Raw genomic sequence first — 55,087 nt, forward strand, 5'->3', positions numbered from 1 at the left:
GTCGAGACAGACCACGGCCCGCTCTCCGAGGGCGCTGACCTGGGCGTACGACGTGCCCCAGTCGGGGACGTCGGTGTGGTAGAACGCCGGCTCGAAGAACTTGTACTCCAGCACCAGTCGCTGCTCGGCGCCGATCCGGTCGTAGATCGCGGCGAGCGACTCGGCGAGACGGTCCTGCCGGCCGCGCAGGTCGGCCTGGCCGGGGTAGTTGCTGCCGTCGGCGAGCCAGATCTTCAGGTCGCGGGAACCGGTCGCGTTCATCACGTCGATGCACTCGAAGTGGTGGTCGATCGCCTTCTGGCGGACCTTCGGGTCGACGTGGGCGAGGGAGCCGAGCTTGTAGTCGTCGTCCTGGAAGGTGTTGGAGTTGATGGTGCCGAGCTCGACGCCCTGCTCCGCGGCGTAGGCGCGCAGCGCGGTGTAGTCGTCGACCTTGTCCCACGGGATGTGGAGGGCGACCTTCGGCGCGAGGCCGGTGAGGCGGTGCACGGTGGCGGCGTCGGCGATCTTCTCCTCGACCGAGCGCGGGGTGCCCGCGCTGCCGAAGACCTTGAAACGGGTGCCGGAGTTGCCGAACGCCCAGGAGGGGAGCTCGATGGCCTGGCCTTCGAGCTGAGCCGCGATGGCGGCGAAGTCGGTCATGAGTGGTGGCTTTCTGCGCGTGCCGTGGTGAGCTGGTCGTCGAGGTTGAAGACCTCGTGGAGAGCGACATTGCCTTCGTCGGGCGTGCCCTCGAGCTGGGTGAAGAACGGTGCCATGTCGGCCTGCCAGCGGGCGTTGACCTCGGTGGCGGCCATGGCGGCCTGAGCTGCGGCGAGGTCGTCGGACTCGACGTACCCGATCAGCAGCCCGTCGTCCCGCAGGAACAAGGAGTAGCTGCGCCAGCCGGTCTCCTCGAGCGCGGCGAGCATGTCGGGCCAGACGGCACGGTGACGCTCGACGTACTCGTCCATCCGGTCGGGACGGACCTGGAGGCTGAAGCAGTAGCGGGGCATGGTGGACCCTCTCCCTGTTCCTGCGGTGGCGGGATCAGAAGTGGAACTGGTCGATGTTGTCGGCGTTGAAGCGGAACGGGTCGCCGAGCAGCACGGTGGCGTCCTCACCGACCGTGAACTCGCCGAGGTCGCCGGCCTTGAAGGTGTCGCCCTCCTTACCGGTGATGTCGCCGTCGGCGAGCGCCTTGCCGGCGTACGCCGAGAGGTAGCCGAGCTCCTCCGGGTTCCACAGCGCGAACTCCTTGACGGTGCCGTCCTTGACGTAGTCACGCATCTGGTCGGGGGTGCCGAGGCCCGTGAGCGCGACCTTGCCCTTGGCGTCGGAGGTCGACAGGTAGCGGGCCGCGGCCGAGATGCCGACGGTGGTCGGCGAGATGATGCCCTTGAGGTTCGGGTGGTCGGCCAGCAGCGCCGCGGTCTTGTCGAACGAGGTCTGGTCGTCGTCGTCGCCGTAGACGGTGTCGACGAGCTTGATGTTCGGGTGGTCGGCCTCGAGGTCGGACTTGATGAGGTCGATCCAGGCGTTCTGGTTGGTGGCGTTCGCCGCCGCCGACAGGATGGCGATCTCTCCGCTGTCACCGATCTGCTCGGCGATCATGTCGACCTGGACCTTCGCGATGCCCTCGGCGGTGGCCTGGTTGATGAACAGGTCGCGGCACTCGGGGTCGGTGTCGGAGTCGAAGGTGACGACCTTCGTCCCGGCGTCGCGGGCGGCGTTGAGGGAGTCGCACAGCGCGGTCGGGTCGTTGGCCGAGATGATCAGGGCGTTCACGCCCTGGGCGGCGGCGGTGTCGATGTAGGAGACCTGCGCGTCGGGGCCGGCGGTGTCGGGACCCACCTCGGCGTACTTGCCGCCGAACTCCTTCACAGCCTTCTCGCCGCCGGCGTCGCTGGTCTCGAAGTACGGGTTTCCGAGGTTCTTCGGCAAGAAGGTGACCGTGGTGGCGTCACCGCCGCCGTTCGAGCCGCCCTCGTCGTCGCTGCCGCATGCGGCCAGGCCCAGGGTGGCGACCAGCGCCAGCGCTGCACCGGCAGCGAACCGCTTGGAGTGGATCCTCATTGAGCTACCTTTCGGGTGTGGTCGCCGGTGTCCGGCGTCTTCGTGGTGACCTCGGGAGTCACCGCCCGCCGCGGGAGCAGAGCCCGGATCCGCGGCAGGAAGTTGGAGGCGATCACCGAGCCCACGAGCAGCAGGCCGATGATGATCTGGATGACCTCGGAGCCCTGGCCGTCGAGCTGGAGCGCCGAGTTGAGGACGGCGATGAGGAGCACGCCGGCGATCACGCCGTGCAGGGCCCCGCGGCCGCCGAAGATGGAGACGCCGCCGAGCAGTACGCCCGCGATCACCTTGAGCTCGAAGCCGGAGCCGGTGTCGGTCGCGACCGAGTTGGACTTCAGGGCGACGTAGACCCCGGCGAGCGCGGCGACCGCGCCGCTGAGCGTGAACAGGATCAGCTTGGTGCGCGCGACGTCGACCCCGGAGAAGCGGGCTGCCTCGTCGCTCAGGCCGACCTCGAAGACGCTGCGTCCGAAGCTGGTGAAGTGGAGCAGGAGCCCGAACAGCACGGCCAGCACGACGATGACGAGCACGACGTTGGGGTACTGGGTGTCGCCGATGCGGTCGGTGGGCCAGCTGCGCAGCTCGCCGGGGAAGCCGGAGACGCGCTTGTCCTGGATCAGCCCCTCGGCCAGGCCACGGTAGAGCGCCAGGCTGCCGATGGTGACCGCGAGCGACGGCAGCCCGACGTACGCGACGAAGAAGCCGTTGAGCGCGCCGAGGAGGGCACCGACGCCGATCGCGACCAGCGCGGCGACGGGCACCGAGAGATCGTGCTCGACGACCAGGACGCCGGTGACCGCGGCGCTCGCGCCGAGGGTGCTCGCCACGGAGAGGTCGATCTCGCCGGTGATGATGATCAGCGTCATCGGCAGCGCCATCAGCAAGATGGGCGCGTACTCCTTGAGCAGGTTGTAGACGGTGAGCGGACCGTCGAAGTACTGCACGTTGCCGAGCGCGTAGAGGAACACCACGACCAGGGCCACGATGACCGCGGCCTCGCGGTTGAGCAGCAGCCGGGCGAGCAGGCCGCGCGAGTACGCCGGATAGGTGCGGGTCGCCCGCTCCGCCTGCGGCGCGTCGGGAGTCAGGGTGGTCATGCGTGGTCCCTCGCTTCCACGAGCTGCTGGGTCCGGCGGATGCTGAGCACGCGGTCGAGGACGATCGAGCCGATGATCAGCGCGCCGACGACGGCGCCCTGCCAGAACTCGCTGATGCCCAGGATCGGGAGTGCGCGGTTGATGGTGACGAGGAGGAAGGCGCCGATGGCGGCGCCCCAGACCGTGCCGCTGCCGCCGAAGATCGCGACGCCGCCGATCACGACCGCCGCAACGGCCTGCAGCTCGATGCCGGAGCCGGTGCCGGAGAAGGCGGTGGCGTAGCGGGCGGCGGAGAAGACGCCGGCCAGGCCGGCGAGGGCACCGCACAGGACGAAGGCGCCGAACACCCGTCGCGCGGTGGGCAGGCCGTAGAGGTCGGCGGCGTCGGGGTCGGAGCCGATCGCGTAGAGCTCGCGGCCACCGCGGGCGGTGTGCAGGTAGTAGCCGACGGCCGCGACGACGACGACCGCGATGATCGTCAGCACCGGGATGGTCAGCACCTGCTGGGTGCCCAGCTTCTCGAAGTGGGCCGGATAGTCCTGGGCGTTCATCCGGTCGCTGCCGACTTCGTGGGTCAGCGCGCCGCGCAGGACGTACATGGTGCCGAGCGTGATGACCAGGGCCGGCACCTTGAACAGCGTGACCAGCAGGCCGTTGAGGGCGCCGATCACGGCGCCGACGGCGAGCCCGGCCAGGAAGACCACGACCACCGAGGTGTCCGGGTTGGCCACGAAGATCTTGCCGGTGACGTAGGCCGTGATGCCGAGCGTCGAGCCCACGGACAGGTCGACGTTGCGCGTGACCACGACGACCATCTGGCCGACCGCGAGCAGCAGCAGGATCGACGGCGCCAGGAGCGTGTCGCGCCAGCCGTCGGCGCTCAGCACGAACGAGCTGCGCCGGGTCGTGGCCACCACGAGCAGTAGCGCCAGCACGATGACGATGGCGAGCTCCCGCGAACGGAGCACGGTGCGGGTCGCCCGGGTGACGGCGCTCTCGCGCGAGGGGGCGAGGGTCGAGGTGCTCATGCGGCCGGCTCCTTCGTCGCGGTCGTGGAGCGGGTGGCGGCGGCCATCACGTTCTCCGGAGTGGCCTCGTCGCGCGGGATGTCGGCGGTGATCCGGCCCTCGCAGACGACCAGCACACGGTCGGCCATGCCCAGCACCTCGGGGAGCTCGGAGGAGATCATCAGGATCGCGAGACCCTGGCCGGCCAGGTCGGACAGGAGCCGGTGCACCTCGGCCTTGGTGCCGACATCGATGCCACGGGTGGGCTCGTCGATGATCAGCAGCCGCGGATCGGTCGCCAGCCACTTGGCGATGACGACCTTCTGCTGGTTGCCGCCGCTCATGGTGGCGGCGCGCATGTCGAGCGCGCTCGTCTTGACCTCGAGGCGCGCGGCCCACGGGGCGGTCGCACGGTTCTCGGTGCGGGCGGTCAGCAGGCCGGCCCGGGCGAGGCCGCCGCGGATCACCGAGGCGATGTTCCTGGCGACCGATCCGTCGATGACCAGTCCCTGCTGCCGGCGGTCCTCGGGGACGAACGCCATGCCGGCGCGGATGGCGCGACGGGGGTTGCGCTGGGGAACCGGGCGGCCGGCGAGGGTCACCCGGCCGGCGTCGTACCCGTCGACACCGAAGACGGCGCGGGCGATCTCGCTGCGGCCGGCGCCGACCAGGCCGGCCAGACCCACGATCTCTCCGGCGCGGACCTGGAAGGAGACGTCGTGGAACTCTCCGGCGGAGCTGAGGCGCTCGACCTCGAGCACGACGTCGCCGATCGCGGCCGGGGTCTTCGGGAACAGCTCGGCGACCTCGCGCCCCACCATCTTGGCGACGATCTCGGCCTCGGTGGTCTCGGCGGTCCGGGACGTGGCGACGTAGGCGCCGTCGCGCATCACGGTCACCGTGTCGCACAGGTCGAAGACCTCGTCGAAGCGGTGCGAGATGAAGACCAGGGCGCGGCCCTCGTCGCGCAGGCTGCGCGCCACCGCGAAGAGCCGGGCGACCTCGTTGCCGCTGAGCGCCGCGGTGGGCTCGTCCATCACGAGCAGCTTCGCGTCGAGCGAGATCGCCTTGGCGATCTCGATCAGCTGCTGGTCGGCGATGGAGAGGCCGTTGGCGACGCGGCGCGGGTCGATGCTCACCCCGAGGCGGGCGAAGAGCGCCTCCGACTCGGCGTACATCCGGGGACGGTCGATGCGCCGGCCGCCGCGCAGGGGGTGGCGGCCCATGAAGATGTTCTCGGCGACCGAGAGGTCGGGGAACAGGGTCGGCTCCTGGTAGATCACGGCGACGCCCGCGGCCTTGGACTCGGCGGTCGACGCGAAGTCGACCGGCTCCCCCTGCAGCTCGAACTCGCCGGCGTCGCGGCGGTGCACGCCCGCGACGATCTTGACCAGGGTCGACTTCCCGGCGCCGTTCTCGCCGACGAGGGCGTGGATCGAGCCCGGGTCCACCTCGAGCGTCCCGGAGCGCAGGGCGACCACCGCGCCGAACGACTTGGCGACACCCCGCAGCGCGAGCGTCGGGCCCGTGCGCTCCTCGTGGTCGGACATCTCACTCCTCGCTCTCGACATTCACCTGATTGAAAGGTTTCAATGGCGAATGAGACGACGCTAGGTGACGGCCCTCACAAGCGTCAAGACGTGCCCCGAAACTTTCTTGAAACGAATCAACAATGAGACCGGTCACCCTGAGGAGGCCCTAGGGTGAGCCCAACCCTGAAGGAGAGCCGTGAGCATCAGCGACGCGCAACGCAGCATGTCCGTCAAGGACGTGGCGTCGGCCGCCGGCGTGTCGGTGGGGACCGTGTCCAACGTGCTCAACCGGCCCGAGAAGGTCTCCCCCGCCACCCTCGAGCACGTCCAGCAGGTCATCGCCGAGCTCGGCTTCGTGCGCAACGACGCCGCCCGCCAGCTCCGTGCCGGCACCAACCGTGCCGTCGGCATGGTCGTGCTCGACGTCCGCAACCCGTTCTTCACCGACGTCGCCCGCGGCGTCGAGCTGCGCCTCGGCGCCCACGGCCGACCGCTCATCCTCGGCAGCTCCGGGCAGGACGCCCAGCGTGAGTCGACCTACCTCGACCTCTTCGAGGAGCAGCGCGTCAGTGGGCTGTTGATCACCCCCGTCGGCAAGGTGCTCCCCCGGCTGCGCCGGCTGCGCGAGCGCGGGACTGCCGTGGTCGTGGTCGACCGTCGTACCGGCAGCCGCGAGTTCTCCTCGGTCGCCGTCGACGACCTCCGCGGCGGCCGCCTCGCCGCCGGCCACCTGCTCGACTCCGGCCGCCGGCACCTCGCCCTCATCGGCGGCCCGCGCGGGCTGAGCCAGGTCAAGCACCGCCTCCGCGGCGCCCAGGAGGCCGTCGACGCGGTCGACGGCGCCCGGCTCGACTTCGTCGAGACCGCAGCCATGGACGCCGCGGCCGGGCGCGAGGGCGCCGAGCGGCTCATGTCCGGCGCCCACCGCCCCGACGCGATCTTCGCCGCCAACGACCTGATCGCCCTCGGCGTCCTGCAGGCCCTGACCCTCGCAGGGTTCCGGGTCCCCGACGATGTCGCCATCCTCGGCTACGACGACATCGACTTCGCCGCCTCCGCCGCCATCCCGCTCAGCTCGATCCGCCAGCCGCGCGCCGAGATGGGCGCCGTGGCCACCGACCTGCTGCTCGCTGCGATCGAGGACCCAGGCGTGCAGGTGCGCGACATCGTGCTCGAGCCGGAGCTCGTCGTACGACGCTCGACCGGGGGCTGACCGGCGCGGATCGGACGAGCCAGGCTCGTCCGATCGGCGCCGATGACCCGGAACGCGGCGACCGCAGACGGTCAGGGATGGACGGGCGGGTGGTAGTCGAGCGTGCCGGCGAAGAACCAGAGCAGCCCCAGCACCAGGGGCAGGTGCACGAGGAACTGCACGAAGGTGAAGCCGACCAGGTGGCGTGCACGCAGCCCGAGGATGCCGAGCAGCGGCAGCATCCAGAACGGGTTGACCAGGTTGGGCAGGGCCTCGGCCGCGTTGTAGATCTGCACCGTCCACCCGAGGTGGGAGTGCATCGCGTTCGACGCGTCCATGACGTACGGCGCCTCGATGATCCACTTGCCGCCGCCCGAGGGGATGAAGAAGCCCAAGGTGGCGGAGTAGATCCCGATCACGAGCGCGAAGGTGCCAGTGGTCGAGAGGTTGACGAAGCCCTCGGAGATGAGGTGGGCGAGGGTGTCGCCGTCACCGGACTGCGCCCGGGTGAGGATCGCCGCGATGCCCGCGTAGAACGGGAACTGCACCAGGATCCCGGAGGTCGCCGGCACCGCGTTGGAGACGGCGTCGAGGAAGCTGCGAGGGCGCCAGTGGAGCAGCATGCCCAGGGCCAGGAACAGCAGGTTGTAGGTGTTGAGGTTCGAGATCACGACGATCGGGTCACCGCTCGCGAACTCACGGATCAGCCAGCCGGCCACGAGCAGGGCGACGACGATCGTGAGCAGCGGGCTGAACTCGAGCCAGTCCCCGGGCCGCTCGCGCATGCGCCGGGGCGCGGACCTCTCGCCGAGGTCGACGCCGAGCTCCTGCGCGGTGACCGCGTTGCGCTCGCTCGGCGCCGACAGGAACGAGACGGCGACGCTGACGACGAGGATGATCGCCGCGAGGGCCAGCGACTGCCACAAGAAGATGGTCTCCCGGAACGGGATCACCCCGGTGATCGCGAGCAGCTCGGGAGTCAGGCTGTCCGGGTTGGCCTGCAGCTGGGCGGCCGAGGAGCTGATGCCCAGCGCCCAGATGCCGCCGATGCCGAGGTACGCCGCCGCGCCGGCGGCCCGGTAGTCGACCTTGATGTCCTCGCGGCGCCCGACCGCCTTGGCCAACAGGCCGGCGAAGACCAGGCCGAAGCCCCAGTTGACCAGGGAGGTCGCGAGGCTGACCGAGGCGATGAAGGAGACCGCCGTGCGCCCGGTGCGGGGGATGGCGGCCAGCCGGGTGATCAGCCGGCTCGCCGGTGGGGAGGTCGCGACGACGTAGCCTGTGACGACGACCAGCGCCATCTGCATGGTGAACGGGATGAGGTCCCAGAAGCCGGTGCTGAAGCTGTCCGCGACCGCCGTGGCGGGCGCACCCATCACGAGCGCGGAGATCGCCGCGACCGCCACGGCGACCAGCGCGAAGACGAACGCGTCGGGGAACCACTTCTCGACGAAGTCGGCGAAGCGCAGAGCGAGCCGGGCCCAGGCGCCCTCGCGGACCTGGCCCTCGGGCTCGCGGGGCCCCGGGGCGGCGTCCTGGTCGACCGCGGTGCGCCGGCTCATCGGACCGCGCCTTCGGAACGCGGCGTGATCGGCAGCCGGCCGGCGATGCCGACGCCCTGCTCGAAGCGCGCGGCGTAGGAGAGCAGTCGCGCCTCCGAGCCGGGCCGGCCGACCAGCTGGACGCCGATGGGCAGGCCCTCCTGGTCCAGCCCGGCGGGCAGCGCGACGACGGGGCAACCGGTGAGCGAGATGCAGAAGGTGATGGCGATCCAGTCGATGTAGGTCGTCAGCTCGGTGCCGTCGATCTGCGCCGGCGAGGCCCACTCGACGGGGAACGGCGGCAGCGGGGCGCTCGGCACCACCAGCACGTCGTGGTCCTCGAAGAAGTCCGTCACCCGGTGCACGAGCGCTCCCCGCGCCCGCTCGGCCCACTGCACGTCGGCGACGGTCTGGGTGAGGCCCTTCTCGATGTTCCAGACGATGTCGGGCTTGATCAGCTCGCGGTGCCGCTCCAGGGTGCTGGCGTGCATGGTGGCGATCAGATGGGCACGCAGGATCTGGAAGGCGTCGTACGCGCCGCCGAAGTCGGGCTCGGCCTCGACGACCTCCGCACCCATCGCGGCGAAGTGGGCGAGGGCGTCGCGGGTGACCCGGCGCACGCCCTGGTCGACGGGCAGCACGCCCAGGTCCGGCGAGTACGCGACGCGCGCCGGGGCGTCGTACCGCTCCAGGGAAGCGAGGAAGGACGCAGGACGCTCCCGCCGGGTCAGCGGGTCGTGGGCGTCGTGGCCGACCATCGCGTCGAGCATGAGGGCGGCGTCGGCGACGTTGCGGGCCATCGGACCCTCGACCCACAAGGTGTCGAACGGGACGGCGGGGGTACGGCGGGGCACCCGGCCCGCCGTCGGCCGCACGCCGACGATGCCGTTGAACCCGGCCGGGGTGCGCAGCGACCCGCCCAGGTCGTTGCCGGTGGCCAGCCAGGCGGAGCCTGCGGCCAGGCACGCGGCCGCGCCACCGGATGAGCCGCCGACCGAGCGGCCCAGGTGCCAGGGGTTGCGACTGGCGCCGAACACCTCGTTGTAGGTGTGGCCGCCGGCGAACTCCGGCACGTTGGACTTGGCGTACGCGATCGCGCCGTTCTCCTCCAGGACGCGGACCATGGCGTCGGAGGTCTCGGCGACGGTGTCGGCGAAGATCGGCGAACCGAAGGTGGTGCGCTGGCCCGCGACGTCGTTGTAGTCCTTGATCGCGACCGGGAGGCCGGCCAGCAGGCCGCGGTCGGCCGGGTCCGGGCAGCTCCTCATCAGCGCCTCGGCCCGGGCCCGCGCCTGGTCGAAGAAGCGGATCGGCAGCGCGTTCACCTCGGCGTCCGCGTCGGCGACGTGCTCCTCGAGGGTCTTGACCAGCTCGAGCGGCGAGACCTCGCCTCGGCGGAGCAGGTCCACGACCTCGCGGGCGGTCCAGCGGATGATGTCGTTCACGACGACCTCCAGTTCGATCCGGGTTCAGAGATTCGCCTCAACTGTGGGCGCGGTCACACCTCTCGGGCAACAACCCCTGGCTAGATGGAGGATTTCGCCATAAGATCGGCGAATGCCCGTGAGTTCGCCCACCGATCTGGACCGCCGCATCGTGGCCGCGCTGATGGTCGACGGGCGCGCGCCGTGGACCAAGATCGCCGGCGCGCTCGGCGTGCCCGACCGCACGGTCACGCGTCGCGGCACCGCACTGCTGGAGTCCGGGGCGGTCGGCATCCATGCTCTCGCCGACCCGCACCGCACCGGGCGCGGCGACCCGTTCGTGGTCAGCCTGTCCTGCACCCCCGCCGTGGTGTGGCCGACCTGCGCCTCGATCGCGCGGCGTGGCGAGACCGTGACGACCTACGTCGTGTCCGGACGGGCCCAGTGCCTGGCGGACATGTGGTGCCCGGAGACCCGCCAGGCCCAGCTCTTCCTCCACGAGCTCGGCGCGACACCCGGCGTGACCGAGGTCGAGGTGGCGCCGGTGCTGCGCTACATCCAGACCCTCACCACCTGGGACCCGGGGATCCTCGAGCGGACCGAGGTGGACGCGCTGCGGGTCGGTGACCCGATCACCACCTGGCCGGTCTTCGGCGAGCCGGCCCGGTTGGACCGCGAGGACAAGGCACTCCTGCGCGGACTGGTCGAGGACGGTCGGCGTACCTTCGAGGAGCTCGGCCGGCTCGCGGGCGTCTCCGAGCAGACCACCGCCCGCCGCGTCGAGACGATGCGCGCCTCCGGCCTGGTCACGCTCCGCGCGGTGGTCGACCCGCGCGTCCTCGGCCTGCCCGTGGCCGCCCTGCTCCGCCTGCGGATCCGCCCGCCCGTAGTGGAGACCGTCGCGGCCGCTCTCACCGCGAGCCCGCACGTGCGCTACGCAGCCATGGTGATGGGCGAGCACCAGATCGTCGCCGACGTCCGGCTGCCGACCAAGGACGCCCTGCGCCAGCTCCTCACCGGCGCCGAGTGGACCGAGCACGTCGAGGCGATGGAGAGCTCGCTCATCCTCGACGTGCTCAAGCAGAGCGAGGTGCTCGCGTCGTCGCTGCGGTGAGATCGCGTCATCCCGCGTCGAGGTCGCGCAGCTCCCGGCGGCTCGTCAACGCCAGCTCCGCGCAGGACCCCGGGCCCGAGACCCAGCAGGTCCTCGATCTCGGGCAAGGCGTCGAGGGAAGCGTGGCGCTCAGGCCGGCGGGTCCCGGCACGCCACGAGCTCAGGGTCGAGACCCCGACCCGGACCCCCTCTCTCGAAGGCGGTCCGACAGCCAGGTGAGGGTGCGACGACGCTCACTCAGTCCACGGGCGAAGAGGTCGGCGAACTCTCCAGGCGCAGACCCCATGCGGACATCCTCCCCGAACCCGCTCGCCGCATGTCGACCTGTCGCCCGCCGGCGCGGCTGCCGGCGGTGTGAGGACGAGAGAAAGAAGCAGGGTTCCGGTGCCGAGTTTGTGCCGAGCTGCCCTCGCAGCCGCAGTCGGACGTGACCACCGACATCAGTGACGACCCGATCGGGCGAATCCGCGTGACCATCAGTATCGCGCAGGACGTTCACGCACGCCGACGTGACATTCGATGTGTGCAGAGTGGGGGACACGTCGTGCCCGGCTCCGTCGGTCAGGTCGCGCTGTCGCCGGTTCGTTGTCGCGGGCTAGGCTCCGGGACTGCGCCACCCGACCTTGTGTGCGGCGCCCACCGCCGCCAGCTGCGACGTCAGGCCGAGCTTGGCGAGGATCATCTTCACCTGGCTGCGGACCGTCGCCTCGGAGACCACACCGACATGGGCGATGTCACGGACCTGCATCCCCCGCATCAGTGCGCCCAGGATCTCTGCCTCCCGGCGCGTGAGCCGCTCGAGACGACTCGAGATGTCCCGATTGTCCGACCGGTGTCGGGCTGCAGCTGCGATCAGCTCGGCGCGGTCAGCCGCCGGCATCAACGCCAGGCCGTCGCGCGCCCGGCGCATGGCGCCGATGATCTGGTTCAACGACGACGACTTCAGCAGCACCGCTCGGGCTCCTCGATGCAGGCACTCCCCCCATTCCGGTGCACTGGGACTTCCCGTGAGCACGACGACCACCACCCCTGAAGCAGACAATGGCGCCACCAGTCGCGTCCCATCGCCGACCCGACCGAGACACAGGTCCAGCAGCACCACACGCGGAACGGTGCGCAGCGTCGCTGACAACACCGACGCCAGGGTCGCGCCAGGATCGGCCAGGTCGACACGCCGCACCGCGTAACCCTGGTGCTCCAAGGTCAACGCCACCGCCTCGGCGAACAGCACATGGTCATCGACGATCGTGATCCGCATCGCTGGTGCAAGAGACATGGAGGGGCCCACCGGTCCTGACGGTCGGAAGTACGACCTCGGCTCAGGCGCCCCCGGTGCACACGACCCGAGAACCGGTCGCGACCGACGAGACTGCTGCGGCTCGAAGACTTGATCTCTCGACGCTCCTCCCCACCAACCGTGCTGTCAACCCCGGCCCCGCCAGGCCGCCGGCTCCCTCGCGCTGCGCCCGTCCCGAGAAACGAGGGGAGCGCGTTTGACAGGGATCGCCAGGCGCTGAGGAGAACCGCGGACATGCCGAACGGAGGAATCCGTCCCTCCCCCGTCGCTAGCCCCCATCGTGGTGGCTGGCCGAACGACCTCACGTGTCGGCGGGACCCGCTCGAAAACGGACTGCGCTGACGCGCGTGAGGTGGTCGACGCCATCGCCCTCCGCAAAATCACGAAGCAGTAGCCGGGTATCGATCTGCCGGGAGGGTATGGCTGACGCAGTCGACGTACCGTTCGCGGACGTCGGCAAGGCCGCAGACTGGGGGGCGAGGTGGGCTCGCAGCTGTCCCCGCCTGCGGTCGGCTCACCAGGCACGGATCTGCCTCACTTCGAGCGCGGCCGACGTCAGTCAGACCAGTCGACCCCATACGAAAGAGATCCTCATGGACCCCCTGGACGAGACGCCTTCGCCCGAGACGCCGTTCGGGCTACTGATGGTCGACCAGCTCCACCGCATGGACCTGCCACTCGCGCTCGTGCCGCGCGAACACGAGCGCGCTCGTGACGCCGCGCACCGTCAACACGGCACACAGACCCCTCAGGTCAGCTTCGCAGGCACCTCTGGGTCCGGCTGTCACCGAGCAGTGCAGCAGACCCGCTCGGGCAGTTCGGCAACTCGGTTGGTGTGCCAGGCGTAGAGTGGCGATGACTGTCCATCACCGGTAACTCAACTCGGATGGGCCAGTCCGAGAGGCGGACGTCATGCCGACGTCGAACGGTGCTGATCTTCCTTTCCAGCCCGGACGCGGCTCGTTGCGGCTCCGGCTGGTCGAGCACCCCGGACGGAACCGTGTGGATGGCGGATGGTGGCCCCGAAGTCGCGACCTGGCGCTCGAGTTGGCCGACCTTGTCGACCACTTCCCGTTGCGGTTCGGCAAGGTGGGGAAAGTCTCGGCGTCACGCCCGGACTGGGTCGCGACGCCGACGCGCGTCGCTGTCGCGGACGGCTACGTGAAGGTGGGGTGGCTTCCCCAAGCCGACAGCCACGTCGTGAGACTCAAGACCGCGGACCGAGCCGTGCTCTACCTGCTCGTCGTCCCGCCAGACTTCACAGATGCCCAGGGCGCGGAAGCGCTGTTGGCCGCGTCGACCAACAGGAACAAGCACTGCGCGCGGGACATTCTCGACCTTGTCACCGAACACCCCGACGTCGATCCTGCCGACCATTGGACCGACAGCGGCGGGACGTGGTGGGAACCCCATGACGTCGCACCGTCGTTCCGACCAGGAAGGTAGCACCGTGTCCTTTCTCATGCTCTACGGTAGTGGCTGGACCCAGAGGTGGAGGATCGCCGCAGGTACGGAGGACGTCGTCCGCTCACAGATCTCCCAGGTCGGGAACGAGACCACCGGCGTGCTCAACGTTCTTGACCCTGGCTCGGACGACGAAGCGACCCTTGTGGTGTCGTGGGCCCGCGTCGCGGCTGCCGTAGTTCTCGACACGGCCGCCGAGGAACCAAGGAGCTCGACCGGGCAATACGCGTGAGATTGCACGACTGCACCTACGACGATGTCCGGCGAGCAGAGCGTGAGAGGCGTTGCGCTCTGGTGTTTGGGACAGTAGGGGTGGCGACCTCGCACTCACCGGAGGCGGGGCGCGAGAGCCGTGCCGAGTTCAGGGGTGGCGGAGCTGCTCGACGCTCAAGGTACGGTCGACGACTTGGCGGGCGACGTCCTTGACCGCGTGGTTGTTGCGGCGGCTGTACTCGCGCATCAAGCGGAACGCGTGGTCGACGTCGACCCCTGCGCTGGCCATCAGCACCCCCTTGGCCTGCTCGATCAGCACTCGGTTGTCAAGCGCGGTCTGGAGCTGCTCTGCGATCAGTCCGGACTGGCGGACGGCGCGCTCCTGGAGGAGCCCGATCGTCGCGATGTCAGCGAGCGCCTGACCCACCGCGACGTCGTCCTCACCCAGGGGGGAATCGGCTATGCAGAACAGGTTCATCGCGCCGACCACGGAGTCGCGCAGGCGCAGGGGAATCGCGTGGACGGACGCAAACCCGAGCTCGGCGAGAGCCGCGCTGAACCGTGGCCACCGCTCCCGGGACTCGGCGACGCCGACGTTGACGACCGCGTGACCGCTCTGGAGGCAGTCGAGGCATGGGCCCTCGTCGTTCTGGAGTTCGAGGAGCTCCAGAAGCTGGGCCCGATCGCTCGTGGAGGCCACGACATGCAGGACGCCACGGGCGTCGACCAAGATCACGCCCGCCGCATCGGCGTCGAGCAGCTCGACGCTCCGCTCCGTCAGGGTGGAGAGGAAGTCCAGTGCGTCGAACTCGTCGACAAGGGTGTCGGCGAGTTCGACGAAGACCCGTGCCAGCCTCTGCTCGCTCGTCATGGCGCTCGCCTCCCACGTCTTCGGGCCAGGCTCCGACGGCCGGTGCCTGTGTCAACCATCCTCGCTCTCCTCCGGGAGGATGCGAAGCCGTCCTGCGAGTACGTCGCGGGCGACGTCGAGCAGCGAGCGGCCCGATGCGAACGCATGGGCGCGCAGGAGCAGCAACGCCTCGGTCATGCCCACTGCGGCCTTGACCGCGAGGAAACCCGTGGCCTGGTGGACCTCGGCGCGGTAGGCCACCGGCGCGGCCAGGTCTGGATGCAGGCCGTCGAGAGACGGAATGCGGTCCTGCAGGTGGAGGAGCACGACCACGGCGGCTCCGCCGTAGGCGTGGGCGGTCGCGCACTGCTCCTGGTCGAGGCGGCCCGGCGTGGAGCGGTACATGCTCAGGCTGCCGAGCCGGACCCCGCCGACGCTGAGAGGTACCGCCGTGACCGCTTTGATCCCGGCCGCCAGTGCTGCCGTGGCGAACGCCGGCCAGCGCATCAGCACGCCGTCGTTGAGGTCGTCGCAGCCGACCACGCAGTCGGAGCGCGAAGCGTCGAGACTCGGCCCCTCACCGAGGTCGAACTGGATCTCCTCGAGACGGGAGGCGACGGGGCCGGACGAGCCGATCACCGCTTGGTGACCGGCGTCGTTCATGAGCGACATCCCCACGCCGGTCATCCTCAGCGACCGTGCGCAGTCGATGCACACCAGATCGGTCAGCGGCTCTCCGTCGCGATGCCGGGCGCCGATGGCCGCGAGGATCTGCGCCGTCGTCGTCACGCCTGCTCTCCCCTCTGCGCCTAGGACTGCAGGAGTAGCCTTGAGAGCAAAGGCCACCTCGGACCCCGGCGGCGCGATCTGCAACAGCCGGGAGCATTCATGTCGACCACCGATCCTCGAGGTGCGGTGCCCCGCAGCGACTACGGCGAGCTGGTGCGGGAGATCCGGCGACGGGGACTCCTCCACCCTAGACCGGGCTTCTACATCCGCGTCGGCGCCCTCGCTCTGGGGGCGCTCGCCGCCCTGGTGCTGCTCCTGTTCGTGCTTCGCGACTCGTGGTGGGCGCTCCTGCTCGCGCCCGCGTTCGGCGTCGTCTCAGCACAGATCGCGTTCCTCTCCCACGACGCCGCGCACCGCCAGGTGGTCCGCGGCCGCGGACTGACGACGGCGCTCTGCCTGACGCTCGGCAACCTGCTCAACGGGCTCAGCTACGGGTGGTGGGTCGCCAAGCACGACGCGCACCACGCGCACCCCAATGACCTGGACGCCGATCCGGACGTCGCCGTCGGCGTGTTCGTCTTCGACACGGACCAGGCGGGCGAACGCCGCGGCCGGTCGGCTTGGATGACCCGGCACCAGGCCGCACTGTTCTTCCCGCTGCTCACGCTCGAGGGGTTCAACCTGCGGGCCGAGGGTGTGCGCGCGCTGCTGCGTTCCGGCATCGCGCATCGGTGGGCCGAGGGCCTGCTGTTGCTCGGTCACCTCGTGCTCTACCTGGCACTCGTGGTCAGCACTCTGACCTGGCTCCAGGGCATCGCCTTCGTGCTCATTCACCAGGCGGTGCTCGGCGTCTATCTCGGCAGCTCGTTCGCTCCGTCTCACAAGGGAATGCCGGTGCCCACCGCCGAGGAAGCCGCTGACCCGCTGCTGCGCCAGGTGGTGTGCTCGCGCAACATCCGCGGCGGCCCCTTCGTCGACCTCGCGCTCGGCGGCCTCAACCTCCAGATCGAGCACCACCTGTTCCCCAGCATGCCGCGTCCCAACCTCAGGCTCGCTCGGCCGGTGGTGCGCCGGCACTGCCAGGAGCGGGGGATCCCCTACGCCGAGACGACTCTGCTTGCGTCGTACGGGCTGGCGCTGGAGCACCTCCACCAGGTCGGAGCTGCCGCACCTGCACCGTCAGCACCACGAAGGAAGGCAACGCCATGATCATCCACGACCGGGTTCCGCTGAGGATCTCGCTCAACCCAGGATCGCCGACCCGACGCCTCGACGGGGCCTGGTGGCCCCAGTCGCGCGACCTCCAGGCCGAGTGCGCCGACCTCATCGACAACTTCCCGAGCTCTGTCGGCCGCCCCGCGCGCCTGTTGTTCTCCCGCCCGGACTGGGAGGCCGAGCCCGACCGGCCCTCCGCCCGCCAGATCCTGGCGCGGCGCGGGCCCGTCAAGGTGGGTTCGTTCCCCGAGGACGACACCCACCTGATGACCGTCGTCCTGTCCTCGCGCGAACGTCTCGACCTGCTCGTGATCCCTGGCGACACAGACGCCGCGACCGCGCGAGCCCTGATGGCGAGGGCCACCGACGAGCGCAACGTGCGCTCGGCGGCAGACCTGCTCGCAACAACGACAGCCGACCGCAGCGACGAGCGAGCGGAACCCGCAGAAGCGACCTGGGAGAACGAGGGCGGCACTCGCCGGCACGCGTCGAGATCGGAGCCTGGTCACGATGACCCGAGTCGGCCTCGGGACCTGGGAAGTCGACCATGACTACATCCGATTCATCCATGCCGGGGCCCCGGGCGGCGAGGGTCCCGCTGCGGATCCTGCTCGACAACGGGTTCCCCTCCGGTCCTCTCGACGGTGCATGGTGGCCTCAGTCGAGAGACCTCCAGATCGAGTGTGCCGATCTGATCGACCATCTCCCCGGCCTGGTCGGCCTGCCTTCTCGACTACTCTTCTCCCGCCCCGACTGGGATGCCCTCGCGGAGGGCGCGTCACTGCGCACGATCACTGCGAGCGGTGGCGCTGTCACGGTGGGCTCCTTCCCCACCGACGACACCCACCTGCTGATTGTCGTGACGTCCTCGGGAGAGCGACTTCATCTGCTCGTCATTCCGAGTACGACCGAGAACGATGTCGCTGAGGATCTCATGCGGCGTGCCGCCGACGAACGCAACTCGAGCTCAGCAAATACTCTGCTCGAGACCGCGCGCAGCCACTTCGGCGGCGTCGTGCCGTTCGGGATGAGTGTCTGGGAGGACAACGGCAGTACTGAGAATCGTGGTGTTCCCTCCCCACTCTGACGAACCCTCGATCCGGTGGTGGTCCCCTAGGCTGCCATCACCAGCGTGCACTTCTCTCAGCCGCGTGCCGCCTTGTCGCGCCTGCTTCGGCGGAGCCTGAGCCGAAGCTGGGCGATGCGACCGATCCCGACGACGGAAGATGATCAGCATCGACAGCAGGATCAGCGCGACGCCGACGGCCAGCCGAGCCGCACTCAGGCCGGTGACACGGGGTCGTCTCGGCGCGGCCGGCGACCGGGACACGGGTCTCGTTGCGTTCCCGGTAGGCGAAGTCCGGTCGCTGCTCGGCGCCGCGGGGTCGGTGGTCATCGGGTCACCGGGTCGCCCGGTTGGCGCGTCTCGAGATCGACCTCCAGGCGATGGCGATGATCGCGACCCACAGGAGGGTTCCGACGATCCACAACCATGCGGTCACGCCGTCAGCCCTCGCGTTGCGGTCGCGGCCGGGCGCCAGCCCGCTCGATGAGCAGCGCCGACGGCCGCGAGCTGTGACCCCAGCTCGAGCTTGCTGAGGATCGATTTGACCTGAGCCCGCACCGTGGCCACGGCGACCACATTCGAGCGGGCGATCTCAGATACCAGGTCGCCGCTCATCAGCGCACCGAGAACCTCCATCTCTCGTCGGGTCAACCGGTCCAATCGCGCCCGGATGGCCCGTACCTCGTCCTGGTCGGCGAGTGCAGCCCCGATCAGGGCAGTGCGCAGTTCTCGGCTCATCAGCGGCAGACCATCACGGACCCGCCCAGCCGTACCGACCAAGTCCTCCAGGGAGCAGGACTTGTGCAGGACATCCTTGGCACCCTGATGCACCGCGGCACCCCACCGAGCCTTATCGGTGCTTTCGGTCAAGAGCACCACCGTCGCGCCGGAGGCAGTGAGAGGCATGACAAGGCGAAGGCCGTCGCCCACCGTTCCCAGGCGTTGCTCGAGCAAGACGAGCCGTGCAGCGCTACGAGCCGCAGCGGCCAGCACCGTGGCCATCGACGCGTGCGGTCCACCGGGGTCGATCACAGTGACGATGAAGCCCTCGGACTCCAAGGCCACCGCAACGGAATCAGCAAAGAGCACGTGACGATCGATGATCGTGATCCGGACCGGTCGCCGGTGGACGCCGTCCCAAGCCGCCTCGGCCGTCGCCCCACCATGATGTGGGCCGGAACCGCTTGGCACCCATCCTGGTTTCGGCCATGCCCGAACAGAGACCGGCTGCGGCAGCCCCGGCGATCCCAACAGTCCCGATCGCGTCGGCAACTCCGACATGTCTCCCCCTGGCGCGTAAGTACGCGATACTCGCGGGGTCCAGGCGGGTCTGTGTCTGACTTCCTACCACCTCGAACGGTGCTGCGCCAGGACTGATCTGTGATCGACGATTCCTGGGCCGAGTACGGCTCGCTGATCGACGCCTCGGCGGAGGTCCAACGCACTGAGCTGCGTTCTGCTGCGTACCTGGGCCAAGGAGAAGCTGGCTTCGGTGCCGTACACAGTCACTCAGAAGTGGTGGGTCCTCACGGTGCCCGGGGCGGAGTCGGTGAGAACTCTCCTTGGCGCCTCAGCCAGGTCGCGCAGGTCGAGGTCGGCCAGCCAAGCCCGAACGAGGTCGGGGAACGGGCTTGCTACGGTGAGCCGGCCGCCGGTGCCGTACCCGGACCTCTTGACCAGGCGCTCCTTGAGCAGCGCTGGCGCGAGGGCCGGTGAATCGGCGGTGGCTTCCACCTTCCGCAACGGGCCGTCGACGTCGCGGTAGCGAGCCTGGGCGACCGAGCGTGCGCCCCGGGTTCGCACGTGGATGTCCCCGTAGGTACCGACGACGGTGCGCGGTCGGCCGCCGGTCATGCCGAGTCTCGACGGGGCGAGGGGTGTCGGGCCGCGTCGTCCGCTTCCAGCCAGGCGAGCCAGGCCTCGATCTCGCTCGACCGGAAGCGGAGCTCGCGACCGACCCGGAATCCGCGGGGTCCGCGGCCGTGGCTGCGCAGGTCGTAGAGGGTCTGCGCGGGGACGTGCAGGCGCTCGGCGAGCTCCGACAGGGTCAGGACGGACTCGAGGTCCTCCGGGCTGCTGTGCGTGGTGTCCATGCAGGACAGGTGCACGAGAGGCGCCGAGACGGCGAGCAGCCGGTTCGAAGCACGGCCAGAGAGGTCAGCGCGACACGTGAAGTGTCGAGCAAAAGACGAGACAGGGTTCCTTCTCCTCGTGAGAGGTTCTGGAACCCTGTCGCTGACCTGCATACTTGGTGGAGGTGAGGGGATTCGAACCCCTGACCTTCTCATTGCGAACGAGACGCGCTACCAACTGCGCCACACCCCCAAGCGAGGAGAAACGGTAGCACCCGCGTCCCGCGCCTTCCGAATCGGGATGGTCAGTTGCGGTCCTCGTCCGCGTGACCGGCAGGGCGCGGCTGTTCGTCACCGTGCGGTCCGCGGTCGACGTCGGAGCTGCCACGGGGCTTGGGCGGGTCCTCGAAGGTGGTCGACTGCCCGCGGGCGGACTCCCCGCCGAACGGGCTCTCCTCGATGCCCCGCTCGGGATCGGGGGTCTGGGTGTCGGGCGAGACGGCGGTCGCGGAGTCGGCGTACTTCTTCTCCTGCTCACGCGCCTGCTGGGCGGCCTGACGGTCGGCGGCGGTGCCTTGGTCGTCTTGACGGGTCATGACCGGGCGTTACCCGCGACCGGACCGGTCAGCCGGGAGAGGGGTCAGCTGCCGGAGGCGCGGCGCTGGTCGGCGTCGGCGGCGGCCACGTCCTGGGCACGCTGGGCGTCGGCCTCGCGCGCGAGCTGGGAGTCGGCCTCGTTGCGGCCCGAGCTCCAGACGCCGGTGGAGTCGAGGTCGATCGTGCGGACGGTACGTCCGGCAGGCGCCTTGGCGACGTACGTCGGCAGCGGGACCGGGACCGGCGTCCAGCCGTTCTGGGCGGGGGCGTCGGCGGGGGTCGAGTCGTCGAGGAGCTCGGCGGAGACGACGGGGATCTCGTCGGTGTCGTCGCGCAGCTCGTCGAACGGTCCGGCGGCGCCGGGCTCCTCGGACTCGGAGGCGTCCTCGGCGGCGATCTCCTCGTCGGCGAGCGTGGTACGGCGCTTGCGGACCGGGGTGGAGCGGGCGGCGCGCTCGCGCTTGACCATGAGGCGGCACGCGACGAGCCAGGCGGCCATCAGGGAGGCAGGCGCGGCGAGCCAGGCCCAGGCGACGACCTTGCCGATCGCCAGGGCGGCGACGACGACGATCGCGAGCAGGAGCAGGTTGAAGACCCGACGGCGGCGCGCGGCGGCGCGACGGGCGGCCGAGGAGGAGGTCGGGCGGGTGGCACGCGGCGCAGGGGTGGGCGCCGCGGGCTCGTCCCGCTTCTCCGACGACTTCTCCGACTTCTGCGTCGACGGACCTGGCCGGCCGGTGGCGACCAGCTCGGCTTCGGTGGTCGACACCGCATCCCGCCGGGCGAGCACCCGCAGCCGGTCGGAGAACCCGTCGACCGAACGGCTGGAGGCGTCCTCCTCGTGGCGCCGCAGCGCCATCGGGACGAGGTAGACCGCCCACGCCACGAACAAGGCGACGAAGATCAGCGAGCTCAGGTCCACACCGAGAGGTTAGGAGCGGTACCTCAGTGCGGGGCGCATGTCCATCGGTGTGTCACAGATTGATTCCTGTGACTCATGTGATTTGGCGGTCGAGGCGCACGAGGACACCGCGGGGCGCCTCCTCGCGGGTGACGGCGAAGATGCGGTGGTCGCGCCACTCCCCGTCGATGTGGAGGAAGTACGGCGCGTAGCCGACCTCGCGGATGCCGAGCTTCTCCACCACCCGCAGCGAGTTGGAGTTCTCGGGGCGGATGCAGATCTCGATGCGGTGCAGGCCGCCGAGGAAGAAGCAGTGGTCGATCACCATCGCGACGGCACGCGGGATCACGCCCCGACCCGCGAACTGCTGGTCGATCCAGTACCCCACGGACGCGAACTGCGCCGAGCCGCGCACGATGTTGTTGACGCTGACCTGGCCGGCGAAAACGCCGTCGACCTCCACCACGAAGGGGTACGTCGTCCCGCGCCGCGCAGCCTTGCGCAGCCGCTTGACCAGGGCCCGGAACGAGGTCGGGCGGGCGTCGGAGCCGGGCGGGGCGGTGGCGTCCCAGGGCCCCAGCCACACGGCGTTGCGGCGCCGCGCGGTGCGCCAGGCGCGGGCGTCGGAGCGCGCGATGGGGCGCAACCGGACGACGGGGTCGGTGCCGGAGATCAGCTCGTTGGGCCAGGCCCGGCCCGGGACGCCGACGACCATCCGCTCGCGAGGGGCCTCGGTCAATGGTCGCTCCCGACGATCTGCTCGACCGCGTGCACGACCACCGGCTCGAGCACGGCCAGCGCGTCCTTCACGCCGCCGCGCGAGCCGGGGAGGTTCACGACCAGGGCGGTGCCGCAGACGCCGGCCAACCCGCGCGAGAGCACCGCGGTCGGCACGCCCTTGGCGACGCCGGCGGCACGGATCGCCTCGGCCAGGCCGGGGACCTCGCGGTCGAGCAGCGGCCGGGTCACCTCGGGGGTGCGGTCGGTCGGGGTGAGGCCGGTGCCGCCGGTGGTCAGCACGACCCGCGCGCCGCCGGCCACGGCCGCCGAGATCGCCTCGCCGACCGGCTCCCCGTCCGGACGGACGACGGGCTCGTCGACGACGAAGCCCCAGGACCGCAGGGCCGACACGATGAGCGGACCGGTCGTGTCGTCGTACACGCCGGCGGCGGCGCGGTTCGACGCCACCACCACGGCAGCGGGGTAGCCGGAGGTCATCGCGACCAGTCCCCCGACTTGCCACCGGTCTTGGTCTCGACCCGCACGTCGGTGATGACCGCGCTCTTGTCGACGGCCTTGACCATGTCGACGACGGTGAGCGCGGCGACGGACACGGCGGTCAGCGCCTCCATCTCGACGCCGGTGCGGTCGGTGGTCCTGACGGTCGCGGCGATCTCGACGGCGTCGTCGGCGACGGTGAGGTCGACGGTGACACCGGAGATCGACAGCGGGTGGCACAGCGGGACCAGCGCGGGCGTCTGCTTGGCGCCCATGATCCCGGCGATGCGGGCCACGGCGAGCGCGTCGCCCTTCGGCACGCCCTCGCCGCGGAGCAGGCCGACGACCTCCGCCGAGACGAGGACCCGGCCGGATGCGGTCGCGACCCGGTGGGTCACGGCCTTGGCCGACACGTCGACCATCCGCGCCGCGCCGGCCTCGTCGACATGGGTCAGCCGCGGATCGTCAGCCATGAAGGCCCTCCTGGGGTCGCGGATGCAGGGCGAGCACCTCGACGAAGGTGCCCTCGGGCAACAGCCTCCCCGAGGGCGGTACGACGAGCAACGCGTCGGCCGCGGCGAGCAGACGCTGCGAGTGACCGGCATGCCCGGGAAGCGGCGCCACCGCACCCGAGGCGTCGGAGAGGACGGCGGGCAGCAGCACGGTCCGGTCGCCGGCCTGCACCGCGGCGGCCAGTGGCGCCCGCGGCGCCAGCCAGCGGGTCCCGCCCAGCGCGTGGAGCAGTGGGACGACGTACAGCAGGAAGGCGGCGTAGGCGGCGATCGGCGTACCGGGCAGAGTGACGACGGGGACCCTGCGGCCGTCGGAGGCGACGACCACGCCGCAGCCCTGGGGGCGGCCGGGCTTCATCGCGACCGGCCCGAACCAGAACGCCGGGTCGTCGCGCAGCGCGGCCTTGACGACGTCGTGGTCGCCGGCGGAGATGCCGCCCGTGGTGACGACGACGTCGGCCGCCTCGACCGCGGTGGCGAGCAGGGCACGGAAGCCCGCGAGGTCGTCTGGCGCCGGGCCGAACGCGGCGGCGTCGGCGCCCGCGTCGCGAGCCGCGGCGACCAGGGTGGGCGAGTTGCTGTCCGGCACCTGGCCCACGACCAGCTCCGCGCCGGTGGACAGCACGGCCACCCGCGGGCGGGCGTGCACCGGGACCGACGAGGCGCCGACCGAGGTGAGCAGGCCGAGCTGGGCGGGTCCGAGCCGCGCGCCGGCGGCGAGCGCGACCTCGCCGGCCCGCACGTCCTCGCCCTCGAAGCGGATGTGCCGCCCGACGTCCGCCCGCTCGCGGACCTCGACCGGGTCGGTGCCCGACGTCCACTCGAAGGGCACGACCAGGTCTGCCTCGGGGGGCACGGGGGCGCCGGTCATGATCCGGACCGCCGTACCCGGTGCCAGGGGCGTCACCGCGTCGCCGGCGGCGACCGCACCTGTCACCGGCAGCGAGACCGGGACCGCGGCCACGTCGGCGGCGCGGACCGCGAAGCCGTCCATCGCGGCATGGTCGAAGGGCGGCACGGACAGGGCGGCCGCGACGTCGGCGGCCAGGACCCGGCCGAGCGCCTCGGCGAGCGGGACGACCTCGGGATCGAGCGCCCGGACGCCCTCGAGGACCCGCGACCGGTGCTCGTCGACCGAGCAGGCCGGGTCAGTCATCCGACCCCGACAGCACCTCACCGGCAGGCACCCGCTGGGCGCCCTTGGCGTCCAGCTCGACGGCGCCGACGACCTGGACGCCGTGGCCGAAGGTCCAGTCGCCCTCGACCTTGAGCGCGGTGGCCTTGGCGAGCGACGGTGCGCCCTCGGGGAAGCGCTTGTCGAACTCGCCGACGACCTTGTAGTGGTCGGCGTCCAGCTCGACGTACGGCACGTCGGTGGCGACCTGCGTCAGCGCGAAGTCGGCGCCGATCTCGTAGACGTCGGAGCGCAGCACGAGCAGGTCGTTGGTGGTCTTGACCGGGATGAACCGGTCGCGGCCGACCTCGATCAGGCGGGCGCCGTCGAAGACCTCGATCGCCGCACCCATCGCGGTCTCGATCTGCACGACCTCCGGCGAGGCGGGGTCGGCCGGGTCGACGTGCTTGACGTTGCGGATCAGCGGCAGGCCAAGGATGCCCTCGCGGCCGTCGAGCACCGCCTTCATCGCGTGCAGGTCGAACCACAGGTTGTTGGTCGAGGTGAACCGGTGCCGCTCGAGGTCGGCGAGAGCCGCGCGGTCCTCGGGCAGCGTCTGCGCGGTCTCGCGCAGCACGATCCGGCCGTCGGCCTTGCGACGCGCGAAGTGGCCGCCCTTGCGGTCGGAGGCGGTCCGTCGTACGGCCTCGATCGCGAAGGGCGCACCCGTCGAGGCGAACCAGCCCGCGACCCGCGGGTCGGGTACGGCGCCGAGGTTGTCGGAGTTGGACACGAACACGTAGCGGTAGCCCTGCTCGATCAGCCGGTCGAGCAGGCCGGTGCCGCGCAGCGCGGTGTAGAGGTCGCCGTGACCGGGGGGACACCACTCGAGGTCAGGGTCCTTGGGCCAGGCGGCCGGCGTCAGGTCGGAGGTGAGGAGCTTGGGCTCCTTGTTCTGCAGGAACTCCAGGGGCAGGCCGTCGACGGCGAGGTCCTCGTAGCGGCCGAGGGCGTCGAGGGTGTCGGCCGAGGTGCGGAACGAGTTCATGAACAGCAGCGGCAGGCGGGCGTCGTACTGCTGACGCAGGTGCAGCGCCTGGCGGGCGATGATGTCGAGGAAGGACAGTCCGCGGCGCACGCAGAGCAGCGACTTGGCGCGCTCCATGCCCATCGAGGTGCCGAGCCCGCCGTTGAGCTTGATCGCGACGGTCCTCCCGATCGCGTCGGCCGCGACGTCCTCAGCGACCTCGACGTCGGCGAGGCTCTCGATGTCGACCGGCTCGATGGTCGACTCCGGGATCATGCCGGTCTCACCGTGCTCGAGCAGCCGGTAGTAGTGCGCGAACGTCTCGATCGCCACGGGGTCGACCCCCGCGTCGAGCATCTTCGCCCGCGCCTTCTCGAGACCGCCACTGCGGCCACTCATACCCATGCTGCCGATCGTAGGCTTCCTGCGTGACAGGTCCACATCCGCTCCAAGGAGCGGCCAAGGTCGCGGCCCGCGACCAGCTCCTCACCGCCCGGCGACGCCGCTCGCTGACCGAGGTCGGGGCCGCCGCCCGGGCCATCGCCGACCATCTCCTCGCGGCGCCGGAGGTACGCCGGGCGGCCACCGTGGCGGCGTACGTCTCCGTCGGCACCGAGCCCGGCACCACCACGCTGCTCGACCTGCTGGTCGACGCGGGCAAGCGCGTGGTGCTGCCGGTGCTGATGGCCGACAACGACCTGGACTGGGCGGCGTACCACGGTCCGACCTCGCTGGCGCCCGCCCGGCGCGGCCTGCTCGAGCCGGTCGGCACGCCCCTCGGCGTCGAAGCGGTCGCGACGGCCGACGTCGTCCTCGTCCCCGGCCTCGCGGTGTCCCGCGACGGGATGCGACTGGGCCGTGGCGGCGGGTCCTACGACCGGGCGCTGTCCCGCGTGCCGGTCGGGACCTTCACCTGCGTCCTGCTCTACGACGACGAGGTCCTCCTCGACGTACCCGCCGAGCCGCACGACCGCCCGGTCTCCGCGGCCGCGACCCCCGGCGGGGTGCTGCGGTTCGACTCCCCCTGATCGTTCGATCGAACGGTCTGGGGGGATCCGGCGCCCAGATGTCCCCCAGGTCGTTCGATCGAACGATCCGAGGGCCGGCCGGGGTCAGCCCTCGGGCTTGAGCAGCAGCACGTCCTCGGCGGCGTCGTCGACCGCCTTCTCCGAGAACACCCAGGGCAGGGTCTGGCCGCGGGCCCACAGGTCGGTCTGGTCGGTGTAGTGCGGGTGGAAGGCGTGCCCGGAGATGCCGGTGAGGTTGATCCAGCGGGCCGCGTCGAGGTCGTCCATCGGGACGACCATCCGCATCGACGGCGCGGTCGCGACCTGGTAGCCGGTGCGCGCGTCCCACGCGGTCGCGTTGACCAGCGAGCCACCACCCCCGACCTCCCAGCCACCGCGGTTGAAGAGCCGCTCGACGATCCCGATCCCGGACTCCCCCAGCGTCGAGGAGCGCAGCTCGAGCTCGTGCAGCGCACCCCAGGTCCACTCCTCGGCGTTCGGCGACTCCAGCGCCGTGAGCTCGTCGCGGGCCGCGATCATCGCGTCACGCAGGATGTCGGAGCGGCGCTCGACCTTGTCGTCGGTGCGCACGTCGTCCCACCACGGGTTCTTGCCGCGCGGCAGCAGCGCGCTCACCACGGCGAACCAGCGGTCGCCCCCGTCGGGCTGGATCACCTTCGGCAGCTCGTCGGAGAACGTGCGGGAGAGGACCTCGCGCCACACCACGTTGAAGTACGCCGCGGCCGCGCTGTCGGCGTCCTGCTGGTAGTTCCACGACTTCAGCAGCCGCTGCCCGTCGGAGTAGTAGCCGCGCGGCAGCTCCACGTCGAGCAGGTACGGCGTGAGCGCCTCCCCGATCGCGCTGCGGTCGTCGAGCTGGATGGCCGCCATGCCCTCGACGCTGAGCTCGTCGTCGGCGGCGAGCAGCCGGTTGATCCGGTCTGAGCGGTAGCCGAGGTCCCAGTCCGAGGTGAGGTACGGCGGGTAGCGGGTCGGGTCGATCACCGCCTGGTTCGCGGTCGCGATGATCCCGGAGTCGGGGTCGAGGACGTTCGGCAGCGCGTCGTACGGCACGACCTCGCCGGTCCAGTCGGTCTCCTTGAGCCAGCCGGCGGCGGGGAGACGGCCGTCGTTGCCGGGCCGGCGGATGGGGACGGCGCCGGTCGCCTGGTAGCCGATGTGGCCCTCGGTGTCGGCGTACACGACGTTCTGGCCCGGGGCGGCGAACGAGGAGAGCGCCTTGTGGAAGGACGTCCAGTCCGAGGCCCGGTCGAGGGCGAGCAGCGCGTCGGCGGTCGGGCGCGGGGTCAGCGCGGTCCAGGCCAGCGAGATCGCGGCGTCTCCGGTCGACTCGTCCTGCTGACCGTCGGCGACGGCATCGACCTGGTCGAGCAGTCCGTCCTCGGTGATCTCGATGCCGTCCTCGTCGGCGAACCGCGCGAGGTCCGACAGCAGCGGGCCGTGGCTCGTGGCGCGGACCGTGAGCTCGACGTCCTTGCCGCCGCGCACCTCGATCTTCTCGGTACGCCGGGTCAGCGGGAGCCGCTGGCCGTCGTACTCCCACTCGTCGCCGGTGACCCGCTCGACGTACAGGTCGGTCACGTCGGGGCCGAGGTTCGTGAAGCCCCAGGCGATGTCGCGGTTGTGGCCGATCACCACGCCGGGCACGCCGGAGAAGCTGAACCCGGCGACGTCGTAGGGGCACTCGTCGGACAGGGTGCGGCAGTGCAGGCCGACCTGGGTCCACACGCCGGGCAGCGAGATGCCGAGGTGCGGGTCGTTGGCGAGGATCGGCGCGCCGGTGTCGGTGTGGTCGCCGTCGACGACCCACGCGTTGCTGCCGATGCCGTCGCCCCGGCCGAGCAGGGCGGGCATGCCGTCCAGCACGCTGCGCACCTTCGCGAGCGCACGCACGGTCGCGGCGCCGCCCACCGGTGGGCGAGCGAGGCCGCCGGCACCGGCGCCGGTCGCGTCCTGGTCGAAGACGCCGTCGGCCACGCCGCCCTGCTGCACGATCGGGGCGTGCGCGGCGTACGGGTAGCCGGGGTAGAGGTCCTGCGTGCGGTCCTCGCCGACGGTCGCGGTCGCGATCGAGCGGCCGATCTCCTCCTCGAGGTTGCCGCGCAGGTCCCACGCCATCGCTTTGAGCCAGGCGACCGAGTCGACGGCGGTCCACTGCTCGGGCTGGTAGTCGAGGCCGGTGATGCCGAGGAGGGTGTACTCCAGCGACATCTCGGAGGTGGAGCGGCCCTCGAGGTAGGCGTTGACGCCCTCGGCGTACGCGTCCAGCGCGCTGCGCGTCGCCGGCCGCAGCATCGCGACCTCCTTCTCGGCCACCTCGCGCCAGCCGAGGGTGCGCACCACCAGGTCGGTCTCCAGGCCGGACTCGCCGAAGAGCTCCGAGAGGCGCCCGGCGGTGGCGTGCCGTCGTACGTCCATCTCGAAGAAGCGGTCCTGGGCGTGCACGAAGCCCTGCGCCAGCATCAGGTCGTGGGTCGAGTCGGCGTAGATCTGCGGGATGCCGTGGTCGTCGCGGACCACCCGGACCTCGCCGTCGAGGCCGCTGATCGACAGCTCGCCGCCGGTCTGGGGCCAGGAGCGGCGCACACCGACGACCGCGGTGGTCAGGCCGGCGACCAGGACGAGGACCAGGAGTACGCCGAGGGCAGTGGTCCAGCGCAGCCACCGGGGCCAGCGTGCGCGGGCCGGGGAAGGAGTGTCGAGGTCCGCCATGGTGGCGCCATTGTGCCGTGAGGTTGCCTGCTGACGTAGCATTGGCACTCAACAGATCAGAGTGCTAACGCCAGAGTGCCGAACGAGGAACGTCGATGCCCACCTACCAGTACCTGTGCACCGAGTGTGGTCATGCCTTCGAGCAGGTCCAGAAGTTCAGCGACGACGCCCTGACCACGTGCCCGGAGTGCACCGGCAAGCTGCGCAAGGTCTTCAACTCCGTCGGTGTCGTGTTCAAGGGCTCCGGGTTCTACAAGACCGACAGCAAGGCGTCGAGCACGCCGTCCACACCGGCGGCCTCCTCGACCACCTCGTCCTCGTCGTCCTCGTCGTCCTCGTCGTCCTCGTCGAGCGAGTCGTCCGGGGCGTCGAGCACGAGCTCGGCCGCCTCTCCCGCCTGATCCCGAGGTCCCTGTGGATGACGCCGGCGGCCGGCGTCGCGGCGGCCTACGGTCGCCCGCATGGACTCCCGCTCACCCCTGCACCGGCTGCGTGACGCCCGCGACCACGTACGACGACGGGTGCTGCGGCGCCGACGGCTGATCGCCGCCCTGCTGCTCGGCGTGGGCGCCGCCGTCGCGGTGCGCTCCGTCGCACCGCCGCCACCCTCGACCGCCACGCTCCTCGTGGCGGCGCGCGACCTGCCCGCCGGCCGCGAGGTCGCCGCGGGCGACCTGGTCCCAGTGGAGGTGCCGCCGGACGCCGTACCGGAACGAGTGGCGCGCGACCCCGTGGGGCGCCGGCTCGCGGCACCGGTGCGAGCCGGCGAGGCGGTCACCGACGTGCGCCTGGTCGGCCCCGGCCTCGGGGCGGCCCAGCCCGCCGGCACCGTCACCGTGCCGATCCGGCTCTCCGACGCCGGCCAGGTGGCGCTGCTGACCCCCGGGGACCGGATCGACCTGCTCGGCACCGACCCCCAAGCCGGCACGACCGGGGCCCTGGCGCACGACGCGACCGTGCTCGCCGTACCGGATGCCGCCTCGGCCGCCGACGGCGCGCTTCCCGGGCGCCTGGTCGTGCTGGCCCTAGATTCGGGAGCCGTGTATCACGTCACGTCGGCGTCCGCAGCCGAATACGTGACTTATACATGGAGTCGCAGTTAGTTTCTGGGGCCAGAGAGTGCTCCCACCTCCACCACAACGCTCGGGAAAGAGGAGAGATCAATGTCCGGGTTCAAGAAGTTCATCCTGCGAGGCAACCTGGTCGACCTGGCCGTTGCCGTGATCATCGGCGCCTCGTTCGCCACCGTCGTCAACACCTTCGTCAACTGGCTGACCGCCCAGATGCCTGACTCCGCCAGCGAGATCTTCAGCAACGAGGCGAACTCCTTCGGCGCGTTCCTCAACGCCGTCGTGGCGTTCGTGATCCTCGCCGCCGTCGTCTACTTCTTGGTCGTCATGCCCTACACGAAGGCCAAGGAGCGCTACTTCCCCGACGAGCCCGAGGCGGAGGCTCCCGACATCGTGCTGCTGACCCAGATCCGCGACTCGCTCGTCAACCGCTGACAGCAGCTTCGCGGCACACGTCACCGAGGGCCGGTGGGGACATCCCTACCGGCCCTCGGCGCGTTCCGGTGGTCGAGGAGGTTGCGCAGCAACCGTCTCGAGACCCGTCAACCGCCGTGGTGCGGCCAGACCTGACGGTGGTCGAGGAGGTTGCGCAGCAACCGTCTCGAGACCCGTCAACCGCCGTGGTGCGGCCAGACCTGACGGTGGTCGAGGAGGTTGCGCAGCAACCGTCTCGAGACCCGTCAACCGCCGTGGTGCGGCCAGACCTGACGGTGGTCGAGGAGGTTGCGCAGCAACCGTCTCGAGACCCGTCAACCGCCGTGGTGCGGCCAGACCTGACGGTGGTCGAGGAGGTTGCGCAGCAACCGTCTCGAGACCCGTCAACCGCCGTGGTGCGGCCAGACCTGACGGTGGTCGAGGAGGTTGCGCAGCAACCGTCTCGAGACCCGTCAACCGCCGTGGTGCGGCCAGACCTGACGGTGGTCGAGGAGGTTGCGCAGCAACCGTCTCGAGACCCGTCAACCGCCGTGGTGCGGCCAGACCTGACGGTGGTCGAGGAGGTTGCGCAGCAACCGTCTCGAGACCCGTCAACCGCCGTGGTGCGGCCAGACCTGACGGTGGTCGAGGAGGTTGCGCAGCAACCGTCTCGAGACCCGTCAACCGCCGTGGTGCGGCCAGACCTGACGGTGGTCGAGGAGGTTGCGCAGCAACCGTCTCGAGACCCGTCAACCGCCGTGGTGCGGCCAGACCTGACGGTGGTCGAGGAGGTTGCGCAGCAACCGTCTCGAGACCCGTCAGCCGCCGTGGTGCGGCGGGACCTGCGACTTGAGCCAGCGCTCGCTCGCGCTCTCCCGGGTGGCCGATGGGGCGTCGTCCCGCTCGTCGGAGGTCACCGACGGCTCGACGTCGCCGAAGATCTCGGCCAGCCTGCGCCGCCGCTCCCAGTCGGTCTCCTGCCGCTCGCCCACGTCGACCTGCCTCAGGTGCACAGGCCGGCGGCCTCGCGGCCGGAGGCGCTGAGGCCCTCGGGCGTGGTGGCCGGCGGGGTCTGGGCGCCGTTGCTGGCGGTGCCACCCGGCGTACCGGAGGGGCTGGCGGTGTCGGACGGCTCGGCCGTGTCGGACGGGGTCCCGCTCGCCTCGTCGGTCGCGGCGCCGTCGGCGGACGCGGTGCCGTCGGGCTTGTCGCCCGCGCTGAGCGCGTCCTTGAGGAACTCGGGCGTCAGCGGCCGGTCCTTGCGGACCAGCTGCCACAGCTTGTCGACCTCGGGGGTCCACTCGATGCCGGAGCTGACCTTGTCGGAGTAGACCCACGGCGTGGTGATGAACTTGATGTTGTCGGCGCCGATGCCCTTCGCGGTGACGGCCAGATCGGCCATCTGCGCGATGTTCTTGAAGTCGGTGTGCAGCGACGAGGACGCGGCGTTCATGAAGCCGATCAGGCGGTCGGGTCGCGCGATCATGCCGGCGGTGAGCGCCTTGTTGATCATCGAGCCGATGAAGGCCTGCTGGCGCCGGGTGCGGTTGGGGTCGGTGCCGTCGCCGATCCGGTAACGGGCCCGGACGTAGGTGAGCGCCTCGTTGCCCTTGATCTCGCGGGTGCCGGCCTTGAGGTGGATGTTGTGCGTGTTGTCGTCGATGTCCTCGGGGATGCAGACCTCGACGCCGTCCAGCGCGTTGACCATGTCGCGGAACTGGTTGAAGTCGACGAGCACGTACTTGTTGATCCGGATGTTCGTCGCCTGCTCGAACTGGCGGATCGTGCACGCCGGGCCGCCGTACGCGAAGGCGGCGTTCCACTTCGCATAGCCGGTCGCCGCCGGGATCTCCTCGCCGTCCTCCTTGTAGCAGGTCGGCCGGATCACGGCGGTGTCGCGCGGCACCGAGATGCCGTAGGCGAACTTCCGGTCGGCGGAGAGGTGGAACAGGATCGTGGTGTCGGACAGGCCGCCGCCCGCCTCGCCGTCGATCCCGTTGCCCTTGCCCGCACGGGTGTCGGTGCCCATGACGAGGATGTTCATCGCCTTCTTCGGGCCGGTGTCCTCCACGGTCGGCCGGTCGTTGCCCAGCTGGGCCCCGAGGTCCTGGGTGTCGATGTTGCCGTTCCAGTTGTTGTAGATCAGCACGACGCCCAGGCCGGTCGCCAGCCCCAGGGAGAGCAGGCTGGCGAGGATCACCTTGAAGACGACCTTGCCGGGCTGCGGGCGCTTGCGCCGCCCACCGGCGACCCGCCTGGCGGTCCGGCCCGTCGCGCTGGGCTGAGCCGCTCGACTGCTCCTGCTGCCGCGGCCGCCGCGCTCGTTGCGCGGGCGGCGCCGGTCGCGATCGGCCCGCGAGGTCGACACCCGTCGGGCGCGGCTCCCCGGCGCGTCACCGCGCCCGGTCTCAACGTCCTGCGTCATGGATCACCTGGTCGTGTGGCCGCTCGCAGCGGATGGTCTCTGTCTCGACGCTGCCGAGTCAGCGGCCGATCGGCACCCGGTGGTACCACGCCCACCGTACGGTCCGCATCAAGTGCAGCGGCGAGTCGCTCACCATTGTCACCGCTCCCCCGGCGCCGACCCAATCCGGGGGAACCGGTCGCGACCTGACAAGATGTTCTCCACGCCCCAGTAGCTCAGTGGATAGAGCAGCCGCCTCCTAAGCGAAAGGTCGCAAGTTCGACTCTTGCCTGGGGCACCACAGCGAAGCGCACGCGAAGGCACTGCAGATCGTTTCTGCGAGGCGAGACCGTCTCCACACCCGACGTCGGGCCTCCCTGGGATCGCCGCGGAGGACGGTGCGGCGCCGGTCATCCCAGCCATCGAGCCTCAGCGCGGACGAGCCCGGCTGACCACCTCGGGCGGCAGGCCCCACTCGTTCCCGCCGAGCCGGGACAGCGGCGCCAACAGGTCGAACGCCGGGCGGCCCTCGACCAGCACGTCGGGGTCGAGTGTCACCGCGACCACCAGACCGAGGACGAGGGTCGAGTCCCCCACGGCGACGGTGTCGTGCAGCCGGCACTCCAGCGAGGCGGGCGAGGCGGCGACGCGCGGCGGTCCGACCTCGACGCTCGCGGCCATGGCGATCCCCAACTCCCTCGCCTCGTCGACGCCGTGCTCGAACGCGGCGCTGGAGGCGTTGACCTCGTCGATCAGCGGCCGGCTCGCCAGGCTGATGGTGAACTCGCGGGTCTCGAGGACGTTGCGCAGCGTGTCCTTGGCGCCGACCGAGGTGAACTGCACGATCGGCGGATCGGCGCTCGCGACGGTGAAGAACGAGTGCGGGGCCAGGTTGCCGATGCCGGCGGCGGAGGTGCTGGACACCCAGGCGATCGGACGAGGTACGACGAGCGCGGTCAGCAGGCGGTAGCCGTTGACTCCGTCGACGCCGGGACGCAGGACGCGGTGCTCGTGGGCCATGGGTCGATCATGCCGTCACCCGCTCCTCGATCGGGCGGGACCACGGGCGCGGGCCGGCATGGGTGAAGCGGACATGGTCGCCCTCGCGCAGCGCGGCCGGCAGCGCGACCGCGTGCGCGGCGAACAGCACGTCGTCGCCGGCGTCGGCCGGTCCGGCCAGGACGCTGGGAACCACCGGCCCGGAGCGGGTCGTGCGGATCTCGACCGACTCGGTGGCCGCGATGCCGTCGAGGTGGACCCAGCGGCGCCCGGCGCGCTCGACGACCGCGACCACGCTCGCGACCAGCACCCCGCCGGGCGCGGCCAGCGAGTGGCCGGCCGACACCCACAGCGCCGAGGAGCCGGCGAGGCCACGGGCGGGCAGCGCTGCGCCCGCGCGGACGTCGTCGACGTGGACGACGGCCAGGTCGATGCCGAGGGCGGCGGCCCGGGCCCGCACCTCGTCGACGGTCCGCACTGCGACCTCGGTGGCGGCCCAGCCCGCCGGGACCGACACCCCCCTCGGCTGCAGGCCGCAGGAGGCGGCGCGCAGCAGCAGGTCGGGCGCCAGGTCCGCCGGGCACCCGAACTTGCGGCGCTCCGAGGGGCAGCGCGACCCGCTCGCCAGAAGCCGCACCAGGACCCCACCGCCTGGTGCGACCTCGGCGAGCTCGGCCACCTCGGCCGGCGAGTCCACGACGAATCCGCGCACCCCCGCCCCCGCGGCCTGCGCCAGTGCCGCGCGGGTGCTCACGGGATGGCTGGACAGGATCCGGTCCCCCGCCACGCCCCGGCGCACGACGGCCCGCAGCTCCTCGGCACTGCGTACGTCGAAGGCGCAGCCGGCCTCGGCGAAGGCCGTCAGCAGCCGGGGCGAGTCGTTCGCGGCGACCCGGTAGTGGACGACGGCGTCGGGACAGGCGTCCCGCAGGCCGCCCAGCGCCTCGACGGCGCGGGTGAGATCGACATCGACACGGGGCGTGAGACCGGACATGCGCCGAGGGTCGCGCGCACCCGTTCCGGAATCCTTCGGGAAGCCTTAGAGGTCGCGGGCGAGGTCCGCCAGCGAGGTCACCGGGAGATCGAGCTCGGCCATCGCGCTCGCGTACGCCGTGTGCGCGCGCCGCGCCTCGCCGTAGCGCCCGAGGCGGAGCATCGAGGTGATGAGCAGCAGGTGGCACGGCTCGTCGTAGGGGTCCTCGGAGAGGAGGGAGACCAGCCAGGGCACCGCCCGCTCGGGCTGGTCGGCGCCGAGCCGGATGGCCAGCCGGCGGCGTACCTCACGGGCGAGGTGGGCCAGGTGCTCGCGCGGCTCGTCGGTCCACGGCTGGTCCTGGTCGTCGTCGAGCAGCGGCCCGTTGTAGTGCGCGATCGCCTCCTGCAGGGCCTCGACGGCGTCGGTGCCGGGCCGGTCGGAGAGGTCGAGGGCGCGGCGTGCGGAGGTCTCGAAGGCGACGGCGTCGAGCTCGACGACCTCGGCATCGAGCCGGACGGTGGCCCGGTCGGCGACCACGAACCGGTCGGGGTCGTGGGCCTTGTCGGGGTCGAGGACCGAGCGCAGGGTCGAGAGCACCACCGACAGCCGCGCCGAGGTACCGCGCTGGCCGGGCCAGAGCACCTCGGCGAGCGCGTCGCGGCTGACCGGACGCCCGCCGCGCACGGCGAGGTATTTCACGGCGTCGCGGGCCTTGCGCGACCCCCAGGCTGACGCCGGCACCGGTCGCTCCCCCACGAGCACCGCGAACGAGCCGAGCAGGTGGACCGACACGGGTGGCACGGACCGGCCGCGCACCGCCTGGCGCGGACCGGCGATCCGGGTCGCGTCGTCGCGGACCCCCAGCTCCATCAGGTGCCGGCGGGCGGTCCGCTCGCCCTCGCGGTCGCCGGTGAGGACCGCGGCGATCACCGCGTTGTCGGCCGTCCCGATCCGGTGCCCGGCCTCGGCCCACAGCCCGGCGGCCTCCCGGATCGGGTCGAGCGGCACCGGGTCGCTCGCGAGCGCCTGCAGCTCCAGGGCCTCGGCGAGGCCGACCGGGTCGCTGCGCCGGCCCGCCTCGAGCACCGCCCGCGCGGCGTGCTCCTGGGCGAGCGCCGGCCGGCCGGCCAGGAGCTCGATCCAGCCCGACGCGAGCAGCGGCGCGACCCGGCCGAGGGCCGTCGGCACCTGGCTGCCGCGCTCGGCGAGGGCGCGGGCGGCGTCGAGGCCCTCCAGCACGGTCGTGCGGGCCAGGCCGGCGAGCGCGTCGCCGATCACCTGCGCCTGGTCGGTGCGCTCGGCGGTCGCGACCGCCTCGCGGTACGCCGCAGCGGCCCGGGCCGCGTCACCCCGCAGTCGGTAGGCCTCGCCCAGCCCGTGCAGGGCGACCGCCAGCAACGGGGCGTCGACCGCCCGCGCCGACGCCTGCGAGCTGCGGAGGTCGGCGATCGCCTCCTCCAGCCGTCCGAGGGCGAGCAGCGCGTCGGCCCGGTTGTAGGCGGTGATGCAGCGCATCGGGCCGTCGTCGGCACCCCACAGGTCGAGGGCACGGTTGACCCAGGCCAGCGCGGCGTCGTACCGGCCCTCCTCGTTCTCCAGCGACGCGAGGTTGGTCAGCACCCGGATCAGCACGGAGCGGGCTCCGGCCACCTCGGCGTGCGCGAGCGCGTGCTCGTACGCCGTCCGGCTGGCGGTCCGGTCACCGGCATGGGCGGCCACGAGCGCCCGGGCGATCCAGGCCGACGCACGGGGCCGGGGCTGGCCGGCCACCTCGGCCTCCTGCCGGGCCAGGTCCGCCTCGCGGACGCACTCGTCGACCTCCGCGCGGCCCCACAGCGACGAGGCCAGGGCGGCGTGCAGCTCGGCCCGGTCGGCCGGATCGGCGTCCTCCTCGATCCGCGCCCGGCGGAAGGTCTCCAGCGCCTCGGCGAACCGGCCGTTGAAGTGCAGGCCGAGCCCCAGCCGCCAAGAGGCCGCCACCGGCAGCCCGTCCGCGTCGTCGGCGCAGACCTCTCGTGCGCGCAGCAGGATCTCGGGATCGGCGGTGAGCAGGACCTCCTCGGTCTCCTCGACGAGGGCAGCCAGCAGTGCCGCGGCCTCGCCGCTGCGCAACGCCTGCCGCACCGCCGTGTCCATCGACCCCCATCTCGCCCGGCTCCGAGCATCGTACGGCGAACGCACGGAGCCCGTACCGAGGATTCCTCGGCACGGGCTCCGTGTTCAGGCGGTCAGCCCTTCAAGGCCGTCCGGTCTCAGGCCGACCGGCTCCGCCGGCCGAGCACCAGGCCCGCACCGGCCAGGACCAGGCCGACGCCCAGCGGCATCAGCCAGCCCACGGGACCACCGGTGTTCGGCAGGCCCGTCGCGGCCTGCGCGCTGTCGACCTCGTCCTTCGACTGGTGGCTGGTCTCCTCGACCCCACCGACCTCGCAGACGACGCCCGAGTCGGGCGGGGTGGCCGCGAGGTCGTAGGTGTAGGTCGGCTTGTCGCCGTCGAACACCTTGCCGAGCTTGCCGATCAGGGTGACCACGCCGTTGACGACGGAGACCGCGTAGTCCGCGGTCTCGGTCGGGAGGACCCAGCTCGCGTTGGCCGTGACGCCGGTCGGGTTGCACGGGTCGCTCGACGCGATGGCCGGTGCGACCAGGCACGCCGTACCGCTGTCGGTCGGCGTCGCCGCCACCTGGTACGTGTACGTCGTCGCGTCACCGTCGAAGCGGTAGTCGTCCTTGGCGGTCAGCACGATCTGGCCCTGCACGATCGCCGCCGAGTACTCGTCGGTCTCGGCCGGCAGCACCCAGGTGGCGTTGTTCGGGCCACAGGGGTCCTTCTTGTCCAGCGGCGGGACCACGATGCACGCGATGTTGCTGTCGGTCGGCGCCGGGATCGTGACCTGCTTCTGCATGTTCGGGAACCAGGCGTTGCCGGTGGCCGTCAGCGTGATGCTGCCGTCCGGGTTGGTCGTCACGGTCCACGGACCCTGCGGCACGGTGCCGAAGGTGGCGTTGTCCGGGCCGCACGGGTCGACCTTCGGCACGTTCGGGACCGTCGCCTCCGATGGGCACTCGGCCACGTCCACGTCCTTGGCCTGCTCCCCCGGCTCGGCGAAGCGGATCGCGATCGAGTTCTGCTCGTCGTTGAACGGGGTCGGGAAGACGGTGCCGTCGGGCCAGTCCGCCGCGTTGACGCTGACGATGATGATGTGGTCGAGCACACCCGGCGGGGTGGACACGTACTTGCAGACCACGATCTTCTTCGGGCACGCCGCGGAGTTCGTGTCGGTCGGCTTCGGCAGGGTCACCTCGGTGTCGCCACCGGGGAACGTGGTGTTCGCACCGGCCGTGATGGTCACCGAGCCGTTCGGGTTGAGGACGGCGGTCCACTCCCCGTTCGGCGCGGTCGGCAGCGGCAGGGTGTACGCCGCGTTGTTCGGGCCGCAGGGGTCCGTGGCCGGGATCTCCGGCACCGGGATCTCACCCTGGGCGCAGGCGACACCGCTGTCAGCGGGCTTCGGCACGTTGACCGACGTCTGGCCGTTCGGGAAGGTGACGCCCGCACCCGGCTTGATCGTGAAGGTCACCGAGCCGTCGGCCTCGATCACGCCGTCGTACTGCTGGGTCGACGGGACCGGCGAGAGCGCGTGGATGTTGTCGGGCCCGCAGGGGTCCTGCCACTGCACCGTCGGGACCGGGATCTGAGTCGGGCAGGGCGCGGTGAAGGTCTCGGTCGGCGGCGGCAGGGTCGCCGTCGTCGAGCCGCCGAAGAACAGGTAGCCGGCGTTGGCGACCAGCGTGATCGAGCCGTCGCCGTTGCGCACGACCATGTAGTTGCCCGCGGGCACCTGGCCGTAGACCGCGTTGCCCGGACCGCAGGGGTCGTCGACCGGGACCTGCGGGACCGGCATCTGCTGCGGGCACTCGGACAGCGCGACGTCCTTGGCCTGCTCGCCGTCGTTGGCGTACCGGATCGCGACCGAGATCTGCGCGTCGGCGAACGCCCACGGGAAGGTGCCCGGGAAGCCCGGCAGCGAGCTCACGCTGGGGATGACGATGTGGTGCAGCACGCCCGGAGGCGTCGAGACGTACTTGCAGACCACGACCTTCTTGGTGTTGACCGCCGCCGCTGCGGCGGCGAACGAGGTGCTCGGCGCCTTGTTGGCGACCGGCACCTTCACCTGCTCAGGAGCCTGCCCGGCCGCGGCCTCCGGCTGCGCAGCGGCGCCCTCGGACGACTTCGCCTCGTCCGGCTTCCCGGAGTCCGACGACTGGCCGGACGACTGCTCCGACGGCTGGTCCGACGGCGTCGGGTCGGCCGACGGCTTCGGCTCCGGCTTCGGGTCCGGGCTCGGCTCCGGCTTCGGGTCCGGCGTGGGCTCCGGCTTCGGGTCCGGCTTCGGGTCCGCGCTCGGCGCCGGGTCGGGCGTCGGCGTGGACGACGCGGTGTCCGACGTCGTGGGCGCCGGGTCGTTCACGTCGTCGGCGTACGCGGGACCACTGAGGACAGTGCTCACCACCACGACTGCCGGCAGCAGGAGTGCGATCTGGTGCCGACGCCGACGGGTCTTCTCGACCTTCGTCGGCTCGGAATGGCGCCGGAGGAGGCGCGAGGAACTGGACATCTGCGGGTTACCCCCATTGCGTCGCGACGAGGGGGGCCGTCGCGACCATTGCAAAGGTGAGGACACGGGCGGTCCGAGGACGCACGACAGCGACTGGAGACCTGATGTCCACGCCCCACCGCGAACCCGGGTCCAGCTCTCGTCGCTCCGGTCGTCCGCGCCTCCCGAGCGGGAAGGGCGACCAGAACCCAAGCCAGCAGCCTAAGCAGGACCAAAGTCCCGGTCGGGCGGATTTCGAGTAAAACAGCCGCGGGCGCCGGAGATTTAACCTTCGCGCGTGACCGGCGCCACAGGATCTGGCGCGACGCACCTGCTCGGGTCCGGGCGCCCGTGCCGAGGGGTGGCCCCGGGCCCGGGCGCCCGGCCCGGATCAGGCCTGCCGGCCGCGCCTGCCGAGCACCAGGCCGGCACCCGCCAGGACCAGCCCGACGCCCAGCGGCATCAGCCACCCCGCCGGGCCGCCGGTGTTCGGCAGCGAGGTGGTCGCGGCGGCGACCTCGTCCTTCGGCGGGTCCTTGGTCTCCTCCACGCCTCCGACGGCACACGCGGCGTTGGTGTCGACCGGCGCCGTGGCCGGATAGGTGTACGTCGGCTGGTTGCCCTCGAACGCCTTGCCCGTCGCCGCGATCAGCTTGATCACGCCGTCGACGATCGAGACCGTGAAGTCCGCGGTCGGCGCCGGGACGACCCAGGTGGCGTTGGCCGGACCGCAGGGGTCGTTCGGCGCCAGCGCGGGGGCCACGAGGCATGCCGTGCCGGAGTCGGTGGCCTCGTAGACCAGCGGCGGGGTGACGCCGCCCTCGAGCTCGTAGTCCGCGGTGGTGCTGATCTCGACCTTGGTCACCGGGTTCCCGCTGAGCGTGACGACGTACACCGCCGGGTCCAGCGCCTTGATGGCGGCGAGGTCCGCGTCAGCGAAGAAGGCGTTCGCCGGGCCGCACGGGTCGCTCACCACAGGCTTCGCCGGCACGGGCGCGGGGCACAGGGCACCCGCGTCGTCGACCATGAACTCCCGCTTGGTGGTCCCGTCCGGGAACTCGAAGTCCGCCGTCGTGGTGATGGTGATCTTCGTGACCGGAGGTCCGTCAGTGACGACGTCGTACACGTCGGCGTCCCAGGCGTCCTCCTCGTCGGCGACCCAGTCCTGCAATGCGGTGACCGCGTCGCTCGAGAAGTACGCGTTGGCCAGGCCGCACGGGTCGGTCTGCTCCGGAGCGGGCGGTACGTCGGCGACGCACAGGTCGTCGCCGGCGTCGGTCGCCGTGTAGACCACCGGCTCGTCGGGGTCGAACTCGAAGCCCGGGTTGGCGGTGATCGTGATCTTCGTGACCGGGTCGCCCTCCGGGACGACCGTGTAGGCCTGCGTGCTCGGCGGGACCGCGGTGAAGAAGGCGTTCGCCAGACCGCAGGGGTCGTTCACGGGTGGCTTGGGCGGCGGTGTCGCGTCGCAGGGCGCTCCGGACTCGCCGTCCGAGGCGAGGAAGACGAGCTCGGTCACGCCGCCCGGGAAGATGAAGCCGTCCTTGACGGTCACGGTGATCTTGGTGACGGGCGAGCCCTCGGTGACGACCGTGTACTGCTCGCCGGTGACCGGTACCTCGTCCTGCGGGAAGTACGCGTTCGCCGGACCGCAGGGGTCGAACGGGACCGGGGACGGCGGGTCGGCCGGGATCGGGTCGCCGTACAGCGGGCAGTTGTCGGGAGTCAGGTCCTTGGACTGCTCGCCCAGCTTGGAGTAGCGGATCGCGATCGAGGCGCCCTGCGCGTCGTTGAAGTACTCCGGGAAGGTGCCGTCGAAGTTCTTCGGGACGTCGTTGATCAGCACGGTCTGGGCCTTCTCGCCCGTCACCGGGGTCGCGGAGTACTTGCAGACCACCCACTTCTTCGTGTTGATCGGGTCCACGGCTGCCGCCAGCGAGGGAGCCGCCTTCTTGCCCGACGGCGCCGCCGCGACGGGCGCAGCCGCCGTGACCAGGTCGGCGCCCTCGTCGGCCTCCTTCCCGGCCGGGACCTCGTCCTCGGGCGCCGCGGCCGGGGCGGCCTCCTCGGTCGGCGACGCGGGTTGCTGCTCGGGTTCGGGGGCCGGTTCGGGCTCGGGTGCCGGTTCGGGCTCGGGGGCCGGTTCGGGCTCGGGCTCAGGCGCCGGCTCGGGCTCAGGCGCCGGCTCGGGCGACGGTGCGGACTGCGCCGTGTCGACGGGCGTCGACGGGTCGCCGACGTCGTCGGCGAGCGCAGGGCCGCCGAACGCCGTACTCAGCAGCACGGCTGCCGGTAGTGCGAGTGCGATCAGGTGGCGCCGGGAGCGGCGCGGCGAACGAGACATGGGCAGGACTCCCCCGGCAGCCAGGGCGAGGGGGGCCACGACCGCCATCATGGATCGGGTGGATCGGACAGCCACGGGAAGCGCCGGTCCTGCCCGCGCCCCACCGCGGACCCGAGTCGTGCGCAACCCGCCAGGCCATCCCCACGTCCCGAGCAGCACGGTGGCCGGACGACCGATCAACGGGTCGCGGACCGGAAGGTCTCACGAGGACACGCGCCCAGCCGAAGATTTAACTCAACGGGCTGTCGTCACGCGGAGATCCTCCGGTGCGGTCTAGACCAGCAGGGCCAGCGCGGCGCCGTATCCCTCGGGTACGACGACGTCGCGCACCGTCCAGGCGCCCAGGCTCCGGCTCGGTGCGCCGTCGGTGCCGAGGTAGTCGAGGTGAGGGTCGCGGCCCAGGCCGATCCCGATCCCCTTGAGGTAGGCCTCGGTGCGCGCCCAGGCGCGGGTGAACCGCACGGTGGCCCGGCCGCCGTCGAGCGTGCCGTGCGCGGCGGCCTCGATCTCCTCGAGCTCGCGCGGGTGGAGCAGCTTGGCCAGCGCCACCGGGTCGTCGGGGTGCCGCTCGACATCGACGCCGACCGCGACGTCGGCCACGGCGACCAGCACCTGGCCGGGGGTGTGGCTCAGCGAGAACTCCACACCGGAGCCCTCGGCGCGCGGACGGCCGTGCGGCTCGCCGCAGCCGGGACAGGCGTGCCGGCCCCAGACGACCTTCTCCGGCGGGGTGTCGGACACGGCGCCGACCACCAGGCGGGCGGCCGCGTGGGCGATCTCGTAGGCACGACGCAGCTCCGCGCGGACGTACGACGAGGCCTGCCGCCGCTCGTCCTCGTCGAGCCAGTCGCGGGCGACCGCGAGCTCCGCGTCGGCCAGTGACTCCGTCGGGACCCGCCAGACCGCGACCGGTCCCGCACCCCGGGCCACCGAGGTGTTGAGAAGGGAGTCGAGGACGTCCGGGGTCACCGGCTCGGCCTGCTGGTCCGGTACGGCCTTCGCCACGTCGCGCGTCATCACTCCTGAGGCTAACAAGTGGGTGTGAGCGGGCTCACCGCGCCCATCCGCCGGTTCTCAGGACCCGGCCCTGTTGCGCTTCGCCTTCGCGATCGTGTCCTCGACGATCGAGTTCAGCCGGGCGCCCTGCGGCCAGCCGGCGTAGTGGCTGAGGAAGACCACGATCTCGCGCAGCGCGTCGTCGTCGAGCTCGCCGGCCGCGTGGGCGGCGGGGACCTGGATGCCGAGGACGTCGGCGGCGCCCTGGCCGGCGAGCATGCCGATCAGCAGCAGCCTGCGATCCCGGTCGCTCAGCCCCGGGCGCTCCCAGATGTCGGCGAACAGGTGGTCGGCGGTGTAGCGGAAGAAGTCGCCGGTGCCGTCGGTCATGTCGAAGCCGTAGACCTGCTCCATCCTGCGCAGGCCCTTGGCACGCAGCTCCGGCAGGTCGTCGAACTTGTCACTCATCGCACTCCCAGTCCCTTCCCCAGCCGTGGCAGCGCCTCGCGTGCCACTGGTACGTCGACCCCGAGCTCGTCGGCAAGGGCGATCGCGAAGCCGAGGTCCTTCTCCCCCAGCGCGGCGACGTGGGAGAAGACGCCGTGCCAGAAGTCGTCCTCGGCGATCGGCGCCGTGGTGGTGCGATACATGATCGCGCCCGGTCCGCCGGTGATCGCGTCGGTGTGGCGGACGACCTCGCCGAGCGCGACCAGGTCGAGGCCGGCGGCCTCGGCGAGGCGCTGCGCCTCGGTGACGGCGGTGAACGCGACGAAGTGGATCAGGTTGCGCGCCAGCTTCATGCGGGTGCCGGAGCCGACCGGGCCGGCGTGCACGACCGTGCTGCCCATCGCCTCCAGGGCCGGGCGGGCCACCGCGACGTCGTCCTCCGAGCCGCCGACCATGATCGCCAGGCTGCCGTCGGCAGCACCCATCGGGCCGCCGCTGACAGGCGCGTCGAGCACGCGGCGTCCGTCCGCGGCCAGGGCGGCCGGCGTCTCGGGCGCCACCGTCGAGTGGATCACCAACACCGTCCCCGCAGGTACGTCGGCGGCGACCGCCCGGACCTGGTCGTCGTCGCGCACCATCACGCACACCACGTCCACGTCGAGCTCGGCGACGGAGCCGACGGCACGCGCCCCGGCGGCGACCAGCTCGGCGACCGGGTCGGGCGCGACGTCGTACACCGCCAGGTCGACGGACTCGGCCGCCGCCAACCGCAACGCCATCGGCTTGCCGATGTTGCCGAGGCCGACGAACCCGACCCGGGTCACGGGCCGGTTCACAGCCGGAAGGTCTGGCCGCCGTCGACCGCCAGGATCTGGCCGGTGACCCACGACGCGTCGTCGGAGAGCAGGAACAGCAGGGCGCCGACCATGTCGTCGACCGAGCCCATCCGCTTGATGGCGAGGCTGTTGCGGACGATGTCCTTCGCGGCGTCGCCGGCCTGGGTGCGGGTCGCCTCGGTGTCGGTGGGGCCGGGGGCGATCGCGTTGACCCGGATCCGCTGTCCGCCGAGCTCGTGGGCGAGCTGCTGGGTGAGGCTGTTGATGCCGGCCTTGGCGAGGCCGTAGAAGCCGGAGTAGAGGTACGCCGCCGTCGAGCTCTGGTTGACGATCGCTCCCCCACCGCGCTTGGCGATCTCGGGGTACACCGCGCGCGTCATGACGAGCGCGCCGTCGAGGTTCACCGCCATGAATCTCTTGTAGTAGTCCCAGTCGACGCTGATCAGCAGGTTGAACTCCATGCTGCCGTAGATGGCCGCGTTGTTGACCAGGTGGTCGATGCCGCCGAGCTCATCGACGGACCTTGCGACGAGCGCGTCGGCCGACTCGGCCGAGGAGACGTCACAGGACACGAAGATCGCGCGACCGCCGTCGGCCTCGATCTGCTTCGCGACCTGCTCCCCCGCCTCAGCGTTGAGGTCCGCGACGACGACCGCCGCCCCCTCGTTCGCCAGCGCCCGCGCATAGGCCTCACCGATGCCCTGGGCCGCGCCGGTCACGACGACGACCTTGTTCTCGAACCGCTTGGTCACTTCATCCCCATCCATCACAAGTTTCACCGGCTGACCGGTGTTTCTCATGCTTGGACGAGGAAGTTTCATCGTCCAAGCGCCAGTTTCACCGGCCGGCCGGTGAAACTCCCACGATGCTCACGCCGGCTCCGCGACGGTCTTCGTCTCCAGGTACTCCTCGAACCCGGCGACGCCCATCTCCCGGCCGATGCCGGACTGCTTGTACCCGCCGAACGGCGCGTCCGGGCTGAACCACACGCCACCGTTGACGGCGAGGGTGCCGGTGCGGATCCGTGCCGCCACGGCCTTCGCCCGGTCCAGCGAGGCGGAGTCGACCGAGCCCGAGAGCCCGTACGCCGAGTCGTTGGCGATCCGCACCGCGTCGTCGTCGCCGTCGTGCGCGATGACCACCAGCACCGGCCCGAAGATCTCCTCCTGCGCCAGACGTGAGGAGTTGTCGAGGCCGGCGACGACGGTGGGCTGCACCCAGAAGCCGTCCTGGTCGATGACCGATCCGCCGGTGGCGAAGGTGCCGCCCTCCTCCAGCGCGATCGAGAAGTATGCCGCCACCCGGTCGCGCTGCACGGCGGAGATCACCGGGCCGCAGATCGCCCCCGGGTCCTGCGGATCGCGCGCACCGATCGACTCCATCGTCGACGCCGCGACTGCGACCGCCTCGTCGTAGCGGTCGCGCGGCACGATCAGCCGGGTCGTGATCGCACAGCCCTGGCCGGCATGGATGCACGCGGCGAACGCCGTACCTCCCGCCACGGCGGCGACGTCGGCGTCGTCGAGGGCGATCGCGGCGGACTTGCCGCCGAGCTCGAGGAAGACCTTCTTCACGGTGGGCGCGGCGGCCGCCATGATCGCCTTCCCGACCGCCGTGGAGCCGGTGAACGACACCATGTCGATGCGGGGATCGGTCGAGAGCACCGACGCGACCTCGTTGGAGCGCGGCGTGACGACGTTGAGGACGCCCGGCGGGAGGTCGGTGTGCTCGGCGGCGAGCCGGCCCAGCTCGGCCGCCACCCACGGGGTGTCGGGCGCGGGCTTGAGGACGACCGTGCACCCGGCGGCCAGCGCCGGGCCGACCTTCGCGAGGTTGATCTGGGTGGGGACGTTCCACGGCGTGATCGCGGCGACGACGCCGACCGGCTCGCGGTGGACGGTCCGGCGCGAAGGGATCCCCATCGGCGAGGCGACCCCCAGGTCGGTCGAGAACGCGTAGGACTCCAGCAGGTCGGTGACCCACTTCAACCCGTCCACGGGTACGTCGAAGCCGGCCGCGCCCATCATGAAGCCCGGCATCCCGACCTCGGCCGTCGTCAGGGCCCGGAAGGCGTCGGCGTCCTCGAGCAGCGCCGCGTGCAGCTGGCGCAGGCAGCGCACCCGCAGCTCGCGGTCGGTCGACCAGGTCGACTCGTCGAAGGCGCGGCGGGCGGCGGCGATCGCGGCGTCGACGTCGGCCGCCGTACCGTCGGGTGCGACGCCGATCTCCTGTCCTGTCGCGGGATTCACGATCGGGTACGTCGCCCCGGACGACGCTGCGACCAGCTTGCCGTCGATCAGCTGCTGAGCAGCGGGGGGCAGCGTCACGAGACCGGCTCCTGCGTCACGTAGTCGCCGCGCTCCACCGGCGGCGGCCAGACGGTCGAGGGCAGGTCCTTGCGGCGGTAGTGACCGGGCACGTCGTGGCCGGTCACCGACATCCGCTTGAGCAGGGTGTCGGGCGCCTTGCCGGCCTCGATGATCGACAAGAAGGTGTGCGCGGTCGAGGGCATGTCGAACCAGTCGCGCTGCCAGGCGATCTTGACCTGCCCGGCGTCCGCGCCGGAGGTCTGGCGCTCCACGCCGAACCAGGAGCCGCCGATCCCGAGGATCTCGTACTCGTCGCCGTTGTCGTCGAGGATGCCGGAGCGCTGCTTCCAGAAGCCCACGATCATCGACTTCTGCTCGTCGATGACGGTGCAGACGTAGTCGTAGTGCCAGCCGTCGAGGCCGTCCATCTCGATGCCGATCGCCCAGTCCCGGATCTGGTCGCGGCCGACGGCCATGAAGTGCTCGTCGTGCGAGTACATCCAGCCGTAGGTCGCGTCCTGCGCGAACCACTCGGCCATCACCCGCCAGTCGCCGCTCTGCTCGGCCTCCCGGTTGATCTGCAGCCAGGAGTCCCAGAACTCCTCGATCTCGGCCCGCGTCAGGTCACTCATGTCAGTCCTCTTCGATCGAAAGGGCGAAAGCAGGGCAGTACTTCACGGCGGTGGCGACATCGGTACGACGGTCCTCGGCGGGGTGCGGGTCGAGCAGCGTGACGACGTCGGCGTCGTCGTCGAACCCGAACACGTCCGGGGCCTCGCCCTGGCAGAGCTGGTGCCCCTGGCACAGGCCGGTGTCGGCGACGACCCTCATCGCGACGCCCGACGGCGGTAGCGGACCCGGGCGGGCTGGGCGAGCTGGATGACCATCTTCGTGAAGTCGTCGCGGTAGGAGTCCAGCTCCTGCACCGGCTCGAAGGTGAAGTCGCGCAGGATGACGGAGAAGATCGCCTTCATCTGCATCATCGCGAAGGCGTTGCCGACGCAGCGGTGCTTGCCGGCGCCGAACGGGATCCAGGTCCAGCGGTTCTGCAGGTCCTCCTGGCGCGGGTCGACGTACCGCCCCGGGTCGAAGGAGTCGGCCTTCGGGAAGTCCGCCTCGATCCGGTTCGACACCCGCGGCGAGGCCGCGAGCACCGTGCCGGCCGGGATGGTGCGACCGAGCAGGTCGAAGTCCTCCTGCACGAGCCGCATCAGGATGACCAGCGGCGGGTGCAGCCGCAGGGTCTCCTTGAGCGCCGCCTCCAGCACCGGGATCGACCGCAGTGCCTGGAACGAGACCTCGGACCCGTCGGCGTAGAGCGCGTCCAGCTCGGCGACGACGTCGTCCATCACGGTGGGGTTGCGGAGCAGCTCGATCATCGCCCAGGAGGCCGTGCCCGACGAGGTGTGGTGGCCGGCGAACATCATCGAGATGAAGATGCCGGTGACCATCTCGGCGTCGTACCCCACCGCGATGAGGACGTCGAGCAGATCCCTGTCCTGCTTGGGGATCTCACCTCCCATCGACTCGGCCCGGGCGATCCGCGCGGCGATGATCGCCTGCACCTTCGCGACCAGCTCCTCGCGGGCCTCGTCGCGGATCCGGAAGCTGTCGATGTCGGCGTACGGGTCGACGTACGCGATGGCGTCGGTGCCGTGCTCGAGGCGGTGGTAGACCTCGGCGAACGACCCGTCGAGCTGGTCGCGGAAGGGCTTGCCGATCAGGCACGACGAGGTCGTGTAGATGGTCAGCTCGGCGAAGAAGTCGAGCAGGTCGATCTCGCCCTCGTCACCCCAGTCGGCCACCATGCGGCGGATCTCGGCCTCGATCGTCTGCGCGTGCCCACGCATCATGTCGCCGCGCAGGGCCTGGTTCTTGAGCATCTGCTGGCGCTCTTCGGGAGAGGCGTCGAAGACCACGCCCTTGCCGAAGATCGGGGTCATGAACGGGTACGCCGCCGCCTGGTCGAGCACGTCGTCGGGCGCCCGGAAGAAGGCCTCGTTCGCCTCGGCGCCGGTGACGAGCACGACGTTCTTGTCGGCGAGCCGGAACCGGCCGACGTCGCCGCACTCCTCGCGCACCCGGTGGAACAGGGCGATCGGGTCGACCCGCATCTCGGGGAGGTGGCCGGTGCCCTTGATGATCGCGGGTACGTCGGCGCCCTGGTCGTCCAGGACGGTCGAGACCTCGGGGATGTCGGCGAGGGTCACTTCTTCTCCAGGGGCGCTTCGGGGTTCACGTCGACGGGGCTCAGGTGCACGCCGCGGGGCGCGCTGACGACCGTCGTGATGGCGTCGGCGATCGCGGTGGCCTTGAGGAAGTGGGAGTGGCGGGCATGGCCCCACCTCACCCACTCGGTGAGGACCTTCGCGCCGGCCTCGGCGTCCCAGTCGGAGCCCATCTCCGACCAGGTCGGTCCGGGCCGCACGACCGAGGCCCGGACGCCGGAGCCCTCGAGCTCCATCTGCAGCGCCTCGACCAGCCCCTCCAGCCCGGACTTCGTGGCGCTGTAGCCGCGCATGAACGGCCGCGCACGCAGGGCGGTGTCGGAGGAGACGAAGACGAGGTCGCCGCGCTGGCGCTCGACCATCCCGGCTCCGAAGGCGCGGACCAGGCGGTGCGCGCCGAGCACGTTGACGTCGAACTCGGCCGCGAGCTGGTCGGTCGTCGCGTCGAGGATCGAGCCGGGGGCGAGCAGGCCGGCGTTGCTGACCACGACCTCGATGTCGCCGAGCGCCGCCGTCGCCGCGGCGGCGAACTTCTCGACCGACTCGGTCGACGCCACGTCGAGCGGGTGCACGAAGGCCTCGCCGCCGTCGCCGCGGATCTCCGAGGCCAGCTCCTCGAGCCGGTCGACGCGACGGGCACCGAGCGCGACCGGGAAGCCGGCCGTCGCGAGGGCGCGGGCGGTCGCGGCGCCGATGCCGGAGGACGCGCCGGCGATCACGGCGGGGCGGCGGTCGGGGTGGACGGGCTTGCGTGAGGCAGCCATCACGCGCCCCTCTCGACGAACGTGACGGGCAGCGAGGCGAAGCCCCGCACGCTGGTGGAGTGCACCCGGACCGCGCGGTCGGCGTGCACCTCGAGGTCGGCGACCCGTCGTACCAGCTCCTCGAGCACCACCCGGGCCTCGAGCCGCGCCAGGTTGGCGCCGAGGCAGAAGTGCCGGCCGGTGCCGAAGCTCAGGATCTGCGACAGCTCGGCCTTCTCGCGGCCGATGTCGAAGACGGTCGGGTCGGTGAACACCCGCTCGTCGCGGTTGGCGCTGCCCAGCAGCACCAGGGCCTTCGAGCCACCGGGGATCAGCACGCCGCCGACCTCGACGTCCTCCACGACGTAGCGCGCCAGCATCTGGCTGGACGTGTCGTGGCGCAGCGTCTCCTCGATCCACGCCGGCACCAGCGCAGGATCCGCGAGGACCTGCGCCTTCTGCGCCGGGCTCGCGGAGAGGTGGAGGAGCGCGTTGCCGAGCAGCTTGGTGGTCGTCTCGTTGCCGGCCACCACCATGAGGAACAGGAACGCCATGATCTCGCCGTCACTGAGCCGGTCGCCGTCGACCTCGGCCGCGACCAGGGCCGAGGTGAGGTCCGCGGTCGGCGCCTTGCGGCGCTGGGCGACCATCTCGCCGTAGTAGCCGAAGAGCGCGAAGGAGGCCTCCACGCCGGCCTGCGGTACGTCGCGCACGCCGTCCTCGCGGTGCACGACCAGGTCGGCGAGTCGTCGTACCTCGTCGCGGTCGGCCACCGGGACGCCCATCAGCTCGGAGATGACGTCCATCGGGAGCTTGCCTGCGAAGTCGGCGATCCAGTCGGCCTCGCCGTGCTCGGCGTTGGCGGCGAGCGTGCGCGCGAGGTAGCGCTCGGTCAGCGCCTGCACCTGCGGCGTCAGCTCGCGGACCCGGCGCGGGGTGAAGGCGGCGGAGACCAGCTTGCGGATCCGTGACTGCTCGGCGCCGTCGAGGCCGAGGAAGCTCATCACCCGGTGCGCCTCGGAGTTCCACGCCGACGCGTCGAGGGAGACGCCCATCCGGTTGGAGAAGACCTCGTCGTTGCGCAGCACGTCGAAGACGTCCTGGTGGCGCGAGACCACCCAGATGTCGTCGGCCGCCGCGTGGAAGACGGGCGCCTCCTCGCGCAGGCGCTGGTAGGTCGGGTAGGGGTCGTCCTGGAAGGCGTAGTCGTAGGGGTCGAAGACCAGCGGGGCGCCGGTGGTCGACCGGTCGCCGGTGGTTGATCCTGTCGAAACCATCAGTTGCCTCGCATGATCACGTCGACGGCGGCGACCAGCCGCTCGGCGATCTGGTCGTAGGTCATCAGTCCCATCCCGGCCTGGAGCAGCGCCCCGGAGAAGGTCAGCACCAGCACCTCGAGGACATCGGGGTCGGCCTCGTCCCCGAGCGCGGCCTCGAAGCGGGACAGGAACTCCGCGCCGATCCGCAGCCGCAGCCGCGCGACGTCGGGGTCGGTGCCGAGCAGGGCCGGGGTCACCGCCGCAGCCAGCTCGGGCTCCTCGACGATCCGCGCGGTGAGCGCCCGCATCGTGGCCTGGAGCCGCTGGGTCGCCGTACCTGCGGCGATCTGGGCGATCTCCGTTGCCGTCAGGTGACGCCAGAAGAGCTCGGCGAAGAGGTGGTTCTTGGAGGCGAGGTAGGTGTATGCGGTCGCCGGGGAGACCCCCGCCCGCTGGGCGACCGTGCGGACCGTCAACGCCTCGTGGCCGACCGCCCGCAGCTCCTCGAGCCCGGCGGCCAGCAGCCTCTCCACCGTCTCGGCCTGCCGGGGGTTCAACCCCTGGCGTGGCATCTCGAACACCTGACTGGACACATGTCCAACATAGGAGACGCATCCGTCGGGCGCAAGACATTTCTTAGAACTCGTTCTAGTTTGTGAGCATGCGCAACGGGATCGTCCTCTTCACCTCCGACCGCGGCATCACGCCGGCCCGACTGGCCCAGGCGGCCGAGGAGCGGGGCTTCGACACGATCTACGTGCCCGAGCACACCCACATCCCGGTCCGTCGCGACGCGCTCCACCCGACCGGCGGCGAGGAACTGCCCGACGACCGCTACCTGCGCACCCTCGACCCGTGGGTCTCGCTCGCGACCTGCGCGGCGGTCACCACCCGGATCGGCCTGTCCACGGCCGTCTCGCTGCCCGTCGAGTCCGACCCGATCACCCTCGCCAAGACGCTCGCGACCCTCGACCACCTCTCCGGCGGCCGGGTCACCGTCGGCGCCGGCTTCGGCTGGAACACCGACGAGCTCACCGACCACCACGTGCCCGCCGCGAAGCGCCGCACCGTGCTGGCGGAGTACCTCGGCGCGATGCGGGCGCTGTGGACGCAGGACGAGGCGTCGTACGACGGCGAGTTCGTCTCGTTCGGCCCGAGCTGGGCCTACCCGAAGCCCCCGCAGGGCCGGATCCCGGTCATCATCGGCGCCGGCGCCGGACCGAAGACGATGAAGTGGATCGCCACCCACGCCGACGGCTGGATGACCACGCCGACCTCGACCGACGTCGCCGCTAGCGCCGGCCTGCTGCGCAAGGAGTGGGCCGAGGCCGGTCGTGAGGGCGAGCCCGACGTCCGGGTGCTGGTCGCGAAGCGGCCCACGGAGGAGGACTTCGCCGACTGGATGGCCGCCGGCGCGTCCGAGCTGATCTGGGGCGTGCCCGACTCCGACGAGTCCGCCGTGCTGACCTACCTCGACAAGATGGCCGCCCGGCTGGGTCTCGTATGAACGGCACCCCATTCGATTTGGTCCCCGAACCGGGCAAATCGCAGCCGATTCGTATGGGGTGCAGCCGGTACGCCGAGCTGAGCCGCGCCGAGCTGGCGACACTGGTTCCCGAGCTGCTGCTCATGGGCCAGCTGATCGACCGCTCCGGCATGGCGTGGTGCATCGCGGCCTTCGGGCGCGAGGAGATGCTGCAGGTCGCGATCGAGGAGTGGGCGGCCGCCTCGCCCATCTACACGCGGCGGATGCAGCAGGCGCTGGGGTACGCGCCCGCCGTACCCGGGCAGGGCGACGTGGTCACCATCTTCAAGGGCCTGCAGCTCGACATCGGCGCTCCGCCGCAGTTCATGGACTTCCGCTACACCGTGCACGACCCGTGGCACGGTGAGTTCCGGCTCGACCACTGCGGCGCGCTGGTCGACGTGGAGCCGATGGGCGCCGACTACGTGCGGGGCATGTGTCACGACATCGAGGATCCGACCTTCGACGCCACCGCCATCGCCACCAACCCGCACGCCCAGGTCCGTCCGATCCACCGGCCGCCGCGCGTGCCCGCCGACCGCAGCCCGCACTGCGCCTGGACCGTGACGATCGACCCCGCCTTCCCCGAGCCGACGCCGGTGCCGGCGCTGGCCGTCAACGAGCGCTCCCGGGCCGCGCTGCTCGAGCTCGCGCCGATCGACCCCTCCGACGACGGCCTCGCCGGCTACGCCGGACCATTGCTGTCGGACGTCGACTTCGCCGCGTTCTCGCACTCCGCGCTGGTCCGGATCGCCGACGAGGTCTGCCTGCAGATGCACCTGCTGGACCGGGGCTTCGCCCTCGCGGTGGCCGAGCGCGTGGAGACCGACGCCGAGCTGCTCAAGCTGCGCCGCAAGCAGCTCACCGGCATCGCCGGCATCGGCGCCGAGCGGCTGGCCCGCGCCCTCGACCTGCCTCGCGACGCCGCCGGCGCTCTGCGCGCGATCTGGCTGCACCCGCTGCTCAACCCGGCGGCGTACGTCGCCGCGTCCGCCGACGCGGCCGCGATCACCGTCGCCCCCGGACCTGCCGACGAGGACGCGGCCTGGATCTCCCTGTGCGGCCCCGACTGGCCCGACGCGCTCCGGGCGATCGCCGGCGCCGTCGACCCCCACCTCGACGCCCGGGTCACCGCGTCGCCGCGCGGCGGGTGGCAGGTCGAGGTCGTCGCAGGCGAGGAGCGCCCCGAGGCCGAGGAGGTCGCGGTCACCCGGTTCAGCACGGGTGCGTCGTTCGTGTTCGAGCCGCGCAGGTCGATCCCGATCACCCCGGTCTGAGGCGACTCAACCGAGCTGCACGAGGAACGCCACCGACCGCTCCAGCACCACACCGGCCGCCGCGGCGTCGTACGTCGGCAGCGAGCTGTCCGTGAACAGGTGACCGTCGGCGGGATAGAGGAACAGCTCGCCCAGCTCGGGCCCGGCCGCCTCGACCAGCTCCTTGGCGGCGGGCAGGTCCTCGGCGAAGAACTCGTCGCCCTCGCCGCCGTGCACCTGGACCGGCACGCCGGCCGGCCAGGGACCGAAGGCCCACTCACCGGTGACGGGGATGCAGGACTCGTAGAGCAGGGCCCCGCGCGCGCCCGGCCGGGCCTGGGCGAGGCGCTGGGCCGCGGCCTCGCCCACGGAGAACCCGGCGTACACCAGCTCGGGCGGCAGGGCCTCGACGGCGCGGTCGGCGCGCGCGTCCAGCTCGTCACCGAGCTCGCGGATCAGGGCCAGGCCGGCGTCGAGGCTGTCGGGGACGGTGCCGTCGAACAGGTCGGGGGTGTGCACGACGTGTCCGGCGGAACGCAACGCCTCGGGGAACTCCCGGACGCCGTCGGTGAGCCCGCGGGCGTGGTGGAACAGGACGACCTCGGCCATCTCTTCACTCCTGACGATCGGTGGTGGGGGACCCTGAGGACGCTAGTGGCGACCGGGGACAACCCGGTCCCGGAAAACCTGCAAGTTCTCGATCCGTAGGCGCTCACACCCCTGTGTCCCTACGATCACGCCATGACTGTCTCGGGCCCGCCCGCGGACGACGCGACCCTGGTCGCGGGCGTCCTCGCGGGCGACCGGCACGCCTTCGCCGGGGTCTACGAGCGCTACGCCGACCGGCTGCACGACTTCGCGTACTCGATGCTCCGCAACCGCGAGGAGGCGGCCGACTGCGTGGCGGACTCGTTCGTGCTGATGGCGGAGAAGGTCGGTCAGCTGCGCGATCCGTCACGGCTGCGGCCGTGGTTGTACTCCGTGGTGCGCAACGAGTGCCTGCGCACCCTGCGCGGCCGGGCCCGGGAGGCCCACGACGACGAGTGGCTCGAAGCCATGCCTGACCTCGGGAGCGGGCCGGAGCAGCAGGTCACCGACGCCGCGGTCCGAGACGAGCTGCGCGAGCTGGTCTGGGCGGCGATCGAGGGTCTCAACGACCGCGACCGCGCCCTCCTCGACCTGCACCTGCGCCAGGGCCTCGACGGCGCCGAGCTCGCGGCCGCCATGGACGTGACGACGCAGAACTCCTACGTCATGCTCAGCCGCGCCCGCGACCAGGTCGAGCGCTCGCTCGGGGCGCTGCTCATCGCGCGCCGCGGCAGCGAGCTGTGCGGCGAGCTGACCGGCATCCTGGGCGACTGGGACGGGCGATTCTCACCGCTGATCCGCAAGCGCGTCGCCCGCCACATCGACGGCTGCGAGACCTGCGAGACCCGCCGCAGGCTGATGGTCAGCCCGCTCGCCCTGCTCGCCGGCGTCCCGGCCTTCGCCGCCCCCGCGGCCCTGCGCGAGCGGGTCCTCGAGGACGAGCGGCTGGTCGCCTACTACGTCGACGACCCGGTGCTGCCCGGTCAGGCCGGAGCCGGAGCGGGCGGTACGACGAGGCGCGTGCTGCTCGTCGTGGGCCTGGTCGTGCTGCTGCTCGGCCTCGGCGGTGCCGCCGGCCTGGCCTGGTGGCCCGACGAGGAGTCGGCGATCGCGACCGA

General features: G+C 71.4%; 55 protein-coding genes and 2 tRNA genes (2 of these 57 only partly in view). 15 read left to right on the forward strand and 42 right to left on the reverse strand.

Going from position 1 to position 55,087, the window contains the following annotated elements; genetic code table 11:
- The 6 genes in view from rhaI to FBY23_RS23325 are tightly spaced (at most 34 nt apart) and all read right to left on the reverse strand, a layout consistent with a single transcriptional unit that may run on beyond the window.
- A protein-coding gene (gene rhaI / locus FBY23_RS23300) for an L-rhamnose isomerase (RefSeq protein ID WP_141800315.1) crosses the window boundary here: on the reverse strand, positions 1-642 show its 5' portion. 537 nt of this gene lie to the left of the window's left edge; the window shows 642 of its 1,179 coding nt (coding positions 1-642); it begins with the start codon at positions 640-642; its stop codon lies off the left edge, out of view.
- Positions 639-995, reverse strand: coding sequence for an L-rhamnose mutarotase (locus FBY23_RS23305; protein WP_141800316.1), 357 nt, complete (start codon positions 993-995; stop codon positions 639-641). The genes rhaI and FBY23_RS23305 overlap by 4 nt, the downstream gene beginning before the upstream one ends.
- A 34-nt stretch (positions 996-1,029) precedes the next feature.
- Positions 1,030-2,055 (reverse strand): rhamnose ABC transporter substrate-binding protein, encoded by a 1,026-nt coding sequence (gene rhaS / locus FBY23_RS23310; protein ID WP_141800317.1) that lies wholly within the window; start codon positions 2,053-2,055, stop codon positions 1,030-1,032.
- On the reverse strand, positions 2,052-3,152 hold the full coding sequence (locus tag FBY23_RS23315; protein ID WP_141800318.1) for an ABC transporter permease: 1,101 nt from the start codon (positions 3,150-3,152) through the stop codon (positions 2,052-2,054). Before FBY23_RS23315 ends, rhaS begins: the two co-directional genes overlap by 4 nt.
- Positions 3,149-4,180 (reverse strand): ABC transporter permease, encoded by a 1,032-nt coding sequence (locus FBY23_RS23320; RefSeq protein ID WP_141800319.1) that lies wholly within the window; start codon positions 4,178-4,180, stop codon positions 3,149-3,151. The genes FBY23_RS23315 and FBY23_RS23320 overlap by 4 nt, the downstream gene beginning before the upstream one ends.
- On the reverse strand, positions 4,177-5,709 hold the full coding sequence (locus FBY23_RS23325) for a sugar ABC transporter ATP-binding protein (RefSeq protein WP_141800320.1): 1,533 nt from the start codon (positions 5,707-5,709) through the stop codon (positions 4,177-4,179). The genes FBY23_RS23320 and FBY23_RS23325 overlap by 4 nt, the downstream gene beginning before the upstream one ends.
- Before the next feature lie 178 nt (positions 5,710-5,887).
- On the opposite strand from FBY23_RS23325, the gene FBY23_RS23330 reads away from it, so the two are divergent.
- Positions 5,888-6,904, forward strand: coding sequence for a LacI family DNA-binding transcriptional regulator (locus FBY23_RS23330; RefSeq protein ID WP_260806518.1), 1,017 nt, complete (start codon positions 5,888-5,890; stop codon positions 6,902-6,904).
- Positions 6,905-6,975: 71 nt separating this feature from the next.
- Here the strand turns inward: FBY23_RS23330 and FBY23_RS23335 are convergent, their stop codons facing one another.
- Together FBY23_RS23335 and FBY23_RS23340 are read right to left on the reverse strand one after the other, a co-directional pair.
- Complete coding sequence (locus tag FBY23_RS23335) at positions 6,976-8,445, reverse strand: short-chain fatty acid transporter (protein WP_141800321.1); 1,470 nt, start codon at positions 8,443-8,445, stop codon at positions 6,976-6,978.
- Complete coding sequence (locus tag FBY23_RS23340; protein WP_141800322.1) at positions 8,442-9,869, reverse strand: amidase; 1,428 nt, start codon at positions 9,867-9,869, stop codon at positions 8,442-8,444. Before FBY23_RS23340 ends, FBY23_RS23335 begins: the two co-directional genes overlap by 4 nt.
- A 112-nt stretch (positions 9,870-9,981) precedes the next feature.
- Between FBY23_RS23340 and FBY23_RS23345 the strand changes: the two genes are divergently transcribed.
- Positions 9,982-10,962 carry an Lrp/AsnC family transcriptional regulator gene (locus tag FBY23_RS23345; protein ID WP_141800323.1) on the forward strand — a complete coding sequence of 327 codons (981 nt, stop codon included), beginning with the start codon at positions 9,982-9,984 and terminating at the stop codon, positions 10,960-10,962.
- A gap of 595 nt (positions 10,963-11,557) precedes the next feature.
- Here the strand turns inward: FBY23_RS23345 and FBY23_RS23350 are convergent.
- Complete coding sequence (locus FBY23_RS23350) at positions 11,558-12,220, reverse strand: response regulator transcription factor (protein WP_260806519.1); 663 nt, start codon at positions 12,218-12,220, stop codon at positions 11,558-11,560.
- Positions 12,221-13,171: 951 nt separating this feature from the next.
- Here FBY23_RS23350 and FBY23_RS23355 point away from each other — a divergent pair.
- Entirely contained in the window at positions 13,172-13,705 is a 534-nt protein-coding gene (locus FBY23_RS23355; RefSeq protein WP_141800324.1) for a DUF5994 family protein, read from the forward strand.
- A gap of 4 nt (positions 13,706-13,709) precedes the next feature.
- Complete coding sequence (locus FBY23_RS23360) at positions 13,710-13,955, forward strand: hypothetical protein (RefSeq protein ID WP_141800325.1); 246 nt, start codon at positions 13,710-13,712, stop codon at positions 13,953-13,955.
- A 129-nt stretch (positions 13,956-14,084) separates the two neighbouring features.
- Here FBY23_RS23360 and FBY23_RS23365 read toward each other — a convergent pair whose 3' ends face one another.
- Positions 14,085-14,807: a GAF and ANTAR domain-containing protein gene (locus tag FBY23_RS23365; protein WP_141800326.1), complete on the reverse strand. Its 723-nt coding sequence runs from the start codon at positions 14,805-14,807 to the stop codon at positions 14,085-14,087.
- Positions 14,808-14,858: 51 nt separating this feature from the next.
- Positions 14,859-15,659, reverse strand: a complete 801-nt coding sequence (locus FBY23_RS23370; RefSeq protein WP_160158346.1) for a GAF and ANTAR domain-containing protein — start codon at positions 15,657-15,659, stop codon at positions 14,859-14,861.
- Positions 15,660-15,674: 15 nt separating this feature from the next.
- Here FBY23_RS23370 and FBY23_RS23375 point away from each other — a divergent pair, with 15 nt between their 5' ends.
- Genes FBY23_RS23375 through FBY23_RS23385 form a run of 3 tightly spaced genes read left to right on the forward strand, consistent with a single transcriptional unit; the run spans position 15,675 to position 17,817 of the window.
- Entirely contained in the window at positions 15,675-16,724 is a 1,050-nt protein-coding gene (locus tag FBY23_RS23375; protein ID WP_141800328.1) for an acyl-CoA desaturase, read from the forward strand.
- The gene (locus tag FBY23_RS23380; RefSeq protein ID WP_141800329.1) at positions 16,721-17,281 is read left to right on the forward strand and encodes a DUF5994 family protein; all 561 of its coding nucleotides are present in this window, start codon (positions 16,721-16,723) and stop codon (positions 17,279-17,281) included. The genes FBY23_RS23375 and FBY23_RS23380 overlap by 4 nt, the downstream gene beginning before the upstream one ends.
- A gap of 17 nt (positions 17,282-17,298) precedes the next feature.
- On the forward strand, positions 17,299-17,817 hold the full coding sequence (locus tag FBY23_RS23385; protein WP_141800330.1) for a DUF5994 family protein: 519 nt from the start codon (positions 17,299-17,301) through the stop codon (positions 17,815-17,817).
- A gap of 411 nt (positions 17,818-18,228) precedes the next feature.
- On the opposite strand, the gene FBY23_RS23390 is transcribed toward FBY23_RS23385, so the two are convergent.
- From FBY23_RS23390 to FBY23_RS23440, 11 genes are all read right to left on the reverse strand, one after another.
- The gene (locus FBY23_RS23390) at positions 18,229-19,077 is read right to left on the reverse strand and encodes a LuxR C-terminal-related transcriptional regulator (protein ID WP_141800331.1); all 849 of its coding nucleotides are present in this window, start codon (positions 19,075-19,077) and stop codon (positions 18,229-18,231) included.
- Positions 19,078-19,305: 228 nt separating this feature from the next.
- On the reverse strand, positions 19,306-19,650 hold the full coding sequence (locus FBY23_RS23395; protein ID WP_141800332.1) for a hypothetical protein: 345 nt from the start codon (positions 19,648-19,650) through the stop codon (positions 19,306-19,308).
- Positions 19,647-19,889, reverse strand: coding sequence for an AlpA family transcriptional regulator (locus FBY23_RS23400; RefSeq protein ID WP_141800333.1), 243 nt, complete (start codon positions 19,887-19,889; stop codon positions 19,647-19,649). The genes FBY23_RS23395 and FBY23_RS23400 overlap by 4 nt, the downstream gene beginning before the upstream one ends.
- Before the next feature lie 156 nt (positions 19,890-20,045).
- Positions 20,046-20,121 (reverse strand) — tRNA-Ala (locus FBY23_RS23405).
- A 52-nt stretch (positions 20,122-20,173) separates the two neighbouring features.
- The gene (locus tag FBY23_RS23410; RefSeq protein WP_141800334.1) at positions 20,174-20,464 is read right to left on the reverse strand and encodes a hypothetical protein; all 291 of its coding nucleotides are present in this window, start codon (positions 20,462-20,464) and stop codon (positions 20,174-20,176) included.
- Positions 20,465-20,508: 44 nt separating this feature from the next.
- Positions 20,509-21,387, reverse strand: a complete 879-nt coding sequence (locus FBY23_RS23415; RefSeq protein ID WP_141800335.1) for a hypothetical protein — start codon at positions 21,385-21,387, stop codon at positions 20,509-20,511.
- A gap of 73 nt (positions 21,388-21,460) precedes the next feature.
- A complete protein-coding gene (locus FBY23_RS23420; protein ID WP_141801240.1) occupies positions 21,461-22,081 on the reverse strand; it encodes a GNAT family N-acetyltransferase in 621 nt (206 codons plus the stop codon).
- A gap of 20 nt (positions 22,082-22,101) precedes the next feature.
- Positions 22,102-22,584, reverse strand: coding sequence for a molybdenum cofactor biosynthesis protein B (locus FBY23_RS23425; RefSeq protein ID WP_141800336.1), 483 nt, complete (start codon positions 22,582-22,584; stop codon positions 22,102-22,104).
- Positions 22,581-23,057 (reverse strand): cyclic pyranopterin monophosphate synthase MoaC, encoded by a 477-nt coding sequence (gene moaC, locus FBY23_RS23430; RefSeq protein ID WP_141800337.1) that lies wholly within the window; start codon positions 23,055-23,057, stop codon positions 22,581-22,583. Before moaC ends, FBY23_RS23425 begins: the two co-directional genes overlap by 4 nt.
- On the reverse strand, positions 23,050-24,252 hold the full coding sequence (glp, locus tag FBY23_RS23435; protein ID WP_141800338.1) for a gephyrin-like molybdotransferase Glp: 1,203 nt from the start codon (positions 24,250-24,252) through the stop codon (positions 23,050-23,052). The genes moaC and glp overlap by 8 nt, the downstream gene beginning before the upstream one ends.
- A complete protein-coding gene (locus FBY23_RS23440; RefSeq protein ID WP_141801241.1) occupies positions 24,245-25,636 on the reverse strand; it encodes a UTP--glucose-1-phosphate uridylyltransferase in 1,392 nt (463 codons plus the stop codon). The genes glp and FBY23_RS23440 overlap by 8 nt, the downstream gene beginning before the upstream one ends.
- 29 nt (positions 25,637-25,665) lie before the next feature.
- Here FBY23_RS23440 and FBY23_RS23445 point away from each other — a divergent pair, with 29 nt between their 5' ends.
- Entirely contained in the window at positions 25,666-26,265 is a 600-nt protein-coding gene (locus FBY23_RS23445) for a 5-formyltetrahydrofolate cyclo-ligase (protein WP_141800339.1), read from the forward strand.
- Positions 26,266-26,349: 84 nt separating this feature from the next.
- On the opposite strand, the gene FBY23_RS23450 is transcribed toward FBY23_RS23445, so the two are convergent.
- Positions 26,350-28,977 (reverse strand): penicillin acylase family protein, encoded by a 2,628-nt coding sequence (locus FBY23_RS23450; protein WP_141800340.1) that lies wholly within the window; start codon positions 28,975-28,977, stop codon positions 26,350-26,352.
- Positions 28,978-29,072: 95 nt separating this feature from the next.
- On the opposite strand from FBY23_RS23450, the gene FBY23_RS23455 reads away from it, so the two are divergent.
- From FBY23_RS23455 to FBY23_RS23465, 3 genes are read left to right on the forward strand one after another with little or no spacing between them, the layout of a single operon-like run.
- A complete protein-coding gene (locus FBY23_RS23455) occupies positions 29,073-29,378 on the forward strand; it encodes an FmdB family zinc ribbon protein (RefSeq protein ID WP_141800341.1) in 306 nt (101 codons plus the stop codon).
- A 60-nt stretch (positions 29,379-29,438) separates the two neighbouring features.
- Positions 29,439-30,080, forward strand: a complete 642-nt coding sequence (locus FBY23_RS23460; RefSeq protein ID WP_141800342.1) for an SAF domain-containing protein — start codon at positions 29,439-29,441, stop codon at positions 30,078-30,080.
- A 60-nt stretch (positions 30,081-30,140) separates the two neighbouring features.
- Positions 30,141-30,482 carry an MscL family protein gene (locus FBY23_RS23465; RefSeq protein ID WP_141800343.1) on the forward strand — a complete coding sequence of 114 codons (342 nt, stop codon included), beginning with the start codon at positions 30,141-30,143 and terminating at the stop codon, positions 30,480-30,482.
- Positions 30,483-31,279: 797 nt separating this feature from the next.
- Here the strand turns inward: FBY23_RS23465 and FBY23_RS26265 are convergent.
- A complete protein-coding gene (locus FBY23_RS26265) occupies positions 31,280-31,453 on the reverse strand; it encodes a hypothetical protein (RefSeq protein ID WP_174245239.1) in 174 nt (57 codons plus the stop codon).
- An 11-nt stretch (positions 31,454-31,464) separates the two neighbouring features.
- On the reverse strand, positions 31,465-32,886 hold the full coding sequence (locus FBY23_RS23470) for an LCP family protein (RefSeq protein ID WP_141800344.1): 1,422 nt from the start codon (positions 32,884-32,886) through the stop codon (positions 31,465-31,467).
- 204 nt (positions 32,887-33,090) lie between these two features.
- On the opposite strand from FBY23_RS23470, the gene FBY23_RS23475 reads away from it, so the two are divergent.
- A tRNA-Arg gene (locus FBY23_RS23475) sits at positions 33,091-33,166 on the forward strand.
- Between the two features lie 128 nt (positions 33,167-33,294).
- Here the strand turns inward: FBY23_RS23475 and FBY23_RS23480 are convergent.
- The 16 genes from FBY23_RS23480 to FBY23_RS23560 all read right to left on the reverse strand — a co-directional run bounded on the left by FBY23_RS23480 (position 33,295) and on the right by FBY23_RS23560 (position 51,193).
- Complete coding sequence (locus FBY23_RS23480) at positions 33,295-33,885, reverse strand: flavin reductase family protein (RefSeq protein ID WP_141800345.1); 591 nt, start codon at positions 33,883-33,885, stop codon at positions 33,295-33,297.
- Positions 33,886-33,892: 7 nt separating this feature from the next.
- A complete protein-coding gene (locus FBY23_RS23485; RefSeq protein ID WP_141800346.1) occupies positions 33,893-34,858 on the reverse strand; it encodes a hypothetical protein in 966 nt (321 codons plus the stop codon).
- A gap of 45 nt (positions 34,859-34,903) precedes the next feature.
- Positions 34,904-36,976: a tetratricopeptide repeat protein gene (locus tag FBY23_RS23490; RefSeq protein WP_141800347.1), complete on the reverse strand. Its 2,073-nt coding sequence runs from the start codon at positions 36,974-36,976 to the stop codon at positions 34,904-34,906.
- 116 nt (positions 36,977-37,092) lie between these two features.
- Entirely contained in the window at positions 37,093-39,351 is a 2,259-nt protein-coding gene (locus FBY23_RS26505) for a hypothetical protein (RefSeq protein ID WP_160158347.1), read from the reverse strand.
- 478 nt (positions 39,352-39,829) lie between these two features.
- On the reverse strand, positions 39,830-41,821 hold the full coding sequence (locus FBY23_RS26355) for an LPXTG cell wall anchor domain-containing protein (RefSeq protein ID WP_186348243.1): 1,992 nt from the start codon (positions 41,819-41,821) through the stop codon (positions 39,830-39,832).
- A gap of 234 nt (positions 41,822-42,055) precedes the next feature.
- A complete protein-coding gene (locus FBY23_RS23510; protein ID WP_141800351.1) occupies positions 42,056-42,799 on the reverse strand; it encodes a 4'-phosphopantetheinyl transferase superfamily protein in 744 nt (247 codons plus the stop codon).
- Between the two features lie 57 nt (positions 42,800-42,856).
- Complete coding sequence (locus FBY23_RS23515; RefSeq protein WP_141800352.1) at positions 42,857-43,246, reverse strand: carboxymuconolactone decarboxylase family protein; 390 nt, start codon at positions 43,244-43,246, stop codon at positions 42,857-42,859.
- Positions 43,243-44,061 carry an NAD(P)-dependent oxidoreductase gene (locus tag FBY23_RS23520; protein WP_260806521.1) on the reverse strand — a complete coding sequence of 273 codons (819 nt, stop codon included), beginning with the start codon at positions 44,059-44,061 and terminating at the stop codon, positions 43,243-43,245. The genes FBY23_RS23515 and FBY23_RS23520 overlap by 4 nt, the downstream gene beginning before the upstream one ends.
- Positions 44,058-44,813 (reverse strand): SDR family oxidoreductase, encoded by a 756-nt coding sequence (locus tag FBY23_RS23525; protein ID WP_260806522.1) that lies wholly within the window; start codon positions 44,811-44,813, stop codon positions 44,058-44,060. Before FBY23_RS23525 ends, FBY23_RS23520 begins: the two co-directional genes overlap by 4 nt.
- Before the next feature lie 117 nt (positions 44,814-44,930).
- On the reverse strand, positions 44,931-46,388 hold the full coding sequence (locus FBY23_RS23530; protein ID WP_141800354.1) for an aldehyde dehydrogenase: 1,458 nt from the start codon (positions 46,386-46,388) through the stop codon (positions 44,931-44,933).
- Positions 46,385-47,002, reverse strand: a complete 618-nt coding sequence (locus FBY23_RS23535; RefSeq protein ID WP_141800355.1) for a nuclear transport factor 2 family protein — start codon at positions 47,000-47,002, stop codon at positions 46,385-46,387. Before FBY23_RS23535 ends, FBY23_RS23530 begins: the two co-directional genes overlap by 4 nt.
- 1 nt (position 47,003) lies before the next feature.
- Entirely contained in the window at positions 47,004-47,201 is a 198-nt protein-coding gene (locus tag FBY23_RS23540) for a ferredoxin (protein ID WP_141800356.1), read from the reverse strand.
- Complete coding sequence (locus FBY23_RS23545) at positions 47,198-48,580, reverse strand: cytochrome P450 (RefSeq protein WP_313901102.1); 1,383 nt, start codon at positions 48,578-48,580, stop codon at positions 47,198-47,200. The genes FBY23_RS23540 and FBY23_RS23545 overlap by 4 nt, the downstream gene beginning before the upstream one ends.
- Positions 48,577-49,362, reverse strand: coding sequence for an SDR family oxidoreductase (locus FBY23_RS23550; protein ID WP_141800357.1), 786 nt, complete (start codon positions 49,360-49,362; stop codon positions 48,577-48,579). The genes FBY23_RS23545 and FBY23_RS23550 overlap by 4 nt, the downstream gene beginning before the upstream one ends.
- The gene (locus tag FBY23_RS23555) at positions 49,362-50,618 is read right to left on the reverse strand and encodes a cytochrome P450 (RefSeq protein WP_141800358.1); all 1,257 of its coding nucleotides are present in this window, start codon (positions 50,616-50,618) and stop codon (positions 49,362-49,364) included. The genes FBY23_RS23550 and FBY23_RS23555 overlap by 1 nt, the downstream gene beginning before the upstream one ends.
- Positions 50,618-51,193 (reverse strand): TetR/AcrR family transcriptional regulator, encoded by a 576-nt coding sequence (locus FBY23_RS23560; RefSeq protein ID WP_222117928.1) that lies wholly within the window; start codon positions 51,191-51,193, stop codon positions 50,618-50,620. The genes FBY23_RS23555 and FBY23_RS23560 overlap by 1 nt, the downstream gene beginning before the upstream one ends.
- A gap of 68 nt (positions 51,194-51,261) precedes the next feature.
- Here FBY23_RS23560 and FBY23_RS23565 point away from each other — a divergent pair, with 68 nt between their 5' ends.
- Together FBY23_RS23565 and FBY23_RS23570 are read left to right on the forward strand one after the other, a co-directional pair.
- Entirely contained in the window at positions 51,262-52,107 is an 846-nt protein-coding gene (locus FBY23_RS23565; protein WP_141800359.1) for an LLM class F420-dependent oxidoreductase, read from the forward strand.
- A 53-nt stretch (positions 52,108-52,160) separates the two neighbouring features.
- Entirely contained in the window at positions 52,161-53,402 is a 1,242-nt protein-coding gene (locus FBY23_RS23570) for a hypothetical protein (RefSeq protein ID WP_141800360.1), read from the forward strand.
- A 6-nt stretch (positions 53,403-53,408) separates the two neighbouring features.
- On the opposite strand, the gene FBY23_RS23575 is transcribed toward FBY23_RS23570, so the two are convergent.
- Positions 53,409-53,990 carry a dienelactone hydrolase family protein gene (locus FBY23_RS23575; protein WP_141800361.1) on the reverse strand — a complete coding sequence of 194 codons (582 nt, stop codon included), beginning with the start codon at positions 53,988-53,990 and terminating at the stop codon, positions 53,409-53,411.
- A gap of 132 nt (positions 53,991-54,122) precedes the next feature.
- On the opposite strand from FBY23_RS23575, the gene FBY23_RS23580 reads away from it, so the two are divergent.
- On the forward strand, positions 54,123-55,087 hold the 5' portion of the coding sequence (locus FBY23_RS23580; protein ID WP_141800362.1) for a sigma-70 family RNA polymerase sigma factor. The gene runs 739 nt beyond the window's last position; the window shows 965 of its 1,704 coding nt (coding positions 1-965); the start codon lies at positions 54,123-54,125; its stop codon lies off the right edge, out of view.

The organism is Nocardioides sp. SLBN-35, from assembly GCF_006715725.1.
Taxonomy (GTDB): domain Bacteria; phylum Actinomycetota; class Actinomycetes; order Propionibacteriales; family Nocardioidaceae; genus Nocardioides.

What these genes read in the sequence shown, in the direction of transcription:
- FBY23_RS23305 (WP_141800316.1), bottom strand. Translation starts at nt 995, where the DNA reads ATGCCCCGCTACTGCTTCAGCCTCCAGGTCCGTCCCGACCGGATGGAC.
- rhaS (WP_141800317.1), bottom strand. Translation starts at nt 2,055, where the DNA reads ATGAGGATCCACTCCAAGCGGTTCGCTGCCGGTGCAGCGCTGGCGCTG.
- FBY23_RS23315 (WP_141800318.1), bottom strand. Translation starts at nt 3,152, where the DNA reads ATGACCACCCTGACTCCCGACGCGCCGCAGGCGGAGCGGGCGACCCGC.
- FBY23_RS23320 (WP_141800319.1), bottom strand. Translation starts at nt 4,180, where the DNA reads ATGAGCACCTCGACCCTCGCCCCCTCGCGCGAGAGCGCCGTCACCCGG.
- FBY23_RS23325 (WP_141800320.1), bottom strand. Translation starts at nt 5,709, where the DNA reads ATGTCCGACCACGAGGAGCGCACGGGCCCGACGCTCGCGCTGCGGGGT.
- FBY23_RS23335 (WP_141800321.1), bottom strand. Translation starts at nt 8,445, where the DNA reads ATGAGCCGGCGCACCGCGGTCGACCAGGACGCCGCCCCGGGGCCCCGC.
- FBY23_RS23345 (WP_141800323.1), top strand. Translation starts at nt 9,982, where the DNA reads ATGCCCGTGAGTTCGCCCACCGATCTGGACCGCCGCATCGTGGCCGCG.
- FBY23_RS23350 (WP_260806519.1), bottom strand. Translation starts at nt 12,220, where the DNA reads ATGCGGATCACGATCGTCGATGACCATGTGCTGTTCGCCGAGGCGGTG.
- FBY23_RS23355 (WP_141800324.1), top strand. Translation starts at nt 13,172, where the DNA reads ATGCCGACGTCGAACGGTGCTGATCTTCCTTTCCAGCCCGGACGCGGC.
- FBY23_RS23365 (WP_141800326.1), bottom strand. Translation starts at nt 14,807, where the DNA reads ATGACGAGCGAGCAGAGGCTGGCACGGGTCTTCGTCGAACTCGCCGAC.
- FBY23_RS23375 (WP_141800328.1), top strand. Translation starts at nt 15,675, where the DNA reads ATGTCGACCACCGATCCTCGAGGTGCGGTGCCCCGCAGCGACTACGGC.
- FBY23_RS23380 (WP_141800329.1), top strand. Translation starts at nt 16,721, where the DNA reads ATGATCATCCACGACCGGGTTCCGCTGAGGATCTCGCTCAACCCAGGA.
- FBY23_RS23385 (WP_141800330.1), top strand. Translation starts at nt 17,299, where the DNA reads ATGCCGGGGCCCCGGGCGGCGAGGGTCCCGCTGCGGATCCTGCTCGAC.
- FBY23_RS23390 (WP_141800331.1), bottom strand. Translation starts at nt 19,077, where the DNA reads ATGTCGGAGTTGCCGACGCGATCGGGACTGTTGGGATCGCCGGGGCTG.
- FBY23_RS23395 (WP_141800332.1), bottom strand. Translation starts at nt 19,650, where the DNA reads ATGACCGGCGGCCGACCGCGCACCGTCGTCGGTACCTACGGGGACATC.
- FBY23_RS23400 (WP_141800333.1), bottom strand. Translation starts at nt 19,889, where the DNA reads ATGGACACCACGCACAGCAGCCCGGAGGACCTCGAGTCCGTCCTGACC.
- FBY23_RS23410 (WP_141800334.1), bottom strand. Translation starts at nt 20,464, where the DNA reads ATGACCCGTCAAGACGACCAAGGCACCGCCGCCGACCGTCAGGCCGCC.
- FBY23_RS23420 (WP_141801240.1), bottom strand. Translation starts at nt 22,081, where the DNA reads ATGGTCGTCGGCGTCCCGGGCCGGGCCTGGCCCAACGAGCTGATCTCC.
- FBY23_RS23425 (WP_141800336.1), bottom strand. Translation starts at nt 22,584, where the DNA reads ATGACCTCCGGCTACCCCGCTGCCGTGGTGGTGGCGTCGAACCGCGCC.
- moaC (WP_141800337.1), bottom strand. Translation starts at nt 23,057, where the DNA reads ATGGCTGACGATCCGCGGCTGACCCATGTCGACGAGGCCGGCGCGGCG.
- glp (WP_141800338.1), bottom strand. Translation starts at nt 24,252, where the DNA reads ATGACTGACCCGGCCTGCTCGGTCGACGAGCACCGGTCGCGGGTCCTC.
- FBY23_RS23440 (WP_141801241.1), bottom strand. Translation starts at nt 25,636, where the DNA reads ATGAGTGGCCGCAGTGGCGGTCTCGAGAAGGCGCGGGCGAAGATGCTC.
- FBY23_RS23450 (WP_141800340.1), bottom strand. Translation starts at nt 28,977, where the DNA reads ATGGCGGACCTCGACACTCCTTCCCCGGCCCGCGCACGCTGGCCCCGG.
- FBY23_RS23455 (WP_141800341.1), top strand. Translation starts at nt 29,073, where the DNA reads ATGCCCACCTACCAGTACCTGTGCACCGAGTGTGGTCATGCCTTCGAG.
- FBY23_RS23460 (WP_141800342.1), top strand. Translation starts at nt 29,439, where the DNA reads ATGGACTCCCGCTCACCCCTGCACCGGCTGCGTGACGCCCGCGACCAC.
- FBY23_RS23465 (WP_141800343.1), top strand. Translation starts at nt 30,141, where the DNA reads ATGTCCGGGTTCAAGAAGTTCATCCTGCGAGGCAACCTGGTCGACCTG.
- FBY23_RS23470 (WP_141800344.1), bottom strand. Translation starts at nt 32,886, where the DNA reads ATGACGCAGGACGTTGAGACCGGGCGCGGTGACGCGCCGGGGAGCCGC.
- FBY23_RS23480 (WP_141800345.1), bottom strand. Translation starts at nt 33,885, where the DNA reads ATGGCCCACGAGCACCGCGTCCTGCGTCCCGGCGTCGACGGAGTCAAC.
- FBY23_RS23485 (WP_141800346.1), bottom strand. Translation starts at nt 34,858, where the DNA reads ATGTCCGGTCTCACGCCCCGTGTCGATGTCGATCTCACCCGCGCCGTC.
- FBY23_RS23490 (WP_141800347.1), bottom strand. Translation starts at nt 36,976, where the DNA reads ATGGACACGGCGGTGCGGCAGGCGTTGCGCAGCGGCGAGGCCGCGGCA.
- FBY23_RS23510 (WP_141800351.1), bottom strand. Translation starts at nt 42,799, where the DNA reads ATGACGCGCGACGTGGCGAAGGCCGTACCGGACCAGCAGGCCGAGCCG.
- FBY23_RS23515 (WP_141800352.1), bottom strand. Translation starts at nt 43,246, where the DNA reads ATGAGTGACAAGTTCGACGACCTGCCGGAGCTGCGTGCCAAGGGCCTG.
- FBY23_RS23535 (WP_141800355.1), bottom strand. Translation starts at nt 47,002, where the DNA reads ATGAGTGACCTGACGCGGGCCGAGATCGAGGAGTTCTGGGACTCCTGG.
- FBY23_RS23540 (WP_141800356.1), bottom strand. Translation starts at nt 47,201, where the DNA reads ATGAGGGTCGTCGCCGACACCGGCCTGTGCCAGGGGCACCAGCTCTGC.
- FBY23_RS23550 (WP_141800357.1), bottom strand. Translation starts at nt 49,362, where the DNA reads ATGGCTGCCTCACGCAAGCCCGTCCACCCCGACCGCCGCCCCGCCGTG.
- FBY23_RS23555 (WP_141800358.1), bottom strand. Translation starts at nt 50,618, where the DNA reads ATGGTTTCGACAGGATCAACCACCGGCGACCGGTCGACCACCGGCGCC.
- FBY23_RS23565 (WP_141800359.1), top strand. Translation starts at nt 51,262, where the DNA reads ATGCGCAACGGGATCGTCCTCTTCACCTCCGACCGCGGCATCACGCCG.
- FBY23_RS23570 (WP_141800360.1), top strand. Translation starts at nt 52,161, where the DNA reads ATGGGGTGCAGCCGGTACGCCGAGCTGAGCCGCGCCGAGCTGGCGACA.
- FBY23_RS23575 (WP_141800361.1), bottom strand. Translation starts at nt 53,990, where the DNA reads ATGGCCGAGGTCGTCCTGTTCCACCACGCCCGCGGGCTCACCGACGGC.